This window comes from Nocardia sp. NPDC003979, from assembly GCF_053605015.1.
In genome coordinates this window covers 457,507-514,575 of record NZ_JBSGIJ010000002.1, presented here as the reverse complement: position 1 = coordinate 514,575, position 57,069 = coordinate 457,507, and the positions used below count along the sequence as shown (strand labels likewise).

Annotated in this window: 53 protein-coding genes (2 of these 53 cut by a window edge); 22 read left to right on the top strand and 31 right to left on the bottom strand. The window is 68.8% G+C overall.

Annotated features, from left to right (window positions below):
- On the bottom strand, positions 1–82 hold the 5' portion of the coding sequence (locus tag ACWEVR_RS05990; protein ID WP_452466012.1) for an ArsA family ATPase. Its footprint begins 956 nt before the window's first position; only the first 82 of its 1,038 coding nucleotides appear in the window; its start codon is at positions 80–82; its stop codon lies beyond the left edge, outside the window.
- Positions 83–141: 59 nt separating this feature from the next.
- Between ACWEVR_RS05990 and ACWEVR_RS05985 the strand changes: the two genes are divergently transcribed.
- Genes ACWEVR_RS05985 through ACWEVR_RS05975 form a run of 3 tightly spaced genes read left to right on the top strand, consistent with a single transcriptional unit; the run spans position 142 to position 1,571 of the window.
- Positions 142–303, top strand: a complete 162-nt coding sequence (locus ACWEVR_RS05985) for a DUF4177 domain-containing protein (protein WP_110038224.1) — start codon at positions 142–144, stop codon at positions 301–303.
- Between the two features lie 2 nt (positions 304–305).
- On the top strand, positions 306–767 hold the full coding sequence (locus tag ACWEVR_RS05980) for a RidA family protein (RefSeq protein WP_067494498.1): 462 nt from the start codon (positions 306–308) through the stop codon (positions 765–767).
- Positions 768–776: 9 nt separating this feature from the next.
- Positions 777–1,571: an MBL fold metallo-hydrolase gene (locus ACWEVR_RS05975; protein ID WP_452466011.1), complete on the top strand. Its 795-nt coding sequence runs from the start codon at positions 777–779 to the stop codon at positions 1,569–1,571.
- Positions 1,572–1,734: 163 nt separating this feature from the next.
- On the opposite strand, the gene ACWEVR_RS05970 is transcribed toward ACWEVR_RS05975, so the two are convergent.
- Positions 1,735–2,409, bottom strand: a complete 675-nt coding sequence (locus tag ACWEVR_RS05970; RefSeq protein ID WP_040703546.1) for a Crp/Fnr family transcriptional regulator — start codon at positions 2,407–2,409, stop codon at positions 1,735–1,737.
- A 157-nt stretch (positions 2,410–2,566) separates the two neighbouring features.
- A complete protein-coding gene (locus ACWEVR_RS05965; RefSeq protein WP_067640470.1) occupies positions 2,567–2,809 on the bottom strand; it encodes a hypothetical protein in 243 nt (80 codons plus the stop codon).
- Between the two features lie 234 nt (positions 2,810–3,043).
- Here ACWEVR_RS05965 and nth point away from each other — a divergent pair, with 234 nt between their 5' ends.
- The 4 genes from nth to ACWEVR_RS05945 all read left to right on the top strand — a co-directional run bounded on the left by nth (position 3,044) and on the right by ACWEVR_RS05945 (position 6,386).
- Positions 3,044–3,724: an endonuclease III gene (nth, locus tag ACWEVR_RS05960; protein WP_452466165.1), complete on the top strand. Its 681-nt coding sequence runs from the start codon at positions 3,044–3,046 to the stop codon at positions 3,722–3,724.
- Entirely contained in the window at positions 3,721–4,365 is a 645-nt protein-coding gene (locus tag ACWEVR_RS05955) for a redoxin family protein (protein WP_452466010.1), read from the top strand. The genes nth and ACWEVR_RS05955 overlap by 4 nt, the downstream gene beginning before the upstream one ends.
- A gap of 16 nt (positions 4,366–4,381) precedes the next feature.
- Positions 4,382–5,125: an NUDIX hydrolase gene (locus tag ACWEVR_RS05950; protein WP_376739947.1), complete on the top strand. Its 744-nt coding sequence runs from the start codon at positions 4,382–4,384 to the stop codon at positions 5,123–5,125.
- A 67-nt stretch (positions 5,126–5,192) separates the two neighbouring features.
- Complete coding sequence (locus ACWEVR_RS05945) at positions 5,193–6,386, top strand: MarP family serine protease (protein WP_452466009.1); 1,194 nt, start codon at positions 5,193–5,195, stop codon at positions 6,384–6,386.
- Positions 6,387–6,703: 317 nt separating this feature from the next.
- Here the strand turns inward: ACWEVR_RS05945 and ACWEVR_RS05940 are convergent, their stop codons facing one another.
- From ACWEVR_RS05940 to metH, 6 genes are all read right to left on the bottom strand, one after another.
- Positions 6,704–8,515, bottom strand: a complete 1,812-nt coding sequence (locus tag ACWEVR_RS05940; RefSeq protein WP_452466008.1) for a choline/carnitine O-acyltransferase — start codon at positions 8,513–8,515, stop codon at positions 6,704–6,706.
- Positions 8,516–8,524: 9 nt separating this feature from the next.
- Entirely contained in the window at positions 8,525–9,340 is an 816-nt protein-coding gene (locus tag ACWEVR_RS05935) for a class I SAM-dependent methyltransferase (protein ID WP_357146472.1), read from the bottom strand.
- Positions 9,341–9,349: 9 nt separating this feature from the next.
- Positions 9,350–10,213 carry a HalD/BesD family halogenase gene (locus ACWEVR_RS05930; protein WP_356981920.1) on the bottom strand — a complete coding sequence of 288 codons (864 nt, stop codon included), beginning with the start codon at positions 10,211–10,213 and terminating at the stop codon, positions 9,350–9,352.
- 157 nt (positions 10,214–10,370) lie between these two features.
- Positions 10,371–11,063 (bottom strand): HAD family hydrolase, encoded by a 693-nt coding sequence (locus ACWEVR_RS05925; RefSeq protein ID WP_452466007.1) that lies wholly within the window; start codon positions 11,061–11,063, stop codon positions 10,371–10,373.
- Between the two features lie 76 nt (positions 11,064–11,139).
- Positions 11,140–12,948 (bottom strand): serine/threonine-protein kinase, encoded by a 1,809-nt coding sequence (locus ACWEVR_RS05920; protein ID WP_452466006.1) that lies wholly within the window; start codon positions 12,946–12,948, stop codon positions 11,140–11,142.
- Positions 12,949–13,163: 215 nt separating this feature from the next.
- Positions 13,164–16,760, bottom strand: coding sequence for a methionine synthase (gene metH / locus ACWEVR_RS05915; protein ID WP_452466005.1), 3,597 nt, complete (start codon positions 16,758–16,760; stop codon positions 13,164–13,166).
- 126 nt (positions 16,761–16,886) lie between these two features.
- Between metH and ACWEVR_RS05910 the strand changes: the two genes are divergently transcribed.
- Entirely contained in the window at positions 16,887–17,771 is an 885-nt protein-coding gene (locus ACWEVR_RS05910; protein ID WP_067492062.1) for a PAC2 family protein, read from the top strand.
- A gap of 67 nt (positions 17,772–17,838) precedes the next feature.
- On the opposite strand, the gene ACWEVR_RS05905 is transcribed toward ACWEVR_RS05910, so the two are convergent.
- Positions 17,839–18,144, bottom strand: a complete 306-nt coding sequence (locus ACWEVR_RS05905; protein ID WP_067492061.1) for a hypothetical protein — start codon at positions 18,142–18,144, stop codon at positions 17,839–17,841.
- 237 nt (positions 18,145–18,381) lie between these two features.
- Here ACWEVR_RS05905 and ACWEVR_RS05900 point away from each other — a divergent pair, with 237 nt between their 5' ends.
- The 4 genes from ACWEVR_RS05900 (at position 18,382) to ACWEVR_RS05885 (ending at position 27,050) form a co-directional block, all read left to right on the top strand.
- A complete protein-coding gene (locus tag ACWEVR_RS05900; protein ID WP_243749666.1) occupies positions 18,382–19,614 on the top strand; it encodes an XRE family transcriptional regulator in 1,233 nt (410 codons plus the stop codon).
- 134 nt (positions 19,615–19,748) lie between these two features.
- A complete protein-coding gene (locus tag ACWEVR_RS05895) occupies positions 19,749–21,248 on the top strand; it encodes a TIGR02677 family protein (RefSeq protein WP_452466164.1) in 1,500 nt (499 codons plus the stop codon).
- On the top strand, positions 21,245–22,606 hold the full coding sequence (locus tag ACWEVR_RS05890) for a TIGR02678 family protein (RefSeq protein WP_452466004.1): 1,362 nt from the start codon (positions 21,245–21,247) through the stop codon (positions 22,604–22,606). The genes ACWEVR_RS05895 and ACWEVR_RS05890 overlap by 4 nt, the downstream gene beginning before the upstream one ends.
- A gap of 4 nt (positions 22,607–22,610) precedes the next feature.
- Positions 22,611–27,050 (top strand): SbcC/MukB-like Walker B domain-containing protein, encoded by a 4,440-nt coding sequence (locus ACWEVR_RS05885; RefSeq protein WP_452466003.1) that lies wholly within the window; start codon positions 22,611–22,613, stop codon positions 27,048–27,050.
- Positions 27,051–27,187: 137 nt separating this feature from the next.
- Here the strand turns inward: ACWEVR_RS05885 and ACWEVR_RS05880 are convergent, their stop codons facing one another.
- Positions 27,188–28,159: a helix-turn-helix transcriptional regulator gene (locus ACWEVR_RS05880; RefSeq protein ID WP_452466002.1), complete on the bottom strand. Its 972-nt coding sequence runs from the start codon at positions 28,157–28,159 to the stop codon at positions 27,188–27,190.
- 97 nt (positions 28,160–28,256) lie between these two features.
- On the opposite strand from ACWEVR_RS05880, the gene ACWEVR_RS05875 reads away from it, so the two are divergent.
- A complete protein-coding gene (locus ACWEVR_RS05875; RefSeq protein WP_452466001.1) occupies positions 28,257–28,658 on the top strand; it encodes a RidA family protein in 402 nt (133 codons plus the stop codon).
- 8 nt (positions 28,659–28,666) lie between these two features.
- Here ACWEVR_RS05875 and ACWEVR_RS05870 read toward each other — a convergent pair whose 3' ends face one another.
- Complete coding sequence (locus tag ACWEVR_RS05870) at positions 28,667–29,626, bottom strand: helix-turn-helix transcriptional regulator (protein WP_452466000.1); 960 nt, start codon at positions 29,624–29,626, stop codon at positions 28,667–28,669.
- An 86-nt stretch (positions 29,627–29,712) separates the two neighbouring features.
- Here ACWEVR_RS05870 and ACWEVR_RS05865 point away from each other — a divergent pair, with 86 nt between their 5' ends.
- Positions 29,713–30,846 carry an epoxide hydrolase family protein gene (locus ACWEVR_RS05865; RefSeq protein WP_452465999.1) on the top strand — a complete coding sequence of 378 codons (1,134 nt, stop codon included), beginning with the start codon at positions 29,713–29,715 and terminating at the stop codon, positions 30,844–30,846.
- 22 nt (positions 30,847–30,868) lie between these two features.
- On the opposite strand, the gene ACWEVR_RS05860 is transcribed toward ACWEVR_RS05865, so the two are convergent.
- The 3 genes from ACWEVR_RS05860 to ACWEVR_RS05850 form a co-directional block, all read right to left on the bottom strand.
- Positions 30,869–31,357 (bottom strand): M15 family metallopeptidase, encoded by a 489-nt coding sequence (locus ACWEVR_RS05860; protein WP_245655199.1) that lies wholly within the window; start codon positions 31,355–31,357, stop codon positions 30,869–30,871.
- Between the two features lie 38 nt (positions 31,358–31,395).
- On the bottom strand, positions 31,396–32,766 hold the full coding sequence (locus tag ACWEVR_RS05855) for an ABC1 kinase family protein (protein ID WP_452466163.1): 1,371 nt from the start codon (positions 32,764–32,766) through the stop codon (positions 31,396–31,398).
- A 116-nt stretch (positions 32,767–32,882) separates the two neighbouring features.
- Positions 32,883–34,559, bottom strand: coding sequence for a fumarate hydratase (locus ACWEVR_RS05850; protein ID WP_174550282.1), 1,677 nt, complete (start codon positions 34,557–34,559; stop codon positions 32,883–32,885).
- A gap of 207 nt (positions 34,560–34,766) precedes the next feature.
- Between ACWEVR_RS05850 and ACWEVR_RS05845 the strand changes: the two genes are divergently transcribed.
- The gene (locus ACWEVR_RS05845) at positions 34,767–35,285 is read left to right on the top strand and encodes a MarR family transcriptional regulator (protein WP_439262480.1); all 519 of its coding nucleotides are present in this window, start codon (positions 34,767–34,769) and stop codon (positions 35,283–35,285) included.
- A gap of 1 nt (position 35,286) precedes the next feature.
- Here the strand turns inward: ACWEVR_RS05845 and ACWEVR_RS05840 are convergent, their stop codons facing one another.
- From ACWEVR_RS05840 to mftE, 3 genes are all read right to left on the bottom strand, one after another.
- A complete protein-coding gene (locus ACWEVR_RS05840; protein WP_157104740.1) occupies positions 35,287–35,763 on the bottom strand; it encodes a hypothetical protein in 477 nt (158 codons plus the stop codon).
- A 92-nt stretch (positions 35,764–35,855) separates the two neighbouring features.
- Positions 35,856–37,070, bottom strand: a complete 1,215-nt coding sequence (gene mftD / locus ACWEVR_RS05835; protein WP_452465998.1) for a pre-mycofactocin synthase MftD — start codon at positions 37,068–37,070, stop codon at positions 35,856–35,858.
- The gene (mftE, locus tag ACWEVR_RS05830) at positions 37,067–37,765 is read right to left on the bottom strand and encodes a mycofactocin biosynthesis peptidyl-dipeptidase MftE (protein ID WP_452465997.1); all 699 of its coding nucleotides are present in this window, start codon (positions 37,763–37,765) and stop codon (positions 37,067–37,069) included. The genes mftD and mftE overlap by 4 nt, the downstream gene beginning before the upstream one ends.
- A 76-nt stretch (positions 37,766–37,841) precedes the next feature.
- Between mftE and mftR the strand changes: the two genes are divergently transcribed.
- From mftR to ACWEVR_RS05795, 7 genes are all read left to right on the top strand, one after another.
- Positions 37,842–38,432: a mycofactocin system transcriptional regulator gene (gene mftR, locus ACWEVR_RS05825; RefSeq protein WP_452465996.1), complete on the top strand. Its 591-nt coding sequence runs from the start codon at positions 37,842–37,844 to the stop codon at positions 38,430–38,432.
- 107 nt (positions 38,433–38,539) lie between these two features.
- Positions 38,540–39,448 (top strand): STAS domain-containing protein, encoded by a 909-nt coding sequence (locus ACWEVR_RS05820; protein ID WP_067492043.1) that lies wholly within the window; start codon positions 38,540–38,542, stop codon positions 39,446–39,448.
- A gap of 9 nt (positions 39,449–39,457) precedes the next feature.
- A complete protein-coding gene (locus ACWEVR_RS05815; RefSeq protein WP_452465995.1) occupies positions 39,458–39,841 on the top strand; it encodes an STAS domain-containing protein in 384 nt (127 codons plus the stop codon).
- Positions 39,819–40,244, top strand: a complete 426-nt coding sequence (locus ACWEVR_RS05810) for an ATP-binding protein (protein ID WP_067492040.1) — start codon at positions 39,819–39,821, stop codon at positions 40,242–40,244. Before ACWEVR_RS05815 ends, ACWEVR_RS05810 begins: the two co-directional genes overlap by 23 nt.
- The gene (locus ACWEVR_RS05805; RefSeq protein WP_067492038.1) at positions 40,237–40,860 is read left to right on the top strand and encodes a SpoIIE family protein phosphatase; all 624 of its coding nucleotides are present in this window, start codon (positions 40,237–40,239) and stop codon (positions 40,858–40,860) included. The genes ACWEVR_RS05810 and ACWEVR_RS05805 overlap by 8 nt, the downstream gene beginning before the upstream one ends.
- Positions 40,861–40,870: 10 nt before the next feature.
- Positions 40,871–43,225 (top strand): SpoIIE family protein phosphatase, encoded by a 2,355-nt coding sequence (locus tag ACWEVR_RS05800; protein ID WP_452465994.1) that lies wholly within the window; start codon positions 40,871–40,873, stop codon positions 43,223–43,225.
- 13 nt (positions 43,226–43,238) lie between these two features.
- Positions 43,239–43,532, top strand: a complete 294-nt coding sequence (locus ACWEVR_RS05795) for a hypothetical protein (RefSeq protein ID WP_452465993.1) — start codon at positions 43,239–43,241, stop codon at positions 43,530–43,532.
- A gap of 61 nt (positions 43,533–43,593) precedes the next feature.
- Here the strand turns inward: ACWEVR_RS05795 and ACWEVR_RS05790 are convergent, their stop codons facing one another.
- From ACWEVR_RS05790 to hutC, 13 genes are all read right to left on the bottom strand, one after another.
- Positions 43,594–45,075, bottom strand: a complete 1,482-nt coding sequence (locus tag ACWEVR_RS05790) for a flavin-containing monooxygenase (RefSeq protein WP_452465992.1) — start codon at positions 45,073–45,075, stop codon at positions 43,594–43,596.
- Positions 45,072–46,244 (bottom strand): hydroxymethylglutaryl-CoA synthase, encoded by a 1,173-nt coding sequence (locus ACWEVR_RS05785; RefSeq protein ID WP_452465991.1) that lies wholly within the window; start codon positions 46,242–46,244, stop codon positions 45,072–45,074. The genes ACWEVR_RS05790 and ACWEVR_RS05785 overlap by 4 nt, the downstream gene beginning before the upstream one ends.
- Positions 46,241–47,299 (bottom strand): hydroxymethylglutaryl-CoA reductase, encoded by a 1,059-nt coding sequence (locus ACWEVR_RS05780; protein WP_208115300.1) that lies wholly within the window; start codon positions 47,297–47,299, stop codon positions 46,241–46,243. The genes ACWEVR_RS05785 and ACWEVR_RS05780 overlap by 4 nt, the downstream gene beginning before the upstream one ends.
- Complete coding sequence (gene fni / locus ACWEVR_RS05775; RefSeq protein ID WP_452465990.1) at positions 47,292–48,389, bottom strand: type 2 isopentenyl-diphosphate Delta-isomerase; 1,098 nt, start codon at positions 48,387–48,389, stop codon at positions 47,292–47,294. Before fni ends, ACWEVR_RS05780 begins: the two co-directional genes overlap by 8 nt.
- Positions 48,386–49,543 carry a phosphomevalonate kinase gene (locus ACWEVR_RS05770; protein WP_452465989.1) on the bottom strand — a complete coding sequence of 386 codons (1,158 nt, stop codon included), beginning with the start codon at positions 49,541–49,543 and terminating at the stop codon, positions 48,386–48,388. The genes fni and ACWEVR_RS05770 overlap by 4 nt, the downstream gene beginning before the upstream one ends.
- Complete coding sequence (mvaD, locus tag ACWEVR_RS05765) at positions 49,540–50,565, bottom strand: diphosphomevalonate decarboxylase (RefSeq protein ID WP_452465988.1); 1,026 nt, start codon at positions 50,563–50,565, stop codon at positions 49,540–49,542. The genes ACWEVR_RS05770 and mvaD overlap by 4 nt, the downstream gene beginning before the upstream one ends.
- Positions 50,562–51,569, bottom strand: a complete 1,008-nt coding sequence (gene mvk / locus ACWEVR_RS05760) for a mevalonate kinase (RefSeq protein ID WP_452465987.1) — start codon at positions 51,567–51,569, stop codon at positions 50,562–50,564. Before mvk ends, mvaD begins: the two co-directional genes overlap by 4 nt.
- 81 nt (positions 51,570–51,650) lie before the next feature.
- On the bottom strand, positions 51,651–52,448 hold the full coding sequence (locus ACWEVR_RS05755) for a methyltransferase family protein (RefSeq protein WP_452465986.1): 798 nt from the start codon (positions 52,446–52,448) through the stop codon (positions 51,651–51,653).
- Positions 52,439–53,434 carry a fatty acid desaturase gene (locus ACWEVR_RS05750; protein WP_067492022.1) on the bottom strand — a complete coding sequence of 332 codons (996 nt, stop codon included), beginning with the start codon at positions 53,432–53,434 and terminating at the stop codon, positions 52,439–52,441. Before ACWEVR_RS05750 ends, ACWEVR_RS05755 begins: the two co-directional genes overlap by 10 nt.
- A gap of 31 nt (positions 53,435–53,465) precedes the next feature.
- Positions 53,466–54,734, bottom strand: coding sequence for a hypothetical protein (locus tag ACWEVR_RS05745; RefSeq protein ID WP_452465985.1), 1,269 nt, complete (start codon positions 54,732–54,734; stop codon positions 53,466–53,468).
- Positions 54,731–55,798, bottom strand: a complete 1,068-nt coding sequence (locus ACWEVR_RS05740; RefSeq protein ID WP_452465984.1) for a polyprenyl synthetase family protein — start codon at positions 55,796–55,798, stop codon at positions 54,731–54,733. The genes ACWEVR_RS05745 and ACWEVR_RS05740 overlap by 4 nt, the downstream gene beginning before the upstream one ends.
- A 651-nt stretch (positions 55,799–56,449) precedes the next feature.
- Positions 56,450–56,719, bottom strand: a complete 270-nt coding sequence (locus ACWEVR_RS05735; RefSeq protein WP_157104742.1) for a hypothetical protein — start codon at positions 56,717–56,719, stop codon at positions 56,450–56,452.
- Between the two features lie 192 nt (positions 56,720–56,911).
- Positions 56,912–57,069 carry the 3' end of a histidine utilization repressor gene (gene hutC, locus ACWEVR_RS05730; RefSeq protein ID WP_452466162.1) on the bottom strand. The gene runs 613 nt beyond the window's last position, so the window shows 158 of its 771 coding nt (coding positions 614–771); its start codon lies beyond the right edge, outside the window; the stop codon is at positions 56,912–56,914.

Sequence of the window (57,069 nt, the reverse complement as noted above, 5' to 3'; positions counted from 1 at the left end):
AACGGGCCTTGACCGCGCGCTCTGGCCAGCCGGTCGTCGGCTCGGGAACCGAGGAAACCGGCTCTGCTGTTGGTGCTCCCACGTCGCCGAGCCTATAACCCGTTTCGCGGGGATGGTCGGGGTGAGCCCTAAACTCACACCATGAGTGAAGTCACCCTGTGGGAGTACGCGACCGTGCCGCTGTTGACGCACGCGACCAAGCAGATCCTCGATCAGTGGGGCGCCGACGGCTGGGAGCTGGTCACGGTGCTGCCCGGACCGACCGGCGAACAGCACGTCGCCTACCTGAAGCGGCGGAAGTAGTCGTGGCCACCGCGTGGAAGGACGCGCTCGACCGGCTCGGGGTCACCCTGCCGCCGGTCGCCGCCCCCGTCGCGGCCTACATCCCGGCGATCCGCACCGGTTCGCTGGTGTACACCTCGGGTCAGCTGCCGTTCGTCGACGGTGAATTGTCGGCGGTGGGCAAGGTCGGCGCCGAGGTCGATGTGGAGCAGGCCAAGGAGGCCGCGCGGCTGTGCGCGCTCAACGCGCTCGCCGCGGTGCACGATCTGGTCGGGCTCGACCAGGTCGTTCGGATCGTGAAGGTCGTCGGCTTCGTCGCCTCCGCACCGGGGTTCACCGATCAGCCGATCGTCATCAACGGTGCCTCGGAGTTCCTCGGTGAGGTGTTCGGCGAGGCGGGCGTGCACGCGCGCTCGGCCGTCGGCGTCTCCGAACTGCCCAAGAACACGCCCGTCGAGGTGGAACTGATCGTCGAGGTCGGATAGGTAGCCGTCATGGCACTGGAACATCCCGCGTACGGCCAGGTCAGGCAGGTCACGCCGACCGCGTCGGTGCTGCTGGCCGACAACCCGTCCCAGATGACGCTCGACGGGACGAACACCTGGCTGCTACGCGGACCCGGCAGCGACGACTATGTGGTCGTCGATCCGGGCCCGAAGGACAAGAAACACACCGCCGACATCGTCGCGGCCACCGGTGGGCGCATCGCCCTCACCCTCATCACCCATCACCATCCCGACCACACCGGCGGCATCGATCACCTGGTGAAGGCCACCGGGACACCGGTACGGGCGGTGGATCCGAAGTACCTGCGCGGCACCGTGACTCCGCTGGCCGACGGTGAGGTCATCGAGGCGGCGGGGCTACGGATCACCGTGCTCGCGACGCCGGGCCACACCGGTGACTCGGTGAGTTTCCTGCTCGACGACGCGGTCGTCACCGGTGACACGGTGCTCGGCCAGGGCACAACGGTGCTCGAATCCTCGGGTGGTGCGCTCGCCGCGTTCCTGTCGTCGCTGGAGCTGCTGCTCGAGCACGGCGCGGGCAAGGCGCTGCTGCCCGCCCACGGTCCCGATCACCCCGATGCCGAGCCGGTGGTGCGGTACTACCTGAACCACCGCCGCGAACGGCTCGACCAGGTCCGGGCGGCGCTGGTGGAGCTGGGCTCCGACGCGGGCGCTCTCGCTGTTGTTCGCAAGGTGTACGCCGATGTGGACAAACGCCTGTGGCCCGCGGCGCGGAGCTCGGTGCGGGCCCAGCTGGAATACCTGCGGGCCGAGAAGGGCTGACCGCTTCCTGATCGCCGGCACCGCGCGTGTCGGCGATCAGGTCGTGTGCGGTAACGCCGAAGTCCCGGCATGACGGAACCGCCGTGGTGTGGACGAGGCCCTCATCCTCATGAGCCACACGCGGTGGACCGCCGTACCGGGACGGCAGACGAATCGCCGGACGTCAGCGCGCGCGACGCGCGAGACGCTCCGAATCCGAGATCAGCACGCTCTTGCCCTCGAGACGCAGCCAACCGCGATGTGCGAAGTCGGCGAGCGCCTTGTTGACGGTTTCGCGCGAGGCACCGACCAGCTGGGCGATCTCTTCCTGGGTCAGGTCGTGCGTCACGCGCAGCGCACCGGCCTCCTGCGTGCCGAAACGCTGTGCGAGCTGCAGCAGCGCCTTGGCCACACGGCCGGGCACGTCGGTGAAGATGAGGTCGGCGAGGTTGTTGTTGGTGCGGCGAAGGCGTCGGGCAAGCACGCGCAGCAGCTGCTCAGCGATCTCGGGACGCTGATCGATCCACGACTTGAGTGCGTCGCGGTCCATCGTGACGGCGCGGACCTCGGTGACCGTGGTTGCGGTCGAGGTACGCGGACCCGGGTCGAAGATCGACAGTTCACCGAACATGTCGGACGGACCCATGATGGTCAGCAGGTTTTCCCGGCCGTCGGGGGAACGTCGGCCGATCTTCACCTTGCCCGTCGTGATGATGTACAGCCGATCGCCGGGTTCGCCCTCGTTGAAGATGACGTGGCCGCGCGGAAAATCTACGGGCTGCAGCTGCTTGGCGAGCGCGGCCACCGCGGTGGGCTCGACGCCTTGGAAGATGCCTGCTCTGGCGAGGGCCTCGTCCACGAATGTGCTCCTTATGGGATATGGCTTGCGAACCTGGTCGAGCGAATCGACCAACAGCGCAGTCTACGCGGCATTACGGCAGCACAGTGACAGACACCACGTAAAGAGTGGATTGCGCGAGCCGCGACACTGTGTCGGCGGGGAATGAGGAGATGGTTCAGCTGGCCCGGGCGACGTCCATGTCCGGCGTCCGTGCGCGGCGCTTGCGCACCCGCGCGACCGCGGCGGGAAGCCCGAGCTTGGTCAGTTCTTTCACTTCGGCGTTGCTGGCGTTGTCCAGGTACTGCTGAACCTCTTCATCGGGTTCGAGAAGTTTGCGGAGCCGATTCTCGACCCGCTCCATCCCCAGCGCGAACAGCATCAACAGCACTGGGAAGAGCACCACAGCGAGTCCTTGCATGACAGGCAGTAAACACGGTCCAGGTCTCAGATGGAACACAGGTGCCCAACTCGGTCGCGCAATGTTGTCGGACCGGTTCCGTATGGTGGTGCGGTGCCCGTTTCCCCCGCAACCGCCGCCGCAGGCGACGCCGTTCCGGTGCCGGTGACCACCGGGATCACGGCGGTCCGCAAACGCAAGAATCGCGCTATAGCTGCGGAAACGCGGATCGGGACGGTCCGTCGTGCCCGCCGGATGAACCGCACGCTCGCCGAGGCTTTCCCGGACGCGCACTGCGAGCTCGACTTCACGACTCCACTGGAATTGGCGGTCGCGACGATCCTGTCGGCCCAGTGCACCGACGTCAGGGTGAACCTCACCACTCCCGCGCTGTTCGCCAAGTACCGCAGCGCCCGCGATTATGCCGAGGCCAACCGCGTGGAGCTGGAGGAATTCATTCGGCCCACCGGCTTCTATCGCAACAAGACCAGCGCGCTCATGGGTCTGGGCCAGGCGCTGGTGGAGCAATACGACGGTGAATTGCCTCACACCCTCGACCAACTGGTGAAGCTGCCCGGCATCGGGCGCAAGACGGCCAACGTCATCCTCGGCAACGCCTTCGATGTGCCGGGTATCACGGTCGACACCCATTTCGGCAGGTTGGTGCGCCGCTGGGGGTGGACCGCGGAGGAAGACCCGGTGAAGGTCGAGCACGCGGTCGGCGAGCTGTTCGAGCGCAAGGACTGGACGATGCTCTCGCACCGGGTGATCTTCCACGGCCGCCGCGTGTGCCATGCGCGCAAACCCGCCTGCGGCGCTTGCGTGCTGTCCAACGACTGCCCCTCCTTCGGTGCCGGGCCGACCGATCCCGCCGTGGCCGCCGAGTTGGTGAAGGGGCCCGAGCGCGATCACCTGCTGGAAATGGCCGGGCTGTGAGCGAGGCGTCCCCGCTCGCCCGTCCCGGCGTTCGCTGGGTGCTCGCCGCACTGATCCTCGTCGTCGCGGCGACGGTCGCCCTGTGGCCGCGCGATGATTCCGGCTCCACCGAAACTCGCAAAACTTCGCAACAGGAGTCGGGCGTGTCGGCCGCCGAACGTGCCGCCGCCGGTTTGACAGCCTGTCCCGTCGCAGCCCCCGGCACGTCCGGTTCAGGGCCGCTGGCCGGGCTCACCGTCGGCTGCCTCGCCGACGGGACCCGAGCCGACCTGGCCGCCGCCCTCGCGGGCAAGCCCGCGCTCCTCAATCTCTGGGCCTACTGGTGTGGTCCCTGTGCCACCGAGCTTCCTCACCTGCAGGAATTCGCGCAGCGTGCGGGTTCGGCGCTCACCGTCCTCACCGTGCACAGCGATCCCGACGAGGCGAAAGCGCTCGCGCGGCTCTCGGGTCTCGGCATCACCTTGCCCGGCGTTTCCGACCCGGCGGCCGCGGTGCGCGGCGCGGTCGGCGCGCCGCCGGTACTCCCGGTTTCGGTGTTGCTGCGCGCGGATGGCAGCGTGGCGAGTGTGGAGGTGCGAACCTTCGCCGACGTGACCGACATCGCCGATACGGTCGCCGCGAAGCTCGGTATCACGGTATGACAGACAGCGTTGTGTGGTGGCAGGCGAAGAGGATGACAGCGTGAACGGTGTGGCGAGACTGGACGACTCCGGGATTCCGGCCTGGCTCCACCCGGCGACGAGGCACGGCGGCCCCGACGCCGACGACACCCTCGCCACCTCCCGCGCCCTGCGCCGCGCCATGTCGATCACCGGCAAACCGAGGCGAGCGGCGGTACTCGTGCTGTTCGGCGGCTCCGCCGACGGCGGCCCCGGAGCACCACCCGCCGACGCCGAGGTGCTGCTCACTCAGCGCGCCTCGACCATGCGTCAGCACCGCGGCCAGGTCGCCTTCCCCGGCGGCGCCGAGGACCCCGGCGACGACGGCCCGGTCGGCACCGCCCTGCGCGAAGCCGTGGAGGAGACCGGCCTCGACCCGTCGGGCGTGCAGCCCTTCGCGACCCTGCCCACCCTGTTCGTACCGCCGTCGAAATTCGACGTCACCCCCGTGCTGGCCTGGTGGCGGGAGCCGAGCGAGGTGCGGGTCGTCGACCAGGGCGAAACCGAACGGGTGGTCCGGGTGCCGCTGAGCGAATTACTCGATCCCGCACACAGATTCATGGTGCGTGGCAGTCTCGGCTACCAGAGTCCCGCCTTCCAGGTCGACGGCATGCTGGTGTGGGGACTCACCGGCGGTATCCTCGCCGGCATCATCAAAACTGCTGGGTGGGAACGAGACTGGGATCGGGGCGACGTGCGTGATCTGGAGAGCTCGCTGGCTGCGGTCGGAATGACCCTGTGAGCGCGCGGCACATCGGCACAGCTGTCATCGCCGTCATGTCGGAGCCGAACGTCTGCGAGGCGCAAGCATGAGCGCCTCGGTGTGGCTCGATATCGCGGTGGTGCTGATCGCGCTGGTCGCGGCATCCACCGGGTGGCGGCAAGGGGCGGTGGCCTCGGCGCTGGCGTTCTTCGGCGTCGCGCTCGGTGCCGTCGCGGGCATTCTGATCGCACCGCACATCCTCAAGCACCTCAGTGAGGGCCGCAGCCGGGTACTCGGCGGCATCCTGCTGATCGTGCTGTTGGTGATCGTCGGTGAGGTCGCAGGCATGGTCCTCGGCCGGGCCGCCCGCTCCGGCATCCGGCATCCGTTCGCACGCAGTGTCGACAGCGGTGTCGGTGCGGTGCTGCAGGCGCTCACGGTGCTGGTCGCCGCCTGGCTGATGGCATTGCCCCTGGCCACGGCCTCCCAACCAGGTGTGGCTGCCGCCATCAACGGTTCCCGAGTGCTCGCCGACGTGAACGCCGTTGCCCCCGCCTGGTTGCGCAAGCTGCCCAACGAGTTCTCCAAACTGCTCAACACCTCCGGGCTTCCCGATGTCATCGGACCCTTCGGCCGCGCGCCCATCGCCGCTGTCGAACCCCCCGACCCGAGCGTTCTGGCCAGCCCCGTCGCCGCCTCGTTGCAGCCGAGTGTGCTGCGCATCCGTGGTGTCGCCCCGAGCTGCCAGCGCGCGCTGGAAGGTTCCGGCTTCGTCGTAGCGCCGGAGCGCGTGATGACAAACGCGCACGTTGTCGCAGGCACCACCAGCGTGTCGGTCGATACCGCACGCGGACCGCTCGATGCCAACGTTGTGCTGTTCGACCCGTCAAAGGACATCGCGGTCCTCGAGGTCCCCGGCCTGACTTCACCGGTGATTCCGCTGGCACCCACGCCCGCCGCATCCGGCGAGAGCGCGATTGTGCTCGGTTACCCCGGCGGTGGGCCGTACACCGCCAGCGCGGCCCGCGTCCGCGAAACCTTGGACCTCACCGGCCCGACGATTCATCGCGACGGAACTGTCGAACGCGAGGTCTACACAGTTCGCGGCCAAGTCCGCGCAGGCAACTCGGGCGGCCCCCTGGTCGACACCGAAGGCCAGGTACTGGGCGTCGTCTTCGGCGCCGCCGTGACCGACGACGACACAGGCTACGTACTGACCCTCGACGAGGTCGCCTCAGAGCTGGCAGCCGCCGGCGTCAGCAACGCTTCAGTCGACACAGGAGCCTGCGTCTTGAGCTGAGGCGCACACCGGCAACCCGCTAGCTGGAGGCCCTGAGTGATGCGCACCCCGGTCCGGATTCCCAGCAGTCCGCCATGACAGCCTCCCCAACCCCGCACATCCCGACCTCGAGGAGGGATCGCCGCGAAGCGGCGTAGCGGCCCGGCCGCGAGTTAGCCGCCGTTGCGCATGCGCGCAGCGCGAGCAACGGTGGCTAACTCGCGGCCCTCCAGGGGCCGCGCTCGAGCGCGCCAGCGCTCCAAAAACACAGCCAGCACTTCATGGGCGCAAACCCAAAAGTGCCGGGTACGCGCCCCACACACGCGTACCCGGCCAACTCACGCCAACAACTCCCGCAGCTCACCAACCGCCGTGCGCAGGTGGTCGGCGAACGCGTACATCTGATCGGACACCGACTTCGGTGTGGCCAGGTAGATGTTCCAGCGGTCCGGCAGCAGCACATAGGCGATGCCGATACAGCGCGGGCTGGTGGATCCGAAACCGAAGTAGCGGATGTACTGCGAGGGCGCCGAGCTGGTCGACAGGTAGTCGTCACGCATGACCGTCCAGCCGGGGCTGTCGAACAACGCGATCCGCTCACCGTCCACACCGAGCTCGGCACCGCGGCGGCGCTGGATCCACTCGAGCTCCCACAGGTGCTGCTCGGGTGCCTGGCCCGCCTGGCATTCCTTGGCGCGGTTCACGTGCGCGGTGGCGGCGGCCCGCGCGGCGGCGAGCTTGGTCTCCTGGTCGGCCTCGGGGTCGACCATGGCGTCGACGAAGGCCACCATCTCCGGTGTCACCACCCGCATGGCCTCGGTGCGGCCGTTGCGGAACTGGCGGGTCGCGATGGACTCGTAGGTCGCCCCGGTGATGCCCTTGCTGCGCCGGTGCGCGAGCTGATAACTCAACTGCGCGAACGCGTCCGGCGAGATGCCGAGCTTCTTGGCGTCGGCGGTGCCGAAGTCGTCGAACGACACCAGCGAGGTGGCGGTGTCGGCGGCGAACTTCGCGAAATCCGCTCCGGCGGCGGCGATATCGGCGCGTGCCGCCGAGTCGAGTTCGAACTCGACCGGCTCGACGGCGGGCAGTCCCTGCGCCTTGGCACCGCTGGTGGCGGCGTGGTCGTCGGCGCCGCGCTCGAGCAGCGCGTCGACGAACGACAGCACCGTTGTGCCGTCGAGCCCGCAGTGCTCGATATTGATGCCTGCCTGGCCGTCGGCGAAGACGATGAACGACACCGACTTGTCGAAGTAGCGGTTGCCGCTGTCGCCGTGCAGGAGCTGATCGCAGGCGTGCAGTTCGTCGCGGGGCGCGAAGTCCTCGAGGCACACCGAAAACAGTGCGGTCTCGATGACGTCGAACGCCTCCACATTGGCGGGCACGGTGCGCAGGGCGGCCCGGCTGCGGGCCCATTCGGCGCGCGCCTTGGTGGTGAGATGACCGACCGAGGTATCGGTGGCGGCCGGCTTGGTGCCCGCCTTGATCACCGCACGCAGCCCGTCGACGAGGTCGGAGAACGCGTACGGCGCACCGTCGACCCCGACCACATCCATCCGGAAGATGTTGCCGCGGTAGAAGACCGCGATGTGGCGGGCGTTCGATGGCCCCGGCCATTCGTCGCTGTAGGGCTTGCGAACGGAGTCCTGCACCTCGCCGGGAATCCGGGTCTCGGAGAACAGGTACTTGTTCTGCCACATCGACAACTGCTGTCCACGCTGGGTGACCGGCGGGATCTTCTCCGCGTCCAGGGCCAGCTTGAAGTCGACAGCGGCGCCGATGAGCGCGGCGGCCCGCTCGGCCTGCCCCGCCACCGTCGACGACGCCAGCGGCGTGTCGTCACGGAACAGGAACACGAAGTTGGCGTTGAGCGCGATCCGGTCGCGGCGGCCCAGGTACCGCGAGGGCCAGAACTCGTCGAGCCAGCTGCCGACACCGGGTGTGGCGTCGTATTCGGCCAGCGCGGCGTGCAGGGTGCGCCCGGCCCCACCGGGGCGCAGCAGCTCGGCTACCGCGCCCTCGGTGGTGGCGTATTCCTCGGCGCCGAGCAGCGGAGCGCACCACTGCAGGAACCGCGCGCAACTGTCTTCCAGTGTCGGCAGCGGAACCCGGGGCAGGGTGTCTTCGGCGGCGAACGTGGGTTGGTTCAATCCAGATCCTCAGGTCTCGATGGGATGCGGGCGGGACAGGAACAGGTTGGCGTAGAGCCAGCCTTCGGCTTCGTGATCGGTGGTGTCGATTCCCTTGGCCGCCAACGCATCGAGTACCTGCTGACGTTCCTGCGCCGAGGCGAAGCGACGCTGCTGGAACATACCGGGCCGCTGCTCACTGCGATAGCCGAGCGCGGCGAGTTCGGCGGCGATGGGATCGAAGTCGAACATCCGCAACACGAAGTGCGCCATCCACGGTCGCTTGTGTGGATCGGCTTGCGCGACCCTGGACAGGGTTTTCTCGGTGATGTAGCCGACGCATCCGGTGGAGATCACCAGATCGGCGGAGGCGAGCACACGTCGCTGTGCCTCGGTGGGCTCGGTGGCCTCGAGGTCGGCGTGCACGTAGTCGTGCAGGAGTCCGGCGGCGTGGGCGTAGGTCAGCGCCGGGCGTGCGGCGTCCATCCCGATGAAGCGTACGTCGGGCATCAGGTCGGTGCGTAACCGCTCCCGGTCCGCCGCGATGAGGCCGACGCGGTCGGTGTCGGCGTGGTCGCGGTAGTGCGTGGCCAGCTCGTCGACGGTGGTGTCGGTCCGCAGCAGCGCCGCGTTCACTCCGTAGGAGCAGCCCAGATCGAGCACCGTCGGGATGCGGTCCGGACGCGCGGCGCGCAGCTGGCGCAACTGCTCGGCGAAATGCGGCTTCGCCAGTTCCGGGATCCGGTAGTCCAGCTCGTTCATGCGCGCGAAATACGCGCGCGGGTCCGGACTCTCGTAGATGTCGTCGAAGGATGCTTTACCGGTGGTGTGCAACGGAACGGACATGGGTTCCTCTCAGTCGAGCAGTCGGTCACCTCGGACGGCGGCGGCCGCGGCGGCCACGTGATCGGGTAGCACACGGCCGAACAGCTGCCTGGTGCGTTCGACAGTGCCGATCACCCCTGGCCGGTCCGTGTAGGCGAAGATCGCCGAATGTCGTTGTCCGGCACCGGTCACCTCGGTGACGCGGTGCAGGGAGAAGCGGCCCTTGAACAGTTGCAGGTCGCCCGGGCGCAGCTCGAGCGCCCGGATGAAGCGCCCGCCCTCGCCGGTGAGCACGGCCCGCACGTCGTCGAGATTCTCGGCGTGCGGGTCACGGATGTTGGGGCAGTACTCGAAGACACCGCCCGAGTCGGGGCGGCGGGTGAGCATGCTGACGGTGAATTCGTTGGTGTCGAAATGCCAGGGGTGCGACATGCCCGGCTCGACCACGTTCAGACACAGCCCGGCCAGCGGGTCGGCGAATTCGTGCAGCTCGTCGAGTTCGAAGCAGTCGGCGACGAAGCGCTGGAACACCGGGTCGGTGTAGAGGCGCTGGATCAGCGCGTCGGTGGGGATGTGGTCGCGGGCGACGAAGGCGTTCCCCCGGTCGAGCACGATGCGCGCCGGGTGATCGGCGGGCAGGTCGGCGTCGAGCGGAATGTTGTAGGCGTTGACCCGCTCCACCTTGTAGTGGGCGTGCGGGGCGATGGCCTCACCCTCGGCGCGCAGGGTGTCGAGCAGCTGCGGGCGGATGAATTCCCGCAGCACGGTACAGCCGTCCTCGGCGAGTTCGGCACGGGCCGCGTCGATCGCGGCCTGTCTCCCCGGATCACCCGGATCGGTGAGTGGATACCGTGCGATGTCGACGATTTCGTCAAGCCCCCGCGTGCCTGTCATGGAAACAGTTTGCGCGAAAATTCTGTGACACGCCCGGGATTCGGTCGAATCGGCCAATCCCGAACAGATCACAGAGAGATGAATTCATCTGTGCCACAACAGTTTTCGTAAATTCCACCCCGATGACGGAATTATCACGGTAGGCTATTACGCCCTATCACGCGGTGGCAGTGGCCCGTTCGTCCCGTGCGGCGAAGGCGGCACGCAGGTCGGCCACCGACAATCCGTTCAGTGATTCCCTGAATACCCGCCCGGCGACCTCGGGAACCTCGATTTCGCAGGGAATCACGATCACCGCGCAGCCGGCCCCCTGCGCGGCCAGCGCACCGGTCGGCGAGTCCTCCAGCGCGACACAGTCGGCCGGATCGACACCGAGCAGTTCGGCCGCGCGCAGGTAGACGTCGGGCGCGGGCTTCCCGTGGGCCACCTCGTCACCACAGACCGACAGGTCGAAGAAGTGCCTGCCGAGGGTGTCGAGGCCGTACTCGGTGAGCGAGCGTTTGGTGTTGGTCACCAGCGCGCAGCGCAGACCCGCGGCGCGCACCATGTTCAGCGCGTCGAGCGCGCCCGGGCGCCACGGGATGGGGCCGAGCATCAGTTCGGTGACGCGCTGTTCGAGGAACTCCCCCGCCGCCGCGATCACCTGCGGGGTCGTCGTGACGCCGATACCGTCGAAGAGCATGCGCAGCGCATTGGGCCCGGAAGCACCGATGAGGGAGTGACGCAACTCGTCGCTCATCTCGTGGCCGTGTTCGCGGGCCAGCTCGCGCACGGCGATGTCCCACAGCTTTTCCGAATCGAGCAGTGTGCCGTCCATGTCCCACAGCACCGCGGCCGGTCGCACGCTCACGTGTTCACTCGCCTCGTTCTCGTCGTCTCGCCGGCACCAGCGCTCGCGGGGCCCGGTCAAGCCTAACGGGTTCGGTTTATACCCCTGATCCGGCGATCTGGAGGTTGCCCGCGTCGCCGGTTACCTGGATCCAGCGGTTCTCCGAGCTCACCGACCCGTTGGTGAGGTGGTAGGTGAGCGAGACGACCGCGCGATCGGGCCCGCTGGGGGTGATCGATCCGACAGTCACCGAGCGCACCGTCGACCAGAACGACGAGTACTGACCGAAGCCGCCGGTCTGGGCCTGGTAGCCCGGGGCAAGGCGCGACCAGGCACCACTGGTGTTGCCGGGCAGCATCCCGTAATAGCTCGCGATGAACTGGTTGATGCGTTCGGGCGTCGGTGGGCCGAACGGTGTCGTGGTGATGGTGGTCGTGGTGGGGCGCGGGGTGGTGGTCGCGCTGCTCGTGGCCGGGGTGGAGGTGGGTGCGGTGGTGGCCCCGGACGGCGGCGGCGCCGAGACGGTGATCGTCTCCTGCTCGGGCACGATCACGACAGTGCTCACCTTGCCGTCGACCAGGGTGGTCACCGTGACGGGCGAGGGCGGATCCTGCGCCTGCTGCCCGGCGTCACCGCCACGGTCACGGGTGACGACCAGGACCACGAGCATCACCGTGAACGCGGCGACGGCGGCGGCCAGCAACAGGACGGCACGGTTGTTGGACGAATCGATGCGGGCAGGCGCAGGGGTGAAAGCGGGCGGGCGCGCGGGCGACGGCTGGTCGGGCGCACCGGCATCGCGGACCCCGCCGAGAAATTCGGTGGCCGCGGCCGAGTCGACATCACCGGGTGCCGGTGCCGGCTCGGGCAAGCGTGGTCCGGCCGGAGGTGGCGGCCCGACGAGACCCGGCGCGCTCGCACCCGAGGAACCGCCGGTGATCGCCGAGCGGGCAGCCTTGGCGAAAGCCAGGCCACTGCCGAGCAACCCGGCGGCCTTCACTCCCCCACCCGAGGGCGCCTGCGGCTCGGAGGTTGTCGTCCCGCCCAGGTCGAGCACTTTGGTCGCGGTGGCAGGCAGCGCCGGAACACGCCCTGCCGCAACGTCTTCCAGTGCGCGCCGCGCCTGTGCCATGGTCGGGCGCTCGGCATCGTCGGCGGTGAGCAACCACATCAGCACCGGTCCGAGCGGGCCCGCCTTCTTCGGCTCGGGCACCACCCCGCGTGCGACGGCGTGCAGGACAGCGAGGGGATTGTCGCCCTCGCCGAACGGCGGCGCGCCCTCGACGGCGGCGTAGAGCGTGGAGCCGAGGGCGAACACGTCGGCGGCCGGTTTCGGATTGTCGCCACGGGCGATCTCGGGCGCCAGATAGGCGGGGGTGCCCGCGAGGAACCCCGTCGCGGTGACGGTGACGTCGCCGGTGGCGTGCGAGATGCCGAAGTCGGTGAGCTTGACGGTGCCGTCGTCACCGACGAGCAGGTTGGCCGGTTTCACATCGCGGTGCATGATTCCGGCGTCGTGCGCGGCGGACAACGCCGCCGCGGCCTGCGCGCCGATCCCGGCCACCTCGATCGGCGACAGCGTCGCCCCGCCGGAGATCTTCACCGCGAGGCTCGGCGCGTTCATGTATTCCATGACCAGCCACGGCTGGCCGTCCTCTTCGGCGACATCGAAGACGGTGATCGCGTTGGGGTGGTGCAGGCGGGCGGCGATGCGGCCCTCACGCATGGCCCGCAATTTCGCTTCCAGCGCTTGGGTTCCGGTGAGACCCGGCGCGAGCAGCACCTGCTTGACCGCGACGGTGCGCCGCAACCGGATGTCGGTGGCGCGCCACACCACGCCCATCGCACCCGTGCCGATCGGGTCGGTGAGTCGATAGCGTCCCGCGATCAACCGATCCGATGTCATAACGTGTGCCCCTCCTGCTTACCGCCGAGTCGTCCAGCCCTCCGCGCCACAGCGGGATGAAACTTCCGAAAATCCTACGTGCCTCAGCGCTTCGATTCCGTTGCCGACCATCGACCACCATGGTCGACCGGTCCGGTTCGTGATCAGATTCACAACGGGCACAGTACGAATCGGGCCGGTCCCAGGTGGACCGGCCCGATCACCGAACACCGATCTCAGGCGTTGAAGTACTTCGCCTCGGGATGCAGCAGGACGAAGGCGTCGGTGGACTGCTCGGGATGCAGCTGCAGTTCTTCCGACAGCGTCACCCCGACCCGGCCCGCGTCGAGCAGGTCGACGAGCTTGGCGCGATCCTCGAGGTCCGGGCAGGCACCGTAGCCGAAGGAGTACCGCGCGCCCCGGTAGCCGAGCTTGAAGTAGTCCTGCACATCGGCCGGGTCGCTGTCGGCGACCGACTGCCCGTCGATGCTCAGTTCCTCACGCACCCGGCGGTGCCAGTACTCGGCCAGCGCCTCGGTGAGCTGCACGCCGATACCGTGCACCTCGAGGTAGTCGCGGTAGCTGTCGCCCGCGAACAGGGCGTTGGCGAAGTCGGCGATCGGCTGACCCATGGTGACCAGCTGGAAGGGCAGCACGTCGACCTGACCGGTCTCGCGTGCCTTGTCCCGCGAGCGGATGAAGTCGGCGATGCACAGGAACCGGTCACGCTGCTGACGCGGGAAGGCGAACCGGTACCGTTCTGGCGCGTCCGGTTGCGGCTCGGTCAGCACGATGACCTCGTCGCCCTCCGACACCGCCGGGAAGTACCCGTACACCACGGCGGCGTGCTGCAACACGCCCTCGGTGGCCAGCCGGTCGAGCCAGTACCGCAGCCGGGGACGGCCCTCGGTCTCGACCAGTTCCTCGTAGCTCGGCCCGTCACCAGCACGCTGCCCGCGCAGACCCCACTGCCCGAGGAACAGTGCCCGCTCGTCGAGCAGGCCCGAATACTCCGCCAGCGGAAGGCCTTTCACCACACGCGTGCCCCAGAACGGCGGGGTCGGCACCGGCAGGTCGGCGGCCACGTCGGAACGCTCGGGCACCACGATGGGCGCCTCGGCGGCCTTGCGCTCGGCGGCGATCCGCTTGGACCGTTCGTGGCGGACCTTGCGCTCGGCGGCCTTCTTCTTCGCCTCGATCGCCTCGGGGCTGTCGGGGTCGAGGCCACCGCCGCGCTTGACGGTCATGATCTCGTCCATCAACCGCAGGCCCTCGAAAGCGTCACGCGCGTAGTGCACTTCACCGTCGTAGACCTCGGTGAGGTCGTTCTCGACGTAGGAGCGGGTGAGTGCGGCACCACCGAGGAGCACCGGGAACTGCTCGGCCACGCCCTTGGCGTTGAGCTCGGCCAGGTTCTCCTTCATCACCACGGTGGACTTCACCAGCAGGCCGGACATGCCGATCACGTCGGCCTTCTTGTCCTGGGCGGCGTCGAGGATGGTGGCGATGGGCTGCTTGATGCCCAGGTTCACCACCTCGTAGCCGTTGTTGGACAGGATGATGTCGACCAGGTTCTTGCCGATGTCGTGCACATCGCCCTTCACCGTGGCCAGCACGATGCGGCCCTTGCCCGAGTCGTCGGTGGCCTCCATGTGCGGTTCCAGGTGCGCCACCGCGGTTTTCATCACCTCGGCCGACTGCAGCACGAACGGCAGCTGCATCTGACCCGACCCGAACAGCTCACCGACGGTCTTCATGCCCGACAGCAGCGTCTCGTTGATGATCTGCAACGGCGGCACCGACTTCATCGCCTCGTCCAGATCCTCGCCGAGACCGTTGCGTTCACCGTCGACGATGCGGCGTTCCAGGCGCTCGAACAGCGGCAGCGCGGCCAGCTCCTCGGCGCGCGAGGCCTTCGAGGACGCGGTCGACACGCCTTCGAACATGGCCATGAGCTTCTGCAGCGGGTCGTAGTCCTCGCCGCGGCGGTCGTAGATCAGGTCGAGGGCGGTCTCGCGCTGCTCGTCGGGGATCCGGCTCATCGGCAGGATCTTCGAGGCGTGCACGATGGCCGAGTCGAGCCCGGCCTCCACGCACTCGTGCATGAACACCGAGTTCAGCACCTGCCGGGCGGCCGGGTTCAGGCCGAAGGAGATGTTGGACAAACCGAGGGTGGTCTGCACCTGCGGGTGGCGGCGCTTGAGTTCGCGGATCGCGTTGATGGTCTCGAGACCGTCCTTGCGCGATTCCTCCTGGCCGGTGCCGAGGGTGAAGGTCAGCGTGTCGATGATGATGTCGGACTCGGCCAGCCCCCAGTTGCCGGTGATGTCGGCGATCAGCCGCTCGGCGATGGCGACCTTGTGGTCGGCGGTGCGGGCCTGACCCTCTTCGTCGATGGTCAGCGCGACCACGGCGGCACCGTGCTCGGCGACCAGCGCCATGATCTGCTGGAATCGCGACTCGGGACCGGCGCCGTCCTCGTAGTTCACCGAGTTCACCGCGCACCGGCCGCCCAGGTGCTCGAGCCCCGCCTGCAGGACCGCGACCTCGGTGGAGTCGAGCATGATCGGCAGGGTGGACGAGGTGGCCAGACGCGAAGCCAGCTCGTTCATGTCGGCGGCGCCGTCGCGGCCCACGTAGTCGACGCACAGGTCGAGCATGTGCGCGCCGTCGCGGGTCTGGTCCTTGGCGATCTCGAGGCAGCGCTGCCAGTCGGCGGCCAGCATCGCCTCACGGAAAGCCTTGGAGCCGTTGGCATTCGTACGCTCGCCGATCATCAGGATCGAGGCGTCCTGTTCGAACGGCACGGCGGTGTACATGCTCGACACGGCGGGCTCGTGCTCGGGGTGACGGCGATCGTCGATCGGCGGCAGCGTCTTTTCGACCTCGCGCACCGCCTCGGCGACCTGACGGATGTGCTCGGGCGTGGTGCCACAGCAACCACCCACCATCGACAGCCCGAACTCGGAGACGAAACCGCTCATCGCGACGGCCAGCTCCTCGGCGGTGAGCGGGTACTCCGCGCCCTTGGCACCGAGCACCGGCAGACCCGCGTTCGGCATCACCGACACCGGAATGGTGGCGTGGCGAGACAGGTGCCGCAGGTGCTCGCTCATCTCGTCGGGCCCGGTGGCGCAGTTCAGGCCGATCATGTCGATACCGAGGGGTTCCAGCGCGGTGAGTGCCGCACCGATCTCGCTGCCGACGAGCATGGTGCCGGTGGTTTCCACCGTCACGTGGGTGATGATCGGGATCCGGCGACCGGCGGCGAGCATCGCCCGGCGGCTGCCGGTGATCGCGGCCTTCACCTGCAACAGGTCCTGGCAGGTTTCGATGAGGATGGCGTCGGCGCCGCCGTCGAGCATGCCGAGCGCGGCCTCGGTGTAGGCGTCGCGCAACGCGGCGAACGGGGCGTGGCCCAGCGTCGGCAGCTTGGTGCCCGGACCCATCGACCCGAGGACGTAGCGCGGGGTGCCGTCGGCCGAGGGGCCCATTTCGTCGGCCACCTCGCGGGCGATACGGGTGCCGCGCTCGGACAGGTCGCGGATCCGGTCGGCGATGTCGTAGTCGGCGAGGTTGGGCAGGTTGCACCCGAAGGTGTTGGTCTCCACCGCGTCCGCGCCCGCCGCGAAGTACGCGCGGTGGATGTCGGCGAGGACATCGGGGCGGGTGTCGTTGAGGATCTCGTTGCATCCCTCGAGGCCGCGGAAGTCGTCGAGCGTGAGGTCCGCGGCCTGCAACATCGTGCCCATCGCACCGTCGCCGATGACGACACGGCGTCGCAGCGTGTCGAGGAGCGTGGTATCGAAAGTGGTGGGCAAGGACGCAGGCATGGTTCAAGACTAGTGGGCGCCTCCGACACACGAGACCACTGTCGGTGATCCAGTGGCCCGGGCCACACAACACGCAACCCTGCCGGTCGCCACAAAACAATTGGCACAAGACACTAGGCTGACCTGGTGGATGCCAGTGAGACCCCCGAGACGGAACTGCCGACGTTGCGCAATCCCGTGCTGGTCGCGGCCTTCGAGGGCTGGAACGACGCCGGAGATGCCGCCAGTGGCGCGGTCGAACATCTGGAGTTGCTCTGGGACTCCGAGCCGCTGGCCGAACTCGACTCCGAGGACTATTACGACTACCAGGTGAACCGGCCGACCGTGCGTCAGGTCGACGGGGTGACCAGGGAGATCCAGTGGCCCTCGACCATGTTGTCGGTGTGCTCGCCGCCCGGCAGCGATCGCGACGTGGTGCTGCTGCGCGGGATCGAACCCAATATGCGCTGGCGCAGCTTCTGCAACGACCTGCTCGAGTTCATCGAACAGCTGGGTGTGGAGACGGTGGTGATCCTCGGCGCGTTGCTGGCCGACACGCCGCACACCCGGCCGGTGCCGGTCACCGGTTCGGCCTACAGCCCCGAGGCCGCCGAGCGATTCAATCTGGAACAGACACGCTACGAGGGTCCGACCGGGATCACCGGCGTGCTGCAGGACCAGTGCGTGAAGGCGGGCGTGCCCGCCGTGTCGTTCTGGGCCGCCGTGCCGCACTACGTGTCACAACCGCCGAATCCGAAGGCGACGATCGCGCTGCTGCACCGGGTGGAGGAGGTCCTCGACATCGAGGTGCCGCTCGGTGAGCTGCCTGCTCAAGCCGAGGAGTGGGAGGCCGCGGTGAACGAGATGACCGTCGGCGACGAGGAGATCAGCGAATACGTGCGCTCGCTCGAGGAACGGGGCGACGCGGCACTCGATCTCAACGAGACGATGTCGAAGATCGACGGTGACGCGATCGCCGCGGAGTTCGAGAAGTACCTGCGCAGGCGCGGGCCGGGAAGCTTCGGGCTGTAGACCCGACGCACCGGCCCGCTCGGGCCGCCGCCGTCAGGATGGTGGTTCGGTGTCGGAGGCCGCCATCTCAGCGCTCCAGGGTGAGGACTTGGGCGGCGGCTTCGTGCGCCAGCTTGGCGATCAGCATGTCGCGCGGAATCGTCTGCCCGGCAAGATGATCGAGCGACGGGACCACCACGTGGTGTGCGTCGGCCCGCTTCAATTCCTGGGTGAGCTCGGCGAAGGCCGCACCGTCACCCGCGGTCGATTCATGGAACGTCGCGGCGAAACACATCCCCGCTGTAGCCGCGAGGCTGCGTAGCGCATCCTCCAATTGATCGCCCTGGCCCTCGGCCAGATCGTCACGCAAGTATCCATAGATCAACGCTTCCACCCGAACCTCCGTTGGATTGGGATCGCTGTTCTGTTGTCGGATCCCCCCGCGCGGCGCCAGCCGCCGCGCGGGGGTACTGCGTTGCCTCGCAAGCTCTCCTGCGGGGCGGGTGATCGGTCCGGCCGAGCACCTACTTACAGCATGCGCATTCGTCCTCCGTTGTAGCAGATGTCAAACCGATGACATCTACATGCCCTATCCGGGACGCCGAACGTTAACTGGTGGAATACTACGGCCGTGACCGCAACTGATGATCGACCCGTCTGGGCTGTCCGGATGCGCTCGGAACGTGACGCGAGGGGATGGTCGCAAGCCGACGCCGTCCGCGCGATGCGTGCCAAGTCCTCACACAACCTGCCGACGGACAGTACTCTGCTGCGCAATTGGCGCCGCTGGGAGTCCGGTGAATCACGACCCGACGAGTTCTACGCGCCGATCATCGCGGCCGCGTTCGACACCGTCCCCGCCGCGTTCTTCCCCAAAGCCCGTCCCAACCGCGATGACGAGCTGTTATCCGCAACCGGTATGGACACACTGGAATTCATCGGCAGGCTACGCATGTCCGATGTCAACAGCGCCACCCTCGACGCGGTGCGGATCACCGCCGAACGGTTGTGCTGCGAGTACGCCTATGCCGACCCGCACGAGCTGCACGCCGAGGGAACCGCGTGGTTGCGCCGGATCACCTCGCTGCTCGACGGCCGACTCACTCTGAGCCAGCATCGGGAGATCCTCGTACTGGCCGGCTGGGTGGCGTTGCTGGTGGGTTGCGTCGATTACGACCTCGGCCACCGGGCCGGCGCGGAAGCCACTCGGCGCGCGGCGGATTCGCTCGGCCGGGAGGCGGGCAATCCCGAGATCGTCGGCTGGGCGGCGGAGATGTCGGCGTGGTTCGCGTTGACCCAGGGCAACTTTCGCGGCGCCATCGATGTTTCCGAGAAGGCGATGGCGGGAACCACGTCGATGGGTGTCGGGGTGCAGCTGGCCGCGCAACGCGCCAAGGGCTGGGCGCGCCTGGGCGATCGCCGGGCGGTGCAGACGGCGCTCGACGAGGGCCGGGCGATCCTGGCGCGGATGGGTCATCCGGCCGATCTGGACAACCACTTCGTCGTCGACGCAACGAAATTCGACTTCTACGCCATGGACTGCTGCCGGGTGGCCGGGCAGGACCGGCTGGCCGAACGCTATGCCCAGCAGGTGATCAAGGATTCGACGCGGCCCGACGGCAGTGTGCGCAATCCGATGCGCGTGTCGGAGGCCCGGCTCACGCTCGCGGTGGTCGCGGTGCGTGATCGCGATCTGGAGCGCGCGGTGGAGGAAGGTGTCGCGGCGTTCACGGCGGGCCGCAAGTCGCTGCCGTCGCTGGCCTGGATCGCGGGCGAGGCGGCGCGCGAGATCATCGAACGCTTCCCCGGTGATCCGCGTACCCAGTCGTTCCTCGAGCAGTTGCGCTCGCTCAACGTCGGGTGAGCGCGGCGGCGATGCCACGCCGATCCGGGGCGGGTCGGTCGGAGCAGTGCTCGGTCACCACTAATCTGTCTACGGTGACCGACCACCGCGCCGACGGCCTGCCCAGCGCCGTCCCTGCCCTCTGGGACGAGCGGCTGCGGTTGTTCTCGTTCGCCACCGCCGAGAAACGCGCCGACTACCTGCGGGTTCTGCGCGCCTTCGACAGTGCGCGCGCGGCGTACGTGGTGTTGCTGCACGCCGACGATGTCGCCGAGTGGATCGCCAAGGCCGAGGCGGGCACGCAGGGGCCCGCTCCGGCGGGGGTGCCGCTGTCGGCGGCCGAGATCGGTCCGCTGCTCGAGCAACTGCACCGCTGGGGTGTGCTCGAGCGCAGCTACGATGGCACCCGGGCGGCCACGCTGGCCGAGTACCGCAACCGGCACTACGTGTACCAGTTCGCACAGGCCGGTTTCCAGGCGTATCAGGCGGTGGCCGGGGTGCTGTCCGCGCGGATGGAGGACGCGTCGCTGTCGCGGCTGGTGCTCCCCGAACTCCTCGCGGACCTGCGCACTCTGGCGACCGCCAATCGCGAGGGCGACGCCGAGCGGGTCTACACCACCCTGCGCAGGCTGGACGCCGCGCTCACCGACATGGCGGCACGCGCCGCGCACTTCTATCTGTCGCTGGGCGACCTGGTGCGGACCACCGAGATCACCCCCGAGTCGTTTCTGGCGCACAAGGACGCGCTGCTCGCGCACATGCGGGAGTTCAGCATGGATCTGGCCCGGTTCGCGCCGCGCCTGGCCGCCGCGATCGGCGAGGTGGAGGACACCGGGGTCGAGGCGTTGATCGGTCGTGCGGCCGGGTGCGACGAGCGGGTGCTGCTGAGTTCGGTCGAGCGGGAGGCGGATTGGCGCGCCCGCTGGGACGGATTGCGCACCTGGTTCGTCGCGGGCACCGAGCCGGGCGAGTCGTGCGAGGCCGACCGGCTGCGGGAGGCGACGATGAGCGCCATCGCGGCCGTGTTGTCGCTGTTGCGCCGGGTCACCGAGACCCGCCGGGGCGGGATCAGCCGGGAATCGGCGCTGCGCCACCTGGCGGCATGGTTCGTCGCCACCCCCACCTCGGACAGTGCGCATGCCCTGTACGACGCGGTGTTCGGCCTCGGCAAACCACGGCACCTGTCGCTGGAACACCCCGACGCCGACCTGGTACCGGCCGACCGATCCTGGTGGGACGCACCACCTTTGGAGATCTCCCGCACCCTCGCCGAAACCGGCCGAGCCCCCGCCGCAGGCGCGCCCGCCCGGATCTCACGCAACGACGCCGGGGTACGCCGCCTGCGTGAGGCGCAACTCGCCGCCCAGCGCGAACGCGCGGCGGCCGCCGCCTCCCTGTCCACCGGCAACGTGCACGAACGGGTACTCGACCAGCGCGAGACCGAGGTGCTGCTGCGCCTGCTGGACGCGGCCTCCACAGCCTGGGTGCCGGTGAGCGGACGGGTCGAGGGCACAACGGGTTCCGACAACGGCGTCACCCTGACGGTTCGCCCGTGCGACGGGTCGACGGTCATCCGCACGGCGGCGGGATTGCTTCACTTGAACAACCGGCGCCTCGAAGTACAGGGTTCGACGGGGCGGAGGACCAAGCGGTGAAGCGGCAGCGGATCGATGCGCTCGCGCTCGACAGCTACCAGCGGGCGGTCCGGGTGATGCTGGCCAATCACCTTGTCACGCGGGTCTATCCGGACCGAATCGCGTTGCCGCTGGTCCGGCGGTGGGCGACCGAACTGCGCGAGGACATGGCCGAACTGTTCGGGTATCGGGTGGAGATCACCGAGACGACGGCGCGGCTGTATCCGGTACACGATCGGCTCGAGGATGCCCGGCCCGCGCGCAGTGTCAACGATCGGGTGTTCGACCGGCGGCGCTACGCCTATCTGTCGCTGGCCTTGGCCGCGTTGGGGCGGGCCGGTGATCAGATCACCCTGTCGGAACTGGCAGAGCATGTCGCCGATTACGCGAGCCGCATCGATGGGCTCGAACTGTCCACCGAGCGGGCGGCCGATCGTGACGCCTTCGTCGACGCCGTCGGCTGGCTCGGTGCGCGCGGCGCGTTGACCCTGGCCGACGGTGACGCGAGCGGGTGGGCCAGCGACCCCGACGCGGGTGAAGCGCTCTACGACATCGACCGCCCGGTGGTGTTCGCGCTGTTCCGGCCGCCGCGGGCATTGCAGCACCTGCACAGCGTGCGTGGTCTGCTGGCCGAGGACACCGAGGTGGCGGCCGACGTCGCTCGCCGGGTGCGGCGTGCGCTGGTGGAGCGGCCGGTCGTGTATCTCGCGGATCTGACGCCCGCCGAACGGGCGCTGCTCGGTCAGGAGCGCCTGATCGGTGAGGTGGAGTACTGCACCGGACTGCGGGCCGAACGGCGGGCCGAAGGTGTCGCTCTCATCGACACGTCGGGTCGCCTGTCGGATACCCGGTTCCCCGGCACGGGCACCCTTGCTCAGGTGGGGTTATTGCTGATCGGCGAGATCGCCGACGCGGTGCTGGATCTGGACAACCCGCTGCCGCACCGGCCACTGCCCGACCTCGATCCGGCCGAGGAACTCCTCGACCAGCTCGACACCGCGATCCCCCAGGCGGGGGTGTTCGTCCCGCTGGCCGACGAAACACCCGACCCGGCAACGGATTCCGACGACGAGGTCGCCGAGGAACCCGACACCTATCCATTCCTCGACGATGCGTGGGTGCGCACCACCGTCACCGCGCTCACCGATCGCTACGGTGCCACCTTCGCCGCCCAGTGGCAGGCCGACGCCGCCGGCCTCACTGCCGAGGTACTGGCCTTGCTGACCAAGTTGCGGCTGATCAGGCCTGTCGAGGACGGTCTGCTCGTGCTACCCGCGCTGGCCAGATACCGGGGTGCGGTCGTCACGGTACGGGTGCGCAAGACCGAGGAATTGTTCGTCACCGCCGCGGAAGTCGGCACCGGAGTGGGAGGGAGCTGAGCAGATGACGCTCATTCACGGCGGAGTGCGATTCGTCCCGACCCGCGCGGGCATCGTCAACCTGTGGGACTACCGCGACCAGGAGTTCTGTTTCGCCGACGGACGCCTGGTGCTGCGCGGACCCAACGGTTCCGGCAAGACCAAGGCCCTCGAGGTGCTGTTCCCGTTCGTGCTGGACGGGCGGATCGAGCCGCGCAGGCTCAATCCGTTCGCCGGTGAGGAACGGACCATGAAGTCGAACCTGCTCTACCGCAAGCAGGAATCGGCGTACTCGTATGTGTGGATGGAATTCGCGCGCGGCAGCTGGGAAGATCCCGAGGTCGTCACGGTCGGTATCGGGATGCGCGCCACCCGGTCCTCGGACAAGGTGACGCGCTGGTATTTCGTCGCCGACGGCCGTGCGGGTGTCGATTTCTCGCTCATCGGTCCCGACGACCGCCCGCTCACCCGCAAACAGCTCGCCGAGCAGATCGGCAGCGACGCCATCGTCGACCGGCCGGTCGAATACCGGGCCGCGATCGATGCCCGCATGTTCGGGCTCGGTATGCAGCGCTACGACCAGCTCATCAACCTGATCCTCACCCTGCGCCGCCCACAGCTCGCCAAGAACCTCGACCCGCGCGGGTTGTCCCAGGCCCTCACCGACGGTCTGCGGCCCCTCGACGAACAACTCATCCTCGACGCGGCGCGTTCGTTCAGCGATATGGAGGAAGTGGGCCGCACTCTCGACGGGCTGGTGCAGGCCGACACCGCCACCCGGCGCTTCGTCGACGTGTATCGCAAATACCTCGCGGTGCAAGCGAAGTCGGACGTCGATCAGGTGCGCACCCGGCTCGACGCCGTCACCAATGCCTCGACCGCCCTGTTCGCCGCGACCGCCCTACGCACCCGCCGCGACGCCGACCGTGCCGCCGCCGAGGCCCGTGCCGAGGAAGCCGACCGCGCCTACGAACAGGCCATCGCCGACCGCGAGAACCTGCAGCGCTCCAGCGCCTACGAGGGCAAACAGCAACTCGACGACCTCGCCGACGCCGTACGCCGGCTCGAAACCTCCGCCGCCGCCCACCGCGACAAGGCCGCCGAAGCGGCGCAGACGTTGCAGCGGCGCGCCGAGGAAGCCGAGAAGGCGGCCGAAGCGGTACGCACCGCCGCCGCCGCGCTGGTGCGCGGCGAAGAGGCCCTCCGATCGGCCGCCGAGGAAGCGGGCATCGAGTGGACCACGCCCGGTACCGACGGCCGGGGCGACCAGTTCACCGCCGCCGTCCGCGGCCACGCCGAAGAACGCGACGCCGACGTGCGCGCGGTCCGCAAGGCGGTGAGCAAGTGGGAATCCGCCGCCGCCGACCGAACCCGCGCCGAGCGCCTCGCCGAACGCGCGATCGAGCTGCGTGACGCCGCAGCCGCCGAAGTCGCCCACGCGGAAGCCGCGGTTGCCTTGGCGCGCAAGGAGTCTGCTGCAAACCTACGGGCCTGGTGGAAGACCAACTCCGGTGTCCTCGCCGGCCTCGCTGATGACGCCGGACTGTTCGAGGCGCTCGAGACCGCCTTCGCCGGTGCCGGAGTAGAGGATATTCCCTCTGCCGCAGAGGTTTTGACGGAGCGAATCGAGCCGCTACGCGAGCAGCTCCGCACTCGACGGCAGGAGGTGCGGGCGCGGGCTGATGCCGCGGCCGCGCGACGCGACGCACTCACCGCCGAACGCAAGCAGATCGCGGCGCAGCACGACGACGCTCCCCCGCCGTCGACGACCAGAACCGGTGCCCGTGAAGAACTTCCGGGTGCGCCGCTGTGGAAGCTTGTGCGTTTCGGCGATGCGGTGTCCGCGCAGGAGGCCGCCGGGATCGAGGCCGCGTTGCAGGCCGCAGGACTGCTGGACAGCTGGATCTGCGGGTCGACCATGCCCGCCGAGGTCGAGTCCGACCACTTCCTGCTCCCACTGCCTCCCGACCAGTGCCCGACCGGTCGCACCCTCGCCGATGTCCTTGTGGTGGAGGAGAATACGGCCGAGGTCGAGGTCCCGAGGGACACGGTCGCTGCCGTGCTCGCCTCCATCGCCCTCGACGAACTCCTCTCTGAATCGGACAGCTCCGCCCCTACGGCAGCCGACGACCACTCAGGCTATGAAGCCGCCGAGACGCACCCGGCGCCGACCACGCCGGCCCGAGCAGACTCCGCACCCGGCGCAGGCGGGGCGAAATCGACGACAGTCGCGGCGACGGGTGCGCATCGCGCCGGTGTTGCGGACGGCGAAGGCATGGGACGGACTATGCCAGGCGCCACGCTGAGTGCGCTGACCGCCGAGGCCTGCCCCGTGGTGATCGGAACAGCGGGCCACTTTCGACTGGGTGTCCTGGTCGGCAGGCATCACAAGACCCAGGCCGAGTTCATCGGTGCGACCGCGCGGGCGCGCAGGCGAGCGTTGCGGCTCGCCGAGATCGAGGCGGCGATCGAGGCGGCCGGCGCGGAATACGAGGCGGCTCGGGCCGAAGAGTATTCGGCGGCAGCGCGATTGGCTGAGCTCACCGCTGCGTCGAAGTCGTTGCCACGACCTTCGGCGGTGACCGCCGCACTTCGGGCGGTCGCGGAGACCGCCGGACTGATGCGGTCGCGGGTGGAGGCCGCGGCGCAGGCCGAGCGGGAGCTCGATCAGGCCGTGGCCGAGGTGGCTGCCCAGGACAAGAAGGTGCGGGCGGCGGCGCAGGCGCATCGCACACCGCGTGAGGCACGGGAACTCGACGCGCTGGCCGCGGCGATCCGGCATTTCGAGAACACCGGCACCGGACTGTTGCGGTTGCGTGCCGAGCACGAGCGGGAACGTGAGCGCGAACGGGAGGGCGCCGATCGGCACGACGAGGCCCGTGCCCTGGCGGAGGCATTCGCCGAGGAGGCCGAGGCGGCCCGCGCCGGATATACCGAGCAGCAGCGCAAGCTCGAAACGCTGCGAGAATCGTTGGGCGCCAGTGCTGCCGACATCGACCGAGAGCTGGATGCGGCGCGTGCGGCCATCGAAGCCGCGAAAGCCGAGCAGCGGGCCGCGCGCAAGGCGGCCAATGCGGCGATCGAGGCGGTGGGCGATGCGGAAGCGGCGTATCGCACGGCGCACGAGGCGCTCGCCACGGCGCTCACCGAGGTGCTCGCGGAAGTGCGGTCGCTGGCTCCGTACGCGCGGCCCGACCTGCTGAGCCTGCTCGGCGCGTCGGTCGAACACCGGTGGCCGAGCAGCGAGGCCGCCTGGTCGACACCCGAGCAGCTGCAGTACCGCATCGTCGCCGCGGGCCCGGAAACCGATCCGGTGGTCTTACCGGACGAGGTGGCGGCCCTGTTCGCCGACCTGGATGCCGCCACCGCACAGGTTCGCGCCACCGAGGCCGGGCGCAAGTCCACCCGATCAGCGGTGACCAGCGCACTACAGGAGTTCGACGCCGCGCTCACCGCCTCCGGCCGCGACTATCGTCTGCACTGGGACGCCGCCGACGGGCTCACCGTGGTGGCCGTGCACGACGAGAACGGCCAGACCGCACTCGCCGATTTCGCGGCGCGCATCGACGCCGCACGCCGCGACCAGGAACTGCTGCTCACCGACGCCGAACGCCGCATCCTCGAAGACGCGTTGCTCACCGGCTTGGCCCAGCAGATCCACGAAAGAACGACCGACGCAAGGGAACTCATCTCCCGCATGGGTGCGGAGATGAAGCAGCGGCGGATGTCGTCGGGCAACACCATCGGCGTGCACTGGGTACTGGCCGACGGCCTGTCGGAGGCCGCGCGCGCCATGTGCAAACTCCTCGACCGCGACACTTCGGCATTGAGCCCGGACGATCTGGGTGCGGTCCGCGCGCATTTCGCGGCCGAGATCCGGGCCGCCCGTGCCGCCCACCCGGAACGCTCCTACCCCGAAATCCTCGCCGCCACCCTGGATTACCGATCGTGGCGGGTGTTCTCGTTCACGTTGATCTCCGGCGACGGCTCCGAGGACAAGCTCACCGTCGCCCGCCACAGCGCGCTTTCCGGTGGCGAGCAGTCGGTGTCACTGCACCTGCCGTTGTTCGCCGCCGCCCACGTGATGCTCGATTCCGCCGACCCGCAGGCCCCACGCCTGCTGGCGCTGGACGAGGCCTTCGCCGGCGTCGACGACAACGGCCGCAGCGAATTGCTAGGCCTCAGTGTGCAATTCGACCTCGACCTGTTCATGACCGGCTACGACCTGTGGATCACCTACCCCCACGTCCCCGGCTGTGCCCACTACGACCTGGCCCACTCCACCGCCGAGAACACCGTGAGCGCGACCCTTCTGGTGTGGGACAGCGGCGAACTCCTCGCCGAACACGACGGCGGCGACCTCACCACCGCCCTCGGCTCCCCCAACCGCCGCCGCCTCCCCAACACCATCGAGGGTGGACTCACGCTGGAAGGGATGCCAGGACAACCGGCGCCGGTCGGGTGAAGCCACCGGCGCACGCGGAACTCGGCACAGTGCACTCCGCATCGAGTTCCGGGGACGCACCGATGGTCGCGCAGGAGCGGCGGCCGGCTGGTGCGATCGTCGGCGCGGCTCCACCCCTGAATGAGTGCAGGGGCGCCTCAGGACGACCGGTAGTGGGTGGCGAGCGTGGTCGCGCGGTCGTGCAGGGTGGTGCGCAGCCATCGCGGTGCGAGGATTTCCGCATGGGTGCCGAGTTGCCAGAGTGCCCATTCGGCATGACGCGGATCTTGGAAGGTCAGCTCGAGGCGGAGCCTGCCGTCGGACTCGGCCGTTTCGGAGCGAAGTGACACCGCCGTGCCGATGAGTTCCGCACGGCGGGTGGGGTTCACCCGGACCTCGACGGCTACCTGGTCGCTGCCGGCACGGAACCGGGTGCTGCGTTCCCTCCAGGCCTGATCCAGGTCGATGTGCTCCGGCCGCTGCGCGGGTTCGGGCAGTTCTTCCGCGTCGAGGATGCGCGACAGGCGGTATGTGCGGTCCTCCCCCGACCTGGTGGCAAGCAGATAGCTCTGGTCGGCGACGGTGACCAGGCCGATCGGGTCCACGGTTCGCCACTGGGCGGATCGGTCGACGGCGGCGTAGTTGATGCGCAATCGGTGACCGGTCAGCACCGCGCGGCGGACCTCGGCCACTACGGCGTCGGGCAGGTCCTCGGGCGCGACGCGACGCGACAGGAGGTCGGTCTCGGGGTCGACGAGCAGGCGACGGGCGGCGCCGGTCGCGGTGTCGCGATAGCTCTCGGGCAGTGCGTCGACGACCTTGCGCATGGCCGACGCCAGCGCACCGCCGAGGCCGAAAGCTTGTGCCCCACGCCGTGATCCGGCGACCAGTAGCGCCAGCGCCTCGTCGTGATTCAACCCGGTGAGTTCGGTGTGGAAGCCTGGGAGCAGGGCGAATCCACCGTGCCTGCCGCGTTCTGCGTACACCGGCACGCCGGCCGCGGAGAGCGCCTCGATATCGCGCAGCACAGTGCGAGTGGAAACCTCCAGCTCGCGGGCCAGCACGTCCGCGGTCAGCCGTCCGTGCCTGCGCAGCAGCAGCACGAGGGAGACAAGCCGGTCGGCGCGCACAGCCGAAAGATTACCCGGAATACACGACAGAGGATGTCGTGTATTGCTGACAGGCTCATCAGCGTCACAACGACCCATCACACGAGAGGTGCCTCGCATGGCGCACACCATCGTCAACCCCGACGGCCTGCACAATCCGGTTCCGTTCGGCTACAGCCACACCGCCGCCGTCCCGGCGGGCACCGAGCTGGTCTTCGTCTCCGGCCAGTACGGTTCCGACGCCGACGGTGCGGTCGTCTCCGATGACTTCGCCGACCAGGTGAAGCGGACCTTCGACAACATCGCCACCGCCCTGGCGGCCCACGACCTGGATCTCGGCCACGTCGTCGCGCTGCGCACCTACGTGGTGAACCACGATGTCACTAAACTCGGTCCGATCGCCGGTGCCGTCGCCGAGCACTGGGGCACCACCCCGCCCACCCAGACACTCCTCGGTGTCGCGGCGCTGGCCACCCCCGATGTGCTGTTCGAGGTGGAAGCGGTCGCGGCCCGGCCCTGACGCGGTCCTCACCCCACCGCGTGCCCGATGCGCTCCGCCATCGCGCGCAGTCGCGCGGACAGTTCGGGCGAGTCGTGTACCCGGAACGCGACTCCGAGCGAAACCAACTGCCGGGCAAGCCACTCGGGGTCGTCGTCGCGGACGCCGGTGAGGCGGCAGGTGGTGGCACCGGTGGCGTGCAAGGTGGCGGGGTCCTCGCCGAGTCGGCCGGTGACCCGGGCGAGCGGGGCGTCGATGGTGACGTCGGCCCGGTACGGGGCGGTGGCCCAGTCGGTGCGGCGTCCCGCCACATAGTCGGCGGCGTCGGCCGCGGGTAGCTCGCGCGCGGTGATCCGGGCACCGGTCGGGTGCGGGTGGGCGATTCGGTCGGCGCGGTAGGTGCGCCAGGCGTCTCGGTCGAGGTCGTAGGCGACCAGGTACCAGCGCCGACCGGACGCGACGACGCCGACCGGTTCGACATGGCGGCGTGACTCGGCGCCGTCGGTGTCGAAGTAGCCGAAGCGCAGTCGTTCCCGGTTGGTGACGGCCGCGGCGAGGGTGGTGAGGACCTCCGGCTCCACGGCGGGCCCCTCACCCACCCGGACCGCGACCGCCGTACCGACCACCCGCACCCGCCGGCGCAGCTTCGCGGGCAGGACCTGCTCGAGTTTCGTCAACGCCCGCACCGACGCCTCCTCGATCCCACCGACCGCCTGCCCGGTGGCGACTCGTAGCCCGACGGCCACCGCGACCGCTTCGTCCTCGTCGAGCACCAGCGGCGGCAGCGCCGACCCGGCGGTGAGACGGTAGCCACCGCTCGCGCCCAGCGCGGCGAGCACCGGATAGCCGAGCTCTCGCAACCGGTCGATATCGCGGCGCACGGTCCGATCGGTGACGCCGAGGCGGTCGGCGAGTTCGCTGCCCGGCCATTCGCGTGGCATCTGCAGCAGCGAGAGCAATCGGAGCAGTCGGGCGGCGGTGTCAGTCATGATGTCGATTCTCGCGCACATCTAGGACCGAACCTGTCCTAGATGCCTCGTAGCGTCGGGTTCACCCCGATCACGAGGAGTTCCGAATGACTGTCCGCCCCTTCGGCATCGACATCCCGCAGACCGATCTGGACGACCTGCGCGACCGGCTGGCCCGAGCCCGATGGACCCCCGAACTGCCGGGCGACGGTTGGGAACGCGGCGTGCCCGTCACGTACCTGCGCGAGCTCGCCACCTACTGGGCCGACGAATTCGATTGGCGGGCACAGGAAACCGCACTCAACGCCTTCCCCCAGTTCCAGACGACCATCGACGACCTCGACGTGCACTTCGTCCACGTCCGCTCCCCCGAACCCGACGCGGTGCCCCTGCTGCTCACCCACGGGTGGCCCAACACCTTCGCCGAATTCACCCGGGTCATCGGCCCGCTGACCGATCCCCGCGCCCATGGTCTCGATCCCGCCCTGGCCTTCGACGTCGTCGTCCCGTCGGTCCCCGGCTTCGCCTTCTCCCAGGCTCCACGCGAGGCCGGGATGACCACCGCACGAGTGGCGAGGATGTGGACGCAGCTCATGGACCGGCTCGGCTACCAGCGCTACGGCACGCAGGGCGGTGACCTGGGCGCCTACATCGCACCGGAGATGGCGCTCGCGGCCCCGGAGCACGTGATCGGGGTCCATCTCGACGGCGGGATCGGCATGCCGACCGAGGCCGACGTGCCCACGATGTCGGACGAGGACCGCGCCGAGTGGGACCAGATGCAGCTGTGGATGACCGGCGGCGTCGACCACCACACCCTGCTGCGTGCCGCACCGCAGACCTTCGCGCTTGGCTGGAACGATTCCCCGGTCGCGCTGCTGGCGTGGATGATGCAGAAGTTCCAGGAGTTCACGCCCATGGCCGAGCTCGCCGAGGACGTGATCGACCGGGACCACCTGCTCACGACGGTGTCGCTGTACTGGTTCACCCAGACCACCGGCACGTCCTCGTGGCCCATGTACAACGGGCTGCGTGACGGCGGTTTCGACTGGCCGACCGGCCAGAACCTGGTGCCGACAGGCGTCTACGGTGGCGGCTCACCACTCATGCGCAAGCTCGCCGAACGTGACAACAAGATCACCCACTGGCCGTCGGGTAACCCCGGCAACCATTTCGTGGCGATGGAGGAACCGGCGGCACATGTCGCCGACATCCGGACGTTCTTCGCCGCCCTGCACTGACAGACAAGACCCGCCGGTCGACCTACCGCATGCTCGCGTCGGGCACGGTCGGCGGGCACGGCGTCCCCGGTACCGTCACCAACTCGAAATGCCACCACTCGTTGTCGAAAGTCCGGCACAGCCCCCAGCGGTTGCCGTTGGTCTCGAGCCACTGGGCGCCGATCTGCGGGCCGACGTCGACCGCGTGGCCGGAGACGTGGGTCGATTCGGCGGGCGGGAGGACCCAGCGGCGGGCCTCCTCCGGGGTGCCGTGGGTGGCCAGGCCGTCCTGCCACAGCGCTTCCTGCTGTTCGGGGGTGCGGTAACCGGAGGTGACCGACAGCGGCACGCCCTCGGCGTGGGCCTGCTGCTCGGCCAGGGTGTAGGCCAGGGCGAGCGGTGGGTCGAGGCCCTCGGTGCCCGCGGCGGACTGGACCTGTTCGCGCTGATCGGGGTCGGCCGTCGCGGTGCCGGTGGCCGTCATCGCGGCGACCGCGCTCACGCCGACCAGGATGCGGAGAACAGAGTGCATGCCGGAATCCTATCGACCCCGCTTCGGCGCGGTTCGCCTCACCCGGATCGGCGCCACCGGTCGATCTCGCGACCGACCTCGGTGACGGGCGGCTCGCGGTAGAGCCATTCGCGGGCCAGCAGGTGCCAGTTCGCGGTGGCCCGCAACTGGCCGAGGGTGGCGAAGGTGAACAGGTCGGCCCGGCGGGAGAACACGTGCTCCGGCGGCAGCAGCTGCCGGTGCATGCCGTGGAATTGCGACGAACGCGGGTCGACCGCGAGCAGCAGTGCGCCGGTGGCCAGTTCGGGAGTGATGGTGACGTCCTCGTCCAGCAGGTGCCAGCCCGTGGCGGCCCACACGTACGCCAGGCTCTCCTCGACCGACACCCCGGCGCTCGGATCGATGATCCCCCGGTCGACCCACGCGGTGTACAGGTCCTCACCGCGCCCCTCGGCGGCCGCACGCAGCACGTCGCGCTCGAAATCGACATGCGCCGGGTCCATCTGCTTGTACAGGCCGAAGTCGACGAAGGCGAGCTTTCCGTCGGCGGCCAGCAGCATATTGCCCGGATGCGGGTCGCCGCAGAACTCGTTGTCGACGAACAGGCTGGAGATGTAGAACCGGTAGATCAGTTCGCCCAGGTGGTCGCGGTCGGCGTCGGGCAGCGTGCGCATGTGCGAAAAGGGTTGCGACTCGACGTATTCGGTGACGAGCACATTGTGCGAGCAGTGTTCGACGATCGCGTCGGGCACGGTGATGAACGGGTGACCGCGATACCGCCGCGCCACCCGGCGCTGGGTGCGCGCCTCGCGTTCGTAGTCCAGTTCGCTGCGCAGGTTGTCGGCGATCTCCTCGAGCACGCCGGTGTCGGCCATGCTCGGCAGCACGGATCTGCCCATCTTGCTGAGGAATTCGAGGTTGCCGATATCGGCGTGGACGGCGCGCTCCACCCCGGGGTACTTCACCTTCACCGCGACCACCCGCCCGTCGCGCAGGGTGGCCCGGTGCACCTGACCGATCGACGCGGCCGCGATGGCGGTCTCGTCGAAGTCGGCGAAGACGCCGCCGAGCGGTCCGAGATCCTCCTCGATCACCGCACGCATGGTCGGGAACGCGACCGCGGGCGCCTTGTCCTGCAGTGCGGCCAACTGGGCGCGGAAATGTTCGCGATGCGATTCGGGAACGAAGTCGAGGTCGAGCACCGAGGCCATCTGCCCCAGCTTCATCGCCGACCCCTTCATGCTGCCGAGGACCGTGACGATCTGCTGCGCGGTCGTCATCGCCGAGCGCTCGGCCAGCACCTGCCTGGCCTCCTCGGTGCGACCGATCATCGACAGTCGTCTGCCGACCCCGCGCACCGCTTGGCCCGCGGCGAACTGTCCGAGCTTGGCGCCGCGCGCCACTCGGCCCCCAGGAATTCCAGCGGGCATAGCCACCCCGTTCACCGTATGTCGCCGGTCACGTTACACCGCGACGGCTGGACGCACGACCAGAAGACCCCGGCGCCCGCGAAGACGCAGCCGCCGGGGTCCTCGGGAGCGGGTCTCTACACGCGTTCCTTGGAACGGGTACGCACGCGCAGGGCGATCGGCTTGGAGGTCTCGGCGAAGAAATCGTTGCCCTTGTCGTCGACGACGATGAAGGCAGGGAAGTCCTCGACGTCGATCTTCCAGACCGCCTCCATGCCGAGCTCGGGATACTCGAGCACCTCGACGTTCTTGATGCAGTCGAGGGCCAGGCGCGCGGCCGGGCCGCCGATGGAACCGAGGTAGAAGCCGCCGTGTTCCTTGCACGCCTTGGTGACCTGGGCGGACCGATTGCCCTTGGCCAGCATGATCATCGAACCGCCCGCGGCCTGGAACTGGTCGACGTAGGAGTCCATGCGCCCGGCGGTGGTCGGACCGAACGAGCCGGAGGCGTAACCCTCCGGCGTCTTCGCCGGGCCCGCGTAGTAGACGGCCATATCGCGCAGGTACTGCGGCATCGGCTCGCCCGCGTCGAGGCGTTCCTTGATCTTGGCGTGCGCGATATCGCGGGCAACGACCAGCGGGCCGGTGAGCGAAAGCCGGGTCTTCACCGGGTATTTCGACAGCTCGGCGCGGATCTCGTCCATCGGGCGGTTCAGGTCGATCTGCACCACGTCGCCGCCGAGGATGTCCTCGGTCTGCTCCGGAAGGTACTGCGCCGGTTCGGTTTCCAGCTGCTCGAGGAAGATGCCGTCCTTGGTGATCTTGGCGAGGGCCTGGCGGTCGGCCGAGCACGACACCGCGATGGCGACCGGGCAGGAGGCGCCGTGGCGGGGCAGGCGCACCACGCGCACGTCGTGGCAGAAGTACTTGCCACCGAACTGGGCGCCGATGCCGAACTCACGGGTGAGCTGGAAGACCTCTTCCTCCAGTTCGAGGTCGCGGAAGGCGTGACCGGTGATGGAACCCTCGGTCGGCAGGTTGTCCAGGTAGTGCGCGGAGGCGTATTTCGCTGTCTTCAAAGCGAATTCGGCGCTGGTGCCACCGATGACCACGGCCAGGTGGTAGGGCGGGCAGGCCGCGGTGCCGAGGGAGCGGATCTTCTCGTCGAGGAACTCGAGCATGCGCTCGGGGTTCAGGACGGCCTTGGTCTCCTGGTACAGGAACGACTTGTTGGCCGAACCGCCACCCTTGGCCATGAACAGGAACTTGTAGACCGGGTTGTCGGCGTCGCCCTCGGTGGAGTACAGCTCGATCTGGGCGGGCAGGTTGGAACCGGTGTTCTTCTCCTCCCACATGGTTATCGGCGCGAGCTGGGAGTAGCGCAGGTTGAGCCGGGAGTAGGCGTCGAACACGCCGCGGCTGATCCACTCGGCGTCGTCGGCGCCGGTGAGCACGCCCTCGCTCTTCTTGCCCATCACGATCGCGGTGCCGGTGTCCTGGCACATCGGCAGCACGCCGCCCGCGGAGATGTTGAGGTTCTTGAGCAGGTCGAGCGCCACGAAACGGTCGTTGCCCGAGGACTCCGGGTCGTCGATGATCTTGCGCAGCTGCCGCAGGTGCGCGGGGCGCAGGTAGTGGCTGATGTCGTGGATCGCCGTCTCGGTGAGCAGGCGCAGGGCTTCGGGCTCTACCTGCAGGAAGGTGCGGCCGTTGTGCTCGAAGGTGCTGACCCCCTCGGTGGTCAGCAGACGGTACGGCGTGTCGTCCGCGCCGATCGGCAGCAGATCGGAATAGCGGAACTCCGGCGCGGTCACGGATCGCACTCCTTCAGGCAGGTGGGCAGAGCATCGCAGAGCCTATCCACCACCGGCCGCCGACCTGCGTATTAGGCAAACCTTACTCAACATAAAGTATAGTCGAGGTTGCACGTTCAACACAAACGGTGCTACCCATTCTCCCGGGCGGTGGTGGGCGTGCGCCGTTCAATCCGAAGCTTGCACCGGCGAATCTGGAGCTCGATCGTGACCGATCCACAGTGGCTCGATGATGTCGAAATGCGCGCCTGGCTGGGCTATGTCCGTACCCGCGACCTGATCGCCGCGGCGATCGGGCGTGACGCCGGCCGGGCGGCCAATCTCAGTTATGTCGAATATTCCGTGCTGGTGTACCTAGCGGACGCACCGGGCCAGCGTTTGACCTTCGCTGACCTGGCGGGTGCGCTCGAATGGTCGCAGAGCCGACTCTCACACCAGATCACCCGCATGCAGAAGCGTGGGCTGGTGGTGCGCGAGACGATGCCACACGATCAGCGCCGCACCGTCGCGCGGCTGACGAGCGCGGGCGGTCAGTTGCTCACCACGGCGGCTCCCGCCCATGTCCGCAGCGTGCGACGGCACATGATCGATGTGCTCGACCGCTCGCAACTGGCGGCACTCGCCGAGATCTACGACGTGCTGATCGACCACCACCGCAGTGCGGCAAGGGAACTCGGCACACGCGTAGCAGCGAAGGAGGCGACACCGGCCGCGGACATGGCGTAAGTCAGGACCCCGAACTTCCGCCGCCACCGCTCGAGTCGGGTCGCTGCCCGAGCCCGCCGCGCAGGACCGTTCCGCCCGCGACCGGTGCCCCGCGGTCGTAGACGTCGCCGGTGCTCGGCCGGAGGAAACTGCCCGCCGCCAGCACGATCGCGGCACCGACCGCCGGGTACACCAGCGTGTCGGTGTGCTTGTACCAGAACCGTTTGTAGCTCGCGTCGGACGTGTCGCACCGGTCGTCGGCCACCCGTTTGTTGGTCGCCGTCTCCACGCAGACCCCCACCGAGGCCGGGCGGGCGGCGGTGCTGGTGGTGGCGGGCGCGGAGGTGGTGGCGCGCGGGGTGGTTACCGGCGGTCGGGTGGTGGTCGTCGGGCGCTGGGCCGAACCCGGCGCACTGCACCCGGCCGACACCAGCGCCACCGCGACCAAGGCGGGCAGGGTGAAAGTCACACTGCGCGACCGCATTACCCGAACATCCATGATCTCCCCCTCCGGCGACCAACAGGTCAACGCTCGACCATAGCGACCGGTCCCCGCCCGGACAACCCGTCCAGCCCTCGGTGAAATACCGCTTACCGCAATACTTTCTCGGCGGTGTTCGCGGTGCGGGCCGTGTCGGGGATGCCGAGGGCGCGTTCGAAACCTTCCGGGACCACGATGTCGTCGCGGGTCAGGTCGGTGACCGACGTCTTGCGCAGGCCGAGCAGGGCGGAGTCGATGCCGCCGCGCAGGATGTCGAGGACGTTCTCCACACCGGCCTGGCCGTTGGCGGCCAGACCCCACAGGTACGCGCGGCCGATGAGGACCGCGCGGGCACCGAGGGCGACGGCCTTGACGACATCGCTGCCGCGCCGGATACCGCCGTCGAGCAGGACCTCGATCTGGTCGCCAACGGCATCGGCCAGCACCGGCAGGGCGCGGATGGCGGCAGGGGTGCCGTCGAGGTTGTTGCCGCCGTGGTTGGACACCGAGATGCCCGCGACGCCGGCGTCTACCGCGCGCAGCGCGTCGTCTACTCGCATCACGCCCTTGAGCAGCACCGGACCGTCCCACTGCGCGCAGATCCAGGCCACGTCGTCCCAGTCGGGGGCCGGTGTCTGCATCCATTCGCCGTAGGCGCCGAAGAAGCCGGGCGCGGCGCCGCCGCCGACGGACATGTTGGGTGCGGTGAGGTCGGGGATGGAACCCGAGCGCAGGTAGGTGGCCAGCCAGCGCGGACGGGCGAGGGTCTGCGGTGCGAATTTCATCATGGTGCGCAGGTCCAGCGATTCGGGAATCTGCGGGCTGCCCCAGTCGCGACCGTGCGAGAAGGACCAGTCGAGGGTGAGGATCAGCCCGACCGCACCGGCGGTCTTCGCGCGTTCCATCCGTTCCAGGATCTGGTCCTTGCTGCCGCACCAGTACAGCTGGAAGAAGGTGGCGGGGTTGGCCGCGATCACCTCTTCGACCGGCTTGCTCGCGAACGAGCTGAGGCCCATGGCGATGCCGCGGGCGGCCGCGGCCCGTGCCACGGCGACCTCACCGTCGGGGTGCACCGCCTGCACACCGGTCGGCGAGATCAGCACCGGCATCGAAACCTGTTGCCCCAGGACGGTTGTCGACTGGTCACGGTCCCCGATGGGGCCCGCGCAGTGCGGTGCGAAACCGAGTTCGGTGAACGCGGTCTGGTTGTCCTCGATGGTCTGGCCCCGTTCGGAACCGGCGATCAGCGCGCCGTACACCGACTTCGGCAGCCGCTTGCGGGCGCGACGCTGCGCCTCGGCGACGGTCTCGAACCAGGGGTTCATCGACGTGGTCCTTCCTCGTTGTCACCCGGCCACCAACGGCCCAGGTCGTGCAGGAGCGCGGCGGTCGCCGCACTCAGCAGTTCGGCGCCCGCGGCGGCATTCGCGCCGGTCGGGTCGCCGAGAATTCCGTTGTGACTCACCGCGGCCACTCCGCCCGTGCGCAGCAGCGGCAGCACCTCGGCGAGCGGGCGGGTGTCGCCCGGTTCGGCCAGCTCGGCGCGCACCCGGTCGGGCGCGAGGGCGAGCTGGAGGGAGGTTTCGGTGTGGCCCGCGTGCGCGTCGCCGCCGTAGCCCGGGCAGAACAGACGCACGTCGCGCGATTCCGAGCGCAGTAGGTTGACGGCCCGGCGCAGCGCCTCGACATTGCCGCCGTGGGCGTTGACCAGCACGATCCGCTCGAAAGTCGCGGTGGCCGAACGGCACAGCTCCACCACGAGCAGCTCCAGCGCGGCCTGCCCGATCGACAGCGTGCCGGCGAATCCGGCGTGCTCGCCGCTGGCACCGTAGGGCACGGCGGGCGCGACGAGCACGTCGTCGCGAGCGGCGGCGGCGCGCGCGCACAGCGCCGCGGCGATGTCGAGATCGGTGGACAGCGGCAGGTGCGGTCCGTGCTGCTCGATGGCGCCAAGCGGAACCAGCAGGATCGACGCGCGACAGGCGTCGACCTCCGGCGATGTGAGCTGGGCCACGAACATGACCGAACATTAACGTCAGTCACTGACATAATCAAGACCTGCCTCCACCCGGCGGCCCACTCCCTACGCTGTATCCATGTCAGCCCCGACCCAGCGCGGCCGCCCACCGCGCACCACGCGCCGCGCCCTGGAACTCATCGCGATGCGCCTGTTCACCGAGCACGGCTTCGAGGAGGTGACCGTCGGGCAGATCGCGGCCGAGGCGGGCGTCAGCGAACGCACCTTCTTCCGCTACTTCCCGAGCAAGGGCGAGGTGCTGTGGCACCAGTTCGACGACGAGGTGGCCGACCTGCGCGCGGCCTTCGCCGCCGTCGCCGACGACGAGCCGATGATGACGGCGGTGCGGCGGATCGTGGTGGCGGCCAACAGGTATCGCGCCGAGGACATCCCCGAACTGCGCACCAGGATGCGCCTGATCTCGGGAATCCCCGCCCTGTCGGCGGGCGCGGGCGCGCACTACGACGCCTGGGAACGCGCGGTCGGCGAATTCGCCGCGCGCAGGCTCGGCACCGGCGCCGACGACCTGATCCCCCTGGCCGTCGGCCGCACCACCCTGGCCGCCGCCCGCGCGGCCTTCGACGCCTGGCTCGAACGCGGTGACGCCGATCTCACCGTGTACCTGGATCGGGCCCTGGCGGCGCTGGCCCGCGGCTTCACCCCCGGATAGCCGGTTACCGGCAGGTTTGGACAGCACCATGGATGGGGTATGAGTAGGCTTCGGTCAACGTGTGCGGTGCGCACCTGGTGAAAACGTCGAAAGGGGCAGGAGCTTCCATGTCCGAGGTGTCAACGAGCCTTTCCGCGGATGCGCCACCGGCGCGCCCGGTGGACAACAACCTGCTCCCCCAGTTGGTCGAGCACCTCCGGCAGAACCGCACCGGCCTTCGTGAGGAATGGGCACGGCGCATCACCGAGGCCGAACTGCTCACCGCGATGACCCCGGAGGAGATCTTCTCCGAGGCCACCTCCATGTACGACAACTACGTCGAGGTGCTGGTCACCGGTAGCGTCGAGGCCCTGCAGGCCTACGCCCGCGACCTGTCCGAGCGCATCATTCCCCGAGGCGTCGAGACCGACGAGGTCCTCGGAATCGTGCTGTTGCTGCGCGACGTGCTCGCCCGCTCGCTGTTCTCCAAGTACCAGTCCAACTTCGAGATGCTCAACCAGGTGCTCGACGCCTACGAGCCCGCCGCCAACCGCATCGCCAACACCGTGGGCGTGTCGTTCGTGCAGGAGCGCGAGCGCGTCATCAGCCGCCAGCAGGAAGCCATCCGCGAGCTGTCCACCCCGGTGCTGCAGGTGCGCGAGCAGCTGCTCATCCTGCCCATCATCGGTGTACTCGACTCCCAGCGCGCCCGTCAGCTCACCGAGCAGCTGCTGCGCGCCATCCGGGCCAATCGCGCCAAGGTGGTCGTCATCGACATCACCGGTGTGCCCGCCATCGACTCCGTGGTCGCCAACCACCTCGTGCAGACCGTCGACGCCTCGGGCCTGATGGGCGCCAGCGTCATCATCACCGGTCTGTCCTCCGAGATAGCGCTCACCCTGGTGACCATCGGCCTCGACCTGTCCAAGATGAACGCGGTCGGCGACCTGCAGGGTGGTATCGAAGAGGCCGAGCGGCTGCTCGGGTACGAGGTCACCCGGGTCACCGAGCGGCTGAGCGAGCGGGACGGGCGCTAGCAGTCCGCCATGCCGGTACCCATCCTGAAACAGGGCACATACCTGATCGCCTCGGTGCAGTCGGCGCTGACCGACGCCGACACCGAGCGGTTGCAGGACGATCTGATGACGCAGGTCAGCCGCTATCGCGCGACCGGCATCATCGTCGACGTCACGGCCATCGACGTGATGGATTCCTTCGCTGCCCGTTCGCTGCGCACCATCGCCCACATGACCCAGCTGCGCGGTGCGGAAACGGTGATCGTCGGTTTACAGCCCGAGGTCGCGTTCGCGATGGTGCAGCTCGGGCTCACCTTCGAGGACATGCAGACGGCCCTCGATCTCGAAGAAGGTCTCGCCTGGCTGAACCGTCACCCGCGCAGCCGACGAGATGGTCGTGACAGTGGCCGCTGAGCAGGTCGCGATCGCAGTCAAGGTGTCCGAGGACATCGTGACCGCCCGCCAGGCCGGGCACGAGCTGGCGGCTCACCTCGGATTCACCCTCACCGACCGCACCATGATCTCCACCGCCATCTCCGAAATCGCCCGCAACATCACCAGTTACGCGGGCAGTGGCGAGATCCGCCTGCTCGTCGACATCCGCGACGGCCGCCAGAGCCTCGTGGTCCAAGCCGAGGACCAGGGACCTGGCATCCGTGACATTCCGCGCGCTCTCGAAGACGGGTACTCCACCGGTCGCGGCCTCGGCCTCGGCCTGCCGGGCGCACGCAGGCTGATGGACGGCATCACCATCGATTCCGCCCCCGGCCGAGGGACGTTGATCGAAATGTGGAAGTGGGTACCCGACGGTGCATGAAGACGGGATCACCGGCCGCACGGAATGGTCGACGGCCGGCCGGGCACTACCCGGCCAGGACGTCTCCGGTGACCGTGGCGTCGTCCTCGACACCGGCGACGGCGGCGTGCTCTTCGGCGTACTCGACGGCCTCGGCCACGGCGCCGCGGCAGCGGACGCGGCCGATCGCGCAACCCTCGTGCTGTCGGACAACCGCGGCGAACCACTCGATGTGCTGATGGTGCTGTGTCATCGGGCGATGGCCGAAACCCGTGGCGCCGCGATGTCGTTGGCGCTGATCGGGCCGGGCGACACCCTGCAATGGATCGGCGTGGGCAATGTGGAGTCGCGGCTGCTCACGCTCGGTCCGGCGGGCCCGGAACTGCGGGCGACCATGCTGCTCACCGGCGGCATCGTCGGCTACCGGCTGCCCGCGCATCTCCAGCCGCAGACCCTGCCGATCAAACAGGGCGACCTGCTGCTGATGGCCACCGACGGTCTCGTCACCGCCGACGCCGACAAGATCGACCTGGCCAGGCCCGCGGCCGCCATCGCGGGCGACCTGCTCGCCCGCGACGCCAAGGACACCGACGACGCGCTGGTCCTGGCGGCTCGATTCCGGGGAGCAGGATCATGAGAGGGTGCCGATGAGTGCTGTCCTGGCCGCGTTCCTCGACGACTATTCGGCTGCCCTGCGCCGCCACGTCGCCGCGCCGGGCCAGACAGGCCTGAGCGAGGGCTACGACCTCGGCAGGCGCGCCCTCGTCGAGGGCATCAGTTTGCTCGATCTCACCGAGCACCACTTCCGCACCGTCGCCGAACTCGCCGGCAGCGAGGCATATTCGCGCGGGGCGGAGGTGGCGCTGGAATTCCTGCTGCAGACGATGGCCGCGCTCGACATCGCCACCCGCGGCTACCTCGACGGCACCAAGCGCTACGAGCAACAGCGTTCGCGCGCCGAGGATCTCGCGGGCCGCGACGCGTTCCGCACCGCGCTGGTCGAGTCGCTGCAGGACGGGTTCTTCGTCGCCGACGAGCACGGGACGATCGTCGAGGTGAACTCTGCGTTCGGGGTGCTCACCGGGTACGGGCCCGAGGAGGTGCCGTTCGCGCTGCCACATCCGTGGGCACTCAGCGACCGCAAGGGCTATCCCCAGATCGGTACGGAGGCTTCACGTTTCGTGATGCCGGTGTGTCACCGCGACGGTCGCGAACGCTGGCTCGCGGTGAGCGCGAGTTCGCTGGTGAAACAGGAGAGCAACGAGCGGATCTTCGTCGGCACCGTGCGCGACGTCACCGCCGAGCACGACGCACAGGCCCGTGATCAGGCGGCCTCGCGACTGGCGACCGCGGTCGGCGCGGCCACCAGCATGGTGGAGGTCCTCGCCGTCGGGCTCGACGAATTGCGGCAGACGATGGGCGCGCGCACGGCGTTGGTCGCGGTGTGGCCGAGCCGCACCGGTCGACCCGACCTCTACTCCTGCGGTGAGTCCCCCACCGCGGCACAGGCCCCGCCGGAACCCGAATTCGTCTCCGCCAACGCCAGATTCGTCGCGACGCCGGTGCAGCAGCCGAGTTCGCGCGGTGAGGCTCCGGTGGTGCTCGACGAGCAGACCAACGAACTGCTCGACCGGGCGCGCCGACAGTCCGCGCGCGGCCTGTCGGCCATCACCGGCGACGAGGGCGGCGTGGACGCCGTCGTGGCGCCGCTCGGTGAGACCGGCGACGCGGCGCTGTGGGTGCGTTTCGGCGCGCCGCGCGCGGTGAGTGCCGCCGATTGGGCGCTGTATTCGCTGCTGGTCGGCCACCTCAGTGTCGCGTTGCAGCGGGCGCGCAACTTCGACCAGGCCCGTGCCACCTCGCTCACTTTGCAGCGTGCCATGCTCGGCCCGATCGAACTGCCGCCGCGATTCTCGGTGCACTACGAACCAGCCCTGCCGCCGCTCGAGATCGGTGGCGACTGGTACGACGTGGTCCCACTGCGCGACGGCACCATCGGTGTGGTCGTCGGCGACTGCGTCGGCCGAGGCCTGTCCGCGGCGGTGGTGATGGGCCAATTGCGCACTGCCGCACGGGCGCTGCTACTGCGCGGCGCCGGACCCGCACAGCTGCTCGCCGAACTCGACGCGGTCGCCGCGCGCATTCCCGGCGCCATGTGCACCACCGTGTGCGCCGCCGTGCTCGACCCCGAGCGCGGCGTGGTTCGCTACTCCAACGCCGGCCACATGCCGCCGATCCTGGCGGCTCCCGGTGGGCCGGGCCGGATCCTGGAAGGCGGGCGGGCGGTGCCACTGGCCACCTTCGACACTCCGCGCCGCCCCGAGGCGACCACCGCGTTGCCCGCGGGCTCCTCGCTGGTGCTGTTCACCGACGGACTGGTGGAACAGCGCGGTTACGACATCGAGGAGGGCTTCGTGAAGATCGCGGACGTCCTCAGCGAGACCGGCGGCGCGCTCCCCCGCGATGTGGCCGATGCCGTGCTGTCGCGACTGTGCCCGCCCGCGGGCTACGACGACGATGTCGCGATGGTCGTCTACCGTCAGCCGCCGGAACCGCTGCATGTCGACATTCCCGCCGCCGCAATCGAATTGACCGGCCTGCGGCGCACGCTCTACCGCTGGTTCGCCACGGCCGCCGTGCCGCACGACCTGGCGGCCGACCTCGTCGCCGCCGCCAACGAGGCCTGCAGCAACAGCGTCGAACACGCCTACCGCGACACCGAACCCGGCCGGGTCGTCCTCACCGCCACCTGCGAGGGTGACCGGGTGGTCATCGAGGTCACCGACACCGGCCGCTGGGTGCCGACCCCCACCGACCCCGGCTACCGTGGCCGAGGTGTGGAGATGATGCGGGTACTCACCGAGGATCTCGAATTCACACACGACGAAAAGGGCACCCGGGTGCGTATGTGGGTGACGCTGCCCTCGATCACCTTCCCGACCGCGAACCCACTGCGCGCCTCGACGCGGCCGCCGGGAATGTCGTCGCTGAGCTCGTCCTGACAACTGTCAGCAAATGCGGAAGGGCACAGATAAATTCCGTGCTGACACGTCTACCCGTTGCTTGTCGGAGCCAAACTCCATTGCTACGGTGATACCGCAGTCCCACACCGAGCCAGGTGTGCATCCGGATATCCAGCGATCATCTCGCGAATTCGTTGAGCTGCACAACCCTGATGACACCGACGCTGTCGGTGCCATCGCCGTGCAATTTTGCGAGACGATCCCCATCTCGAAGGAGAAACTGATGTCTGCAGCAGTCGGCGACCTGATCGACAGTATTCTGAAGATCATCGGGTCGATCCTCTGAACAACGATCCGTGAGTAAACCGTCGATTCCGGAGCCGACGACAGCTCCGGAATCGACGGGTTCAGTTCGTGGTCGTCTGATACGCCTCGAGGTCGAAAACGCGCATCTGCCTGCGGTAACGGAAACTGAAGTCCGGCCACAGCACCGCGTTGTTGCCCGTGCTGTCGAGGAACCAGCTGCGGCACCCACCGGTGGCCCACACCGTTTTCGCCATCTTGCGCTGGATTCCCCGGTTGTATTCTTCCTCGGCGTCCTTGCGGACTTCCACGGTGCGCAGGCCTCGCTGCTCCATGGTTTCCAGTGCCGAGATCAGGTACCGGAACTGGGATTCCATGATGTAGATCAGCGAGGTGTAATTCAGCCCGGAATTGGCACCGAGCATGAAGAACAGGTTGGGAAAGTTCGCGACCGTTGTGCCCTTGTAGTTGCGATACCCTTCCGCCTCACCGATTTCCGACAGAGTGCGCCCGTCGCGGCCGACGTACAGGTTGTAGGTCGGCGAATCCGAGACCTGGAATCCCGTGCACAACACGATCGCATCGACTTCGCGTTCGGTGCCGTCTTCGGTGACGATCGAATTCGCCCGGACCTCCGCGATCGAATCCGTCACCAGATCCACATTGTCGCGGTCGAGCGCCGGATAGAAGCGGTTGGACACGAGCATCCGTTTACAGCCGAGACGATGCGCCGGCAACACCTTCCGGCGCACCTGCGGATCACGGATCTCGAGGAACATCTTGACCCGGCCGACCAACTCCAGCAGCACCGCCGCACGCGGGTACTTGGCCTGGAAGACGACGAAGATCTCGCGCAGCAGGTAGATCATCGCCCGGACCAGCCGCTGGAAGCCGGGAATCCGCCGGAACGCGAACCGCTCGACCGCCGTATAGCGACGACCCAGATGCGGCATCACCCAGGTGGCGGTGCGCTGATACACATCGAGGCTCGCCACCTCCGGCGCGATCGACGGAATGATCTGCACCGCGGACGATCCCGTACCGATCACCGCCACCCGCTTACCCGCGAGGGTCGACTCGTGATTCCACCGCGCCGAATGGAAGATCTCTCCCTCGAAGCTCGACATCCCTTTGATATCGGGAAGATTCGGCTCGGCGAGTACACCGGCCGCCGACACGACCACATCGGCGGTGAATTGCCCACGGCTGGTGTGGATCTCCCATCGGCCATCGGTGTCGTTCCAGCGCGCCGCCGTCATCTCGCAATCGAAGATGTGCTTGTCACGCACCCCGAAACGCTCCGACACGTCCCGGATGTAGCGTTCGATCTCGGCCTGCGGGGAGAACGACCTCGTCCAATTCGGGTTCAGCGCGAACGAATACGAATACAACTGTGAGGGGACGTCGCACCCGGCACCCGGGTAGGTGTTCACCCGCCATGTGCCACCGACATCGGGTCCACGTTCGAGCACGAGGAAATCGGTGTGCCCCTGCTGACTCAACCGGACCGCCGCGCCGACGCCCGACAGCCCGCTTCCGACGATGATGATCCTGACGTGCCGTATATCCGGATCGGCCACGGTCACCGAGCTTCGTAGATGCGTTTGTGGCCCGACATCGCGGCCAGCCGGAACGGGCGCCGGGTTTCCTCGACCATGGCGTGGTAGGCGCCGTCGGTGGGCAGCACCGCTTCGTGCAGGGCACGGTAGCGGTCGTAGTCGAGCATCTCGCGCGTGCTGATCGCGGCCTGGTTGGCCTCGGTGCGCAGGTGCGCACGGTAGCCGGGTTGTACTGTGCCGCTGAAGAACTCGGCCACACTGCCGGAGCCGTAGCTGATCATGGCAAGGGCCTTGCCGGTGAGGTCGTCCGCGTGGTCGAGCAGCGAGGCCAGGCCGAGGTACAGCGACGCGGTGTAGCTGTTGCCGACGGTGCGGTTGTAGGTGGTGGTAGCGCCGATGGCGGCCTCGAGGTCGGCGGCGTCGGCGGTGTGGCCCTGGCTCTCGAGCAGGTGCCGGTGTGCCTTGTAGGCCATCTTGGTGAAGGGCTGGTGGTAGCAGAACGCGGCGAACTCGCCGAGCTCGCGACCGCCCTGGCGGCGGTAGTCGCTCCACGCCTCCTGGGCGGCCTTCTGGTAGGCGTTCACCGAGGTCTTGCCGTCGACGATGGCTTCGGAGCGGTAGTTCGGGCGCCAGAAATCCATGATGTCGGCGCTGTAGAGCCCCGAGATCGGGTCGAGCGCGAGGATGGCCGGGTTCGCGGTGACCAGCATCGCGACCGCCGCCGCGCCCTGGGTCGGCTCGCCCGGGGTGTCGAGTTCGTACTTGGCGATGTCGGCGGCGATCACCAGCACCCGCTGCGACGGGTCACGCGCGATCAGGCCCGCGGCGAACGCCAGCCCGGCCGTGCCGCCGTAGCAGGCCTGCTTGAGCTCGACCACCCGCGCCGCGTTGGGCAGCCCGATCAGCGAATGCAGGTACAGGGCAGCGGCTTTGGACTGGTCGACACCGGTCTCGGTGGCCAGCAGCACGGTGCGGATGTTGTCGGTGCCGTGCCGTTCCAGGATCGGCTGGGCGGCCGCGGCGGCGATGGTGACGATGTCCTCGTCGGCGGCGGCCACGCTCATGCGTTCCTGGCCGATGCCGAGGTAGAACTTGTCGCGATCCACCCCGAGTCGCTCGGCGAGGACGGCGTGATCGAGGGCGTAGTGGGTGGTGGCGAACGAAAGGTCGTGGATACCGACCGGCGTTGTGGTCATCGTTGTGTCCCGTTGCTCGTGGTTGACCGCTCGAATTGGGTATGGGCACGCATCAATTCACCGCGATTGGTCTGCGCGGCCATGAGCGACAGCTCACCGCACAGCACGGTGGCCGCACCGATCACGGCGAGGCGGCGCGCGTTCTCGCCGGGCTCGCGTTCGGCCCGGCAGCCGAGGCGCACCAGGTTGTCCTCGACGAAACTGGCGTGCTTGCCGTTACCGACCGTACCGACGATCAGGTTGGGCAGGGTGCACGAGAAATACAGATCACCGTCGCGGTCCTCGGCGTGGGTGACGCCCTGGGAGCCCTCGACGATATTGGCGGCGTCCTGACCGGTGGCCAGGTAGTAGGCCAGCAGCATGTTCGCGTAATGCGCGTTGGCGGAACGGATTCCGCCCGCGAGCAGGGTGCCGATCAGGTTCTTGCGGATATTGAGCTCGACGACCTTGGCGGCGGTGGTGTGCAGCCGCGCCTCGACCACCTCGCGCGGGATCAGCAGCTCGGTGACGACGTTCTTGCCGCGACCGAGGATGCCGTTGACGGCGGTGGCCTTCTTGTCGGTGCAGTAGTTGCCCGAGATGGAGCCGTAGCGCACACCCGGCATGGTCGACAGGATGTGGTCCATCAGGTGGTCGCTGGCCAGGGTGGCCATGTTGTGGCCGGAGGCGTCGCCGGTGGTGAACTCGAACCGCAGGAACAGCAGGTTGCCCGCGATCTGGTGGTTCAGGTCGATGAGCCGGGCGAAGCGGCTGCTGCCCGAGACGACCTCCTGCAGCTCGGGCATGCGGGCCTCGAGCTGCCGCACGGTGGTGTAGGCGGTGTAGGCGTCGTCGGCTTCCAGCAGGATCGACCGGGTCATCCGCTCGTCGATGAGGGTGGCGACGATGCCCTTCTCGGTGAGGGTGCTGATCCGCGCGCCGCGCCCGACCGAGGGCCACAGCGGGGTCTCGTAGGTCGCCAGCGGCACATCGACGGAGTCGTCGACGACATTGCCGGTGATCCGCAGCGGACCGACCCACTGCATCGGGACAGCCGCGTACGACATGTCATTCATGGATGACTCCTTCTCGGAGGTTCGATTCGCGCCACCAGGGACTCCGGTGGGCGAGGCAGGCCACATCGATGCCGCGCAGCGCGCAGAAGCCGGCCAGGTCGCCGGTGACGAGCACATCGCGACCGGTGAGCTCGGCGGGAGTGGTCGCGCCGAGGACGGTCATGATGTTGCGCAGCTGATCGAGCCAGGTGGTGATCTTGGCGACGAGGGCCTCGGTGCCGTGGTCGACGAGCGTTTCCAGGAACGCTCCCGCCACACCGGTCGCCTTGGCGCCGAGCGCCAGGGCGCGGGCCATGTCCAGCGGCGAGCGGATGCCGCCGGAGGCGGAGATGTCGATGCCGGTGATGCCGGTGCAGTCGAGCAGGCACGCGGCCGTCGACTGACCCCACTGTTCGATGAAGGCGAAGTCGGCGCCCGCGCGACGGTCGTTCTCGATGCGCGCGAAATTGGTTCCGCCGCGTCCGCCCACGTCGGCCACGGCCACCCCGGCCTCGCGCAGCCACGTGACGGTCTGCCTGCTGAGGCCGAACCCGACCTCCTTGACGATCACCGGCACCGGCACGCCCGCGACGATCTCCTCGATGCGGCGCGGCCACCCGGCGAAGGCGCGGTCGCCCTCGGGCATCACGACTTCCTGCACCGAGTTCACGTGGATCTGCAGCGCGTCGGCCTCGAGCAGGTCGATCGCGCTGCGCACCTGGTCGAGGGTGGCGTTGGCGTTCACATTGGCAAGGACGAACCCGTGCGGGTTCTCCTCGCGCAGTACCCGGAAGGTGCCCGCGACGGCGGGGTCACGGAAGTAGGCGCTCATCGACCCCGAGGCGATGGGGACTCCGGTCTCGCGGGCCGCGACGGCCAGCTGCCGGTTGATCTCGCCGGTGTTGGTGCTGCCACCGGTCATCGCGTTCACGTACAGCGGTGAGTTCCAGTGCTTTCCGGCGAAATCGACGCCGAGCCGCACGTCGGCCGAGTCGATGCCTGCCAGGGCGTGGTGCACGAAGGCGACGGAGTCGAAATCGTTGCCACCGCTGTGGTTGCGGCGATGGTTCACCGCGTGGCGAACGTGGTCGTCCTTGCGGTCGGCGATCATGCGCGAACTCCTTCGGACGGGTGGATCCGCAAGGGCAGCTTGCGGATTCCGGCGGCTTCCCAGCCGTCGGTCAGTGCGGCGACAGCGTCGGCGCGGCCGTTCTCGAGCAGGGCGATACCGCAGTCGCCGCCACCGGCACCCGAGGGTTTCGCGGCGGCGCCGACCTCGGCCGCCACGTGACACAACGCGGCGAGGCGTTCGGTCATGACGCCGAGCCGCTCGGCCGCGTCGAGACCGAGGAGAAGCTCACGCGCGCAGTCGATTTCGGTGCGGATGGCGGCGGGGTCGTCGGCGTCGACGGCCGCGGCGAGGCGTTCGACGCAGGCATCGCTGCGCACCAGGAACTCCGCGCGGTCGAGGGGTGCGCCGAGGCCCGCGACCAAGGCGGGGGTGGAGGCGGGGGTGCCGGTCCAGCCGATGTGCAGGTCGAGCGTGGTGGGAGTGGGCAGCGGGCGCACGGACAGACCCGGCCAGGGCAGGCGAAGTGCCGCGTCGACGCCGTCGGCCTCGGCCGATTCCGCCACCCGGGCGCGGTCCGGAGAGCTGTAGGCGAGCCAGCCGCCCCAGGTGCTGGCCGCGACATCCCCGCCGGAAGCCCGGGGATGGACCGTGACCGTGGCGAGCATGGCGAGGCGGTAGCGGTCCATCGAACTCAGGCCGAGCTCGTAGAACTCGCCGAGCGCGGCCACCGCCGCGACCGTCACCGCCGCGCTGGAACCCAGGCCGAACTTGCGGCCGTCGGCGTCACCGAGATCGGCAGTGACGTCCAAACGGTAAGGGCGCGGGGTGATTCCGCGTTCGAGCACCAGCCGGTCGAGCACCGATGCGGCGGCGAACAGGTAGGAGAAGGTGGCCGGAACCGACCCGGTCGCCGACGCGAAGGAGCCGGGGTGACCTGCGAGTGCGGCCGTCGCCGAGTTCGTGGTGGCCGGTTCCGCCGAGGCAGCCACACCAGCCTGGTCGCCTGTCACGCGGCGACACCGGAGGGAGCTGCCGCCCGCCAGATCCGAGGCGAGGACGGTGTCGCCGTCGGTCGCCGTGACCGTTGCGGTGGCGTAGCGGTCGACGGCGACCAGCACGGCCCGGTGACCCGGTTCGACGACGGCGTACTCCCCCGCGACGAACAGTTTGCCCGGGGCGCGACAGGAAATCATGAGACCCCGACCTGCGCGGTGTCCGGGAGCAGGGCGACGCCGGGACCGATGTGCGCGGTGCGGGTGGTGACGAAATCGCCGAGGCTCTCCACGGTCGCGGCCACACGGGCGGCGTCGGCGCGGGTGCACAGCACCTTCACATTGGGGCCCGCGTCGATGGTCGCGTAGGCGAGCACCCCGTCGGCGCGCAGGGCCTGCACGGCGTCGAGGACCGCGAGCGAGTGCGGCGAGAGGTAGCGGATGCCGGGGCGGGCGGTGAGCATGGTGGCGTGCATGCCGAGCGCGTTGCGTTCGGCGATCTCACCGATGGCGGCCAGGTCACCGCGGGCGACGGCGCGGCGCATCTCGTCGAAGTCGAGCATCGACGACTCGGCCCACGGCCGGTAGAACGGGGAGGTCTGGGTGGTGGCGCGCATGGCGTCGCGGCTCGACACCGTCTTGGCGGTCTGGTTCACGACCGCGACGACCAGGGCGGGGTCGAGTTCGTCGCCGCCGATCGGCTCGGCATAGGAACTCAGATCGCCCGCCTCGCCGTCGCCCTCGCCCGCGTGCCACACCACGAAACCGCCGAAGATCGAGCGCGACGCCGACCCGGACCCACGCCGGGCCAGCCGCGACAGCGCACGCCCGTCCAGGTCCAGCCCGTAAGCGGTGGCCGCGGCCGTGGCCAGCGCGGCGAAACCACTCGCCGAGGAGGCCAGCCCGGCCCCGGTCGGGCCGTCGTTGACGGTGACGACGGTGGCGCGTTCGGTACGACCAGCCTTGGCACGCACGAGGTCGAGGAAACGTGCGATGCGGGTGTACGCGGAACCGGTGGCGGCGGTGCCGTTGAACTCGATCTCGTCGGCCGGGCCGTCGGTGACGCGCACGGTGGTGGTGGTCGCGAAGATGTCGAGCGTCATCGACAGGCTGCTCGTGACGGGCAGGAACATCGTTTCGTCGCGCTTGCCCCAGTACTTCACGAGGGCGATGTTCGGGTAGGCGAGCGCGGTGGCCTCGCCGGTGGCGGAGGTCGAAGTCATTGGTGGGTACCGGGTTCCGAAGTCGTGGCGGACAGGGGCGTGGCGCCGGCGTGCATGGCGCGAGTCGGCACCGTCCAGGTTCGCACGGCACCCGCACGGCGCAGCGCGGCACTCACCCCGGGCGCCGAGGCGGGCTCGGTGAGGGCGAGCACACAGCCGCCGAGACCGGCGCCGGTGAGCTTGGCGCCGTGAGCGCCCGCACCGAGCGCGGCGGTGACGAGAGTGTCGATGTGCGGCGTGCTCACCCCCAGCTCGGCGAGCAGTTCCTGGAAATCGAGCATGGTCTTGCCGAGCGATTCGGCGGCACCGGCCGACAGCTCGTCGCCCGCGGCCTCGATCAGGCCCGAGGCGCGCTCGAGCAGCGACCCGGCCCGCACCGGGTCCTCGTCGAGCCTGCGCCGCACGCCTGCCACCGCGTGCTGGGTGGAGCCGGGCACGCCGGTGTCGGCGATGACGAGCGCGGCGTCGAGCCCGATCGGCATCGGCTCGGCCCGGCCCTGATGGAACCGGATCGGACCGTTCGCCAGGACGGCACTGGCATCGATGCCGCTGGCCCGCCCGTGCGCGACCTGCTCGCCACATTGCACGAGGTCGTACAGTTCGCCGGCTTCCACGACGAGCCCGTGCAGATCCGCGACCGCGCGCACCGCGGCCCCCGCGCACGCGGCGCTGGAGCCGAGCCCACGAGCCAGCGGAATCCCGCACTCCACAACGACTTCGACGGTAGTATCGGTGATTCCCCACCGCCGCAACGCTTCCTCGGCCGCGACCCGTGGGCCGGACAAGGCGGTGTCGGTTCCACCGATGGTGAAACGGAAGTGCCCGTCGACCGGAACCTGCGACCCGGTGCCGGGTTCGGCCGGGCGCGCCAGGGCGCGCACCGGCAGGGCGGGCAGGGGGAACGCGATCGCGGGCGTGCCGTGCACGACCGTGTGTTCGCCCAGCAGGATCGCTTTGGCGTGGGCGCGCCCGATCCCTACGACCATGCCCGTTTTCGTGGTCACATCGATTCCTCTCCCAACTCGGGCAGGTTCACCGCCCGACATCCTTCCTACCGGAACGACGCCGGGCGGTCGGCCTCGCGCTTACCGAGCCGATCGGCCGAGAATACTGCGCACGGACGGGAAGAACGCGGGCACCTGTGCGGCATAGGCGCGATACGACGCACCGAAGCGGGCGATCAGGTCACGCTCCTCCAGGTAGGTACCGAGCAGGATGTACCCGGTCAGACCCAGCGCCCACACCAGGTGGCCGACCGTGAACTCCCTGGCGAACCAGAACGACACGAGCAGCCCGGTCATCAGCGGATGCCGCACCAGCCGGTACACACCATTGACCTGCAACCGGTCGACGGTGGCATCCGGCACCTGGATCACGTACTGCCGGTAGGCCTGGCTGATACCGAGTAGATGGAAATGGTTCAGCAGCAGAGTCGCCGCGTAGACCAGCACGAACCCGATCCAGAACCCGATATCGAGCGCGATACCCACCGCACCTTCAGCAGACCAGAGTACGTGTGGTATGGGCTGCCAGGCCAGCATGATGACCCACATCACCAGGCAGACACCGATGATGTAGACCGTCCGCTCGAGCGCTTCGGGCACCCAGCGGGTGATGAAGGCCTTGAACGCCGGCCGGGCCATGCCCGAGTGCTGCAGGGCGAACAAGGCCAGCAGTACCAGGTCGATCGCGACGGCGGGCACCGCGGACAGGTGCGGTCCCTTGTCGACGGTCTTGGGCAGGAACCAGCCGCCTGCGAACAACAGCATCAGCGGAACCGTGATACCCGCGAAGGCGTACACGGCGAAGGAGAACAGGAACGGGACGAGCCGACCGGGCGTGCTCAGCACGCCCCGCGCCTGCTGGGGAGTCATCAGATCCATGCGAACCACGGCAGGTAGCGGTTGCGGACGGTGCCCGATTCCAGGCGCTGCTCGAGACGCGCCTTCCACTTGGTGCCGTAGCGCTCGTTGAGGAAGCCACCGGGCACGACCAGGCGCCAGCCCGACTGCGCGACCATCCAGTACGGCACGATGACGCCGGGGTTGACATCACGCATGTAATCGAGCTTGTCGGGGATCTGGCTCCAGTGGATACCGGGGTAGCGGTGGTGCACGCTGTGGTAGCCCTGGTTGAAGATGAGGAAGTTGAGGATGTTGCCCGCGTTGTTGAGCGAGGTGCTCGGTTCGTCCTCGAACCGGCGCGCAGGCGCGTGGCTCAGCCAGGCGAAGTAGCCCGCGTTGACCTGGGTGATGAGGAACGGCACCCAGTAGAACAGCACGAACCGTTCGGTGCCCGCCGCGTACCAGACCGCGGCCATGACCACGAAGTACACCGCCAGGTCGAAGATGAACTGGTGGCGGGTGCGGCGGCGGCGCGGGGCCGGGTTCGCGGCGAACACCGTGCGCACGGTGTGGATCTTGACGATGGTTCCGTAGCGGATCCAGTACCAGATGGCGCCGAGACCCTTTTCCATGCCGGTGGTGGCGGTGACGTCACCCGGGCCGTCGTTGAACCGGTGATGGTTGAGGACGTGCACCTCGCGCATCTCGGCGGCGGTCAGGTTGCCCGGCAGGCAGCACAGGATGTCGACCACGCGGTTGGGCAGCTTCGACACGAACAGTGGCCGATGGGTGTGCATGTGCATCACGCCGATGGTGAGCGAGAGGTTGAGCAGCGACAGCACGATGATGAGCGGGATCGCGATGTACCAGTTGCCCGCGGCGGGGACGAACAGGGCGGCCGCGGTCATCCCCATCCACAGTGCGATGTGCACGAGCGGACCGACATTGGAGGCGTGCTCGAGTTTGAGGACCCGCCGGCTGAACGGCGGTTTCTCGGTAGGCGCGACGGGCGTTGGGGTGCTCATGGGCGAGCTCCTTCGCTAGTAGTGACGATGCTCATGAACGAATTGCGTCGGTGGCGAGCGCTGCCTGTTGCAGGCGCTCGGCGAGGTCGCGCAGGGCGTCGGGCCGGTTGCCCGGCACCCGCTCCATGGCCCCGAAGGCGAGGTGGTCGGCGATCATCATGGTGCGCACCGTCGAGCCGGCCGGTTCGCCGGTCATCGGCTCCTCGGGCAGGGCCCGCACCAGGGCGAAGGTGGTGTCGACGATCAGCGGGACCAGCGAGGTCGCCGCCGAGTTCTCACCACCGGCGCGCAGCACATCGGTCTTGGGGACGTGGCGCTCGGCCGCGAAGTCCGGCGCGGCGTCGAGCATGGTGTGGATGGCGCCGTCGGCCCCCGCGCGCACCCGCTCGAGCATCCGGGTCCAGTACTTCGGTGAACCCGCGGCCAGCACGGACGCCGTGAGCGGACGCCGGTACGGCTTGGGCGCACCGACCGCACCGCACAGGAACGCCGAGGTGGTGATGGTCATGTAGGCCATGGCCGCGCGGGCGCCGAATCCCGGCGTGCCGGGGCCGAGCCGGGCGAGCAGCGCGAATCCGCCGAGGGTCGGGGCGAGCTGACGCAGCATCACCATGCGGGTGAGTTCCTCGCGGTCGGCGGCGCCGTAGAGCTCGAGTTCGCCGTCGCGCAGATCGTTGGCCGACTGGGCGATCACCGCGATACAGCCGGTGAGCTCGCGCAGGTCGTCCTCGGGCAGTACGCCGTCGGCGACCAGGGTGCACGCGTAGTGGGTGACGCGGCCGAGCACGCCCTCGCTGTAGGTGACGCGCGGCAGCGGCTTGTCGAGGTTGCGGGCCATCACCGCGGCCATGTCGGTGAGCACGCTCGCCACTCGTTCGCGCGCCTGCGGTGACAATCCGGTGACCAGCGCGCGGATGTCGGCGATGCGCTCGGCGAGCAACAGATCCAGCGCCTCGCTGTCGCGCACGACGCCAGTGGTCGGCGGCAGCGCGGGCGGGGCGGAATCGCTTGTGCCGTTCAGGTATTCGGCTGCGGCCAGCACAGCCGAACTCGCGTGGTCGCGGTCGGCGAGATCTTCGTAGGCGTCGAGCACCCGGCACGCGAGCAGGGCCGCGGCGGCTTCGGCGCGCTGGTGGGCGGGCAGGAAACTCACCGCGATACCGAGGTTGCGTCCGGCCGGAACGAGGGCGAGCCGGGCCAGTTCCCCGGGCGTGCGCGCGGCGCGCATGGCGGCCAGGTCGGGGGCGCGGCGCAGCACACGCAGGCCGCGGGCCAGCTGGAGGAGTCGGACATCGCTCATCGGGAGATCACCTGCCGCAGAAGTTCGCGCAGGTCGTCCCGCGCCGGAGAGGGGCCGAACACGTCGAGCGCGTCGGCCGCGGTTTCGGTGGCGGTCACCGCGACCACGCGGGCGGCCTTGGTCGCGCCGCTGTCGACGAGGTCGGTGCGCAGGGTCTCGCTCGGTGTGGCCGGGTCGAGCCACAGGTCGCGGGCGCCCTCGCGCAGCTCGAGCCACTCGATGACCGGCCAGGTCGGCACGCGACGTTCGAGATCACCGCCTGCGTCCTTGCCGAGGCCGGGGCCGCCCTCGATATCGCGGACGTCGTCCATGATCTGGAAGGCCATGGCGAGCTGGTCGGCGTACACCATGAGCGCGTGCAGCCGGTCCAGGTCGACGCCGCCCGCGGTGCCGCCGTAGGCGCACGACAGCCGGAACAGGGTGCCGGTCTTGGCGATGGCGACCAGTTCGTAGTGCCTGCGCAGCGCGGGCACGTCGACGGCGGGTGGCAGGGTTTCGATGAGCTGGCCGAACGACAGCTCCGAGAGCCGGTCGGCGAAGGTGATGCCGGGAGCGTCGGTGATGCGCTCGGCCATCGCCGGGTTGTCGGCGAGCACGCGGGCCACGACCTTCATCGCGGCGCCCGCCATGTGGAAGCCGGCGCGGGCGGCCTGGCGGACACCGAAGGCCGCGGGGACCGACGGCGCGTCGCGGCGCAGCAGGGAGCCGTCGCAGATGTCGTCGTGGATCAGCGAGGATTCGTGCAGCATCTCCATCGCGCAGGCCAGGTCGACCGCGTCGGCAGGCGACACCGCGTCGCCCGGCGCCTCGGGGAGCAGCGTGGCGCAGGCCAGCACGAGTCTGGCCCGTACCCGCTTGCCGGGCGCGGCGAGCACATGGCGGTAGATGTCGTCGAAATCCTCACCGGTGAGCAGGATTTCGGGCAGGCGCGCGGCGACGAGCGGGAGCTGCTCGACCGGCCCGGCCGGTCGCGGCAGGACCCTCACCTGGTCACCGGGGTGCTCCACGTGCACCGCCTGGGGAACCTCGGGGCGATGGGCTGAGGCTAGCGCGGAGTTGTCCATAGCGCTGAACTCCTTTGGTGTGGTCACGATGGCGGCAGGGCTCATTGCGCCTGGTGGACAGGGGTTTTCGAGGAATCGCCTCGGAGGAGTCGGAGGGGTGTCGCCACCGGCGGGCGTCGGGGTCGTGTGTCCCGATCACTGGCTACCGACGGGTAGTTTTGTAGAGGGTTGTCCCAATTGTCAAGCATTGGTGAAGGTTTCGCTCTGACGTGCACGAATAGCACTGGAGCACAATGTTTTTGAGCAGAAGTAACTGATGACAGAGTTACAGCCGACGTCTTGGTGTCATCACCGTAGTGACATGAAACACGCTGCGGCACAGGCGATTACGCACGTGCGGCAAGCAAGCCGAAGGGGTGCGGTCAGCGCGCGACTGTTCATCGCGGGTACGGTTTCACGGAGGGGTGCCACGACACTGTGGGCTTACGCATCTGCGCTGAGAGGTCAGCGGGAGACGTCCGAAGGCCGGCGACTTCGACGGCCGAGAAGTGTTACGTTCGCGACTCTACAATCGGTGACGCGGTCGCGCGACTCGAAAACCACAGCCGCACAGCCCCGAAATGGGCTGTGCGGCAGCGAAACACCGGTTCAGGGGGCTTCCGTGCGACGACACGCCACGGGTGAGGACCCCGCGGTGCGGCGCGGCGATTGTCAGCGGGGGCGCGAACCGAAGGGACGGTGACCGCGCTGCCAAGCCAGCCGGAACGACCATGCGGCGGCCAGGATCGACCCGACGACCACCACCGCGATCGCGGACAGCACGAGTCCCCCGGACCAGCCGACACCGGCGTAGTGCGCGATCATCGCCGAGGCGGCGATCGGGCCCGCGGTGAGCAGTACCGGGATCAAGAGGATCAAACCGAGAGTTACCAGAGTCGAGGGCGCCATCGTCGCCCCGGAGCGTCGCGTGATCGTAGCCATTTCCGCCCTCTCCATGGATGGAACTCAGCGAACGTCGAACTCAGCGATCCATAAACAAAGCTACAGCCCGGTGAACGCCATTCGCCCGATTGTCACGAAATGGTGATAACTCGGTTTGCGAAATATTTGCTCATGGGTCATGTTAATTCAGCGACCCCGATGAACGCGGTCACCGGAACGCGCGAGTCGCCCTCAGCTCGGTTCGGTACCGAAAGTGCCTTCGAGACGATTACGTGATCCCGGATGAATCAGCCGCGCCGCACTCACCAGGCCGCCGGAGGACCAGGTGCGGCGCCGGATCAGCAGACACGGTTCGTCGCGGTCGATGCCGAGCAGCGCGCACTCGTCCT

What these genes read in the sequence shown, in the direction of transcription:
- ACWEVR_RS05985 (WP_110038224.1), top strand. Translation starts at nt 142, where the DNA reads ATGAGTGAAGTCACCCTGTGGGAGTACGCGACCGTGCCGCTGTTGACG.
- ACWEVR_RS05920 (WP_452466006.1), bottom strand. Translation starts at nt 12,948, where the DNA reads ATGACATCGGATCGGTTGATCGCGGGACGCTATCGACTCACCGACCCG.
- mvaD (WP_452465988.1), bottom strand. Translation starts at nt 50,565, where the DNA reads ATGACTTCGACCTCCGCCACCGGCGAGGCCACCGCGCTCGCCTACCCG.
- mftR (WP_452465996.1), top strand. Translation starts at nt 37,842, where the DNA reads ATGTCAGCCCCGACCCAGCGCGGCCGCCCACCGCGCACCACGCGCCGC.
- ACWEVR_RS05860 (WP_245655199.1), bottom strand. Translation starts at nt 31,357, where the DNA reads ATGCACTCTGTTCTCCGCATCCTGGTCGGCGTGAGCGCGGTCGCCGCG.
- ACWEVR_RS05935 (WP_357146472.1), bottom strand. Translation starts at nt 9,340, where the DNA reads ATGTCCGTTCCGTTGCACACCACCGGTAAAGCATCCTTCGACGACATC.
- ACWEVR_RS05770 (WP_452465989.1), bottom strand. Translation starts at nt 49,543, where the DNA reads ATGATTTCCTGTCGCGCCCCGGGCAAACTGTTCGTCGCGGGGGAGTAC.
- metH (WP_452466005.1), bottom strand. Translation starts at nt 16,760, where the DNA reads ATGCCTGCGTCCTTGCCCACCACTTTCGATACCACGCTCCTCGACACG.
- mftD (WP_452465998.1), bottom strand. Translation starts at nt 37,070, where the DNA reads ATGAACCCCTGGTTCGAGACCGTCGCCGAGGCGCAGCGTCGCGCCCGC.
- ACWEVR_RS05810 (WP_067492040.1), top strand. Translation starts at nt 39,819, where the DNA reads ATGGTCGTGACAGTGGCCGCTGAGCAGGTCGCGATCGCAGTCAAGGTG.
- ACWEVR_RS05965 (WP_067640470.1), bottom strand. Translation starts at nt 2,809, where the DNA reads ATGCAAGGACTCGCTGTGGTGCTCTTCCCAGTGCTGTTGATGCTGTTC.
- ACWEVR_RS05855 (WP_452466163.1), bottom strand. Translation starts at nt 32,766, where the DNA reads ATGCCCGCTGGAATTCCTGGGGGCCGAGTGGCGCGCGGCGCCAAGCTC.
- ACWEVR_RS05840 (WP_157104740.1), bottom strand. Translation starts at nt 35,763, where the DNA reads ATGGATGTTCGGGTAATGCGGTCGCGCAGTGTGACTTTCACCCTGCCC.
- ACWEVR_RS05735 (WP_157104742.1), bottom strand. Translation starts at nt 56,719, where the DNA reads ATGGCTACGATCACGCGACGCTCCGGGGCGACGATGGCGCCCTCGACT.
- ACWEVR_RS05815 (WP_452465995.1), top strand. Translation starts at nt 39,458, where the DNA reads ATGCCGGTACCCATCCTGAAACAGGGCACATACCTGATCGCCTCGGTG.
- ACWEVR_RS05945 (WP_452466009.1), top strand. Translation starts at nt 5,193, where the DNA reads ATGAGCGCCTCGGTGTGGCTCGATATCGCGGTGGTGCTGATCGCGCTG.
- ACWEVR_RS05785 (WP_452465991.1), bottom strand. Translation starts at nt 46,244, where the DNA reads ATGACCACAACGCCGGTCGGTATCCACGACCTTTCGTTCGCCACCACC.
- nth (WP_452466165.1), top strand. Translation starts at nt 3,044, where the DNA reads ATGAACCGCACGCTCGCCGAGGCTTTCCCGGACGCGCACTGCGAGCTC.
- ACWEVR_RS05800 (WP_452465994.1), top strand. Translation starts at nt 40,871, where the DNA reads ATGAGTGCTGTCCTGGCCGCGTTCCTCGACGACTATTCGGCTGCCCTG.
- ACWEVR_RS05975 (WP_452466011.1), top strand. Translation starts at nt 777, where the DNA reads ATGGCACTGGAACATCCCGCGTACGGCCAGGTCAGGCAGGTCACGCCG.
- ACWEVR_RS05870 (WP_452466000.1), bottom strand. Translation starts at nt 29,626, where the DNA reads ATGACTGACACCGCCGCCCGACTGCTCCGATTGCTCTCGCTGCTGCAG.
- ACWEVR_RS05930 (WP_356981920.1), bottom strand. Translation starts at nt 10,213, where the DNA reads ATGACAGGCACGCGGGGGCTTGACGAAATCGTCGACATCGCACGGTAT.
- ACWEVR_RS05875 (WP_452466001.1), top strand. Translation starts at nt 28,257, where the DNA reads ATGGCGCACACCATCGTCAACCCCGACGGCCTGCACAATCCGGTTCCG.
- ACWEVR_RS05755 (WP_452465986.1), bottom strand. Translation starts at nt 52,448, where the DNA reads ATGGATCTGATGACTCCCCAGCAGGCGCGGGGCGTGCTGAGCACGCCC.
- ACWEVR_RS05780 (WP_208115300.1), bottom strand. Translation starts at nt 47,299, where the DNA reads ATGAATGACATGTCGTACGCGGCTGTCCCGATGCAGTGGGTCGGTCCG.
- ACWEVR_RS05885 (WP_452466003.1), top strand. Translation starts at nt 22,611, where the DNA reads ATGACGCTCATTCACGGCGGAGTGCGATTCGTCCCGACCCGCGCGGGC.
- mftE (WP_452465997.1), bottom strand. Translation starts at nt 37,765, where the DNA reads ATGTTCGTGGCCCAGCTCACATCGCCGGAGGTCGACGCCTGTCGCGCG.
- ACWEVR_RS05865 (WP_452465999.1), top strand. Translation starts at nt 29,713, where the DNA reads ATGACTGTCCGCCCCTTCGGCATCGACATCCCGCAGACCGATCTGGAC.
- ACWEVR_RS05795 (WP_452465993.1), top strand. Translation starts at nt 43,239, where the DNA reads ATGCGGAAGGGCACAGATAAATTCCGTGCTGACACGTCTACCCGTTGC.
- fni (WP_452465990.1), bottom strand. Translation starts at nt 48,389, where the DNA reads ATGATCGCCGACCGCAAGGACGACCACGTTCGCCACGCGGTGAACCAT.
- ACWEVR_RS05745 (WP_452465985.1), bottom strand. Translation starts at nt 54,734, where the DNA reads ATGAGCGATGTCCGACTCCTCCAGCTGGCCCGCGGCCTGCGTGTGCTG.
- ACWEVR_RS05740 (WP_452465984.1), bottom strand. Translation starts at nt 55,798, where the DNA reads ATGGACAACTCCGCGCTAGCCTCAGCCCATCGCCCCGAGGTTCCCCAG.
- ACWEVR_RS05750 (WP_067492022.1), bottom strand. Translation starts at nt 53,434, where the DNA reads ATGAGCACCCCAACGCCCGTCGCGCCTACCGAGAAACCGCCGTTCAGC.
- ACWEVR_RS05820 (WP_067492043.1), top strand. Translation starts at nt 38,540, where the DNA reads ATGTCCGAGGTGTCAACGAGCCTTTCCGCGGATGCGCCACCGGCGCGC.